We start from the raw sequence: 57,671 nt of genomic DNA, 5'->3' as shown, positions 1-57,671 counted from the left end.
GAAAAAGGCGCAGGCGGTCAGCCGCTTCCCTTTGCGCGGGCCACAGAGGCGGCCGGCTGGCTGTATGTTTCCGGTCAGGTGCCGATGGAGAAAGGCGAGATCGTCGGTGGTGGAATCATTGGCCAGACCCGTAAGGCGATTGAGAACCTCATTGCCATTCTCAAAGAGGCAGGATACGGCCTTGAAGATGTCGTGCGCGTTGGCGTCTGGCTCGACGATCCCCGCGATTTCTGGAGCTTCAACGGCGTGTATGCCGAGTATTTCGGCGAGAACCCACCGGCCCGCGCTTGCGTCCAGTCACGCATGATGGTCGACTGCAAAGTCGAAGTTGATTGTGTGGCATACCGCGCGGATCGCGCCTAATTTTGGAGAAGAGCATGGCTGAGGCTGGTGTCGACACGGTATCGCGGCGCACCCGAGGATTGGATCGCGCGTTCGAGATACTTGAATTCCTTCGGGTAAAGCGCCAGCCCATGCGACCGAACGAGATCGCTGCGGAAATCGGAGCGCCGCGATCTTCGGTGTACGAACTCGTCAACCTGCTTCTCAGCCACGGTATGCTCGATTACCAACAAGGCGATGGCCGGGTCTTCCTAGGCCGTCGCCTGTATTTCTTGGGAACCGCTTATGCCGAGCAGTTCGACTTGATGCGTGAATGTGAGCGCATGCTGGGCCACCTGGCCGAGGAAACCCGTGAAACGGCCCAGATGTGCCTTCTGGAAGGCAACAAATATACGGTCGCGATGATGCGCGAAGGCATTCGACCTTTTCGGATTTCTTCGAACGTCGGCGAGCTCGTTCCCATTCCATGGACTGCCTCGGGACGGCTCCTTGTCTCGCACCTTTCCGATCAGGAAATTCTTGAATTTATCCCGCCGGATGACTTTGTGCTCCCAGACGGCAGGCGTCTGGATCCGGCAGATTTCATCAATCAGGTCCGAGGTGCAGTACGTGACGGTTATTTCACGTTCAATAGTGAGGTGGAAAACTTTACACACTGCTTCGCCGTACCGATCCATCAGGCCGACGGCATCTGCATTGCGACCCTCTGCCTCGTCGCGCCGCGGGAGGACGGTCTTCGCAACCGCAGAGCATATCTGGATAGCCTGCTTTCCGCGGCGAACGAAATTTCCGAGAAGCTCGGATACCATCCCCTCGAGAGGGCCATCGCCTCACCGATTTAGTCTTCTCGGGATTTGGTCCTTTCTAAACTGTGCGGAATGCGTCTTGGCGGCACGAGGGGGCCGCTCAGACCATCGCGGTACGGCGCCGTCTGATCTGCAAGGCTCTTGTCGCACCAGAATTCATTAAAGCAACGGTTGAAACGAAGCAGGACTTGCTCCCCGCGGTCGGCTCGGCCAGGTGGACCAGTTGCCCGCGGCGGGCGCACGGGCGTGGATTGGTTTGCAAATTTGCGTTACTCTGAGCCTTCGGAAAAAGGCTGGGGGGCCCTATGTTGGATAGGAGTTTGCTTGAGGCTCGGCTGATCGAGAGTTTCGCGCCGCCGCCGCTGAGGCTCTTCGGCAAAGAGCCCTCCATTCCGTCGGATAGCCGCATGGCCCTGTTGTGGCTCGACGTCGTCGGCTTCACCCGGATTACAACGCATTTTCTTGCGCGCGGACCCGCCGGCATTGAAGATCTGGCAAACCTGCTGGAACTGCATTTCGCCGGGCTCATCGACAGGATCGTCGCCCATGGCGGCGAACCGTTGATGTTTGCCGGTGATGGCCTGCTTGCCGGCTGGCCGTGCGCTGGCTCGACCCCTTACGAGGCTCTTCTGCGCGCGGCGGCGTGCGCCCAACACATTCTTGCTTCGTCGCGCGGTACCCTGCCTTCAGGAGAGCCGATCGAACTCCATGCCGTGCTTGCCTTCGGGCAGTGCCATACCGCCGAGATCGGAACCGAGCGCCTTCGGCTCCACGTGACCGTCGGAGAAGGGCTCGCCGATTTGCAAGAGGCGAGCACCACGCGGGCCAAGGGACAGCTGCTGGTTTCCGTGGCCGCACGTTCGATCCTCGGCGATGCCGCAACCGTGCAATCGATTGGCCGCGACGCGACCGTCCTGACGTCGTTGCGTGGCGCACCCGACCCGACGCCATTGGCCATACCGCCGCTGACTTCGGAAGCGCGCGAACGACTGGCCAGTCTTGTACCGCTCCCTGTTGCGCTCCGCCTCGATGGAAGGCTTCTCGATTGGACGGCTGAACTCAGGCGCATATCTGTGGTGTTCGTTGCCCTTCCGCGGCTGGATCACGCTTCGCCCGACATTTTGTCCCGGCTCGAGTCGATCGTCGCCGCAATCGCGCCAAAGGTCCATGAGCGGGACGGGTTTATACAGCAGCTTCGGGTAGATGAGCGTGGCGCAAACCTGGTCATCGTTTTCGGGATCCCGCCTGTTGCGCATGCGGATGATCCCGTGCGGGCGGTCCGGTGTGCCGTCGACACGCGTGATGTGCTGCGCGGTATAGGCCAGCCCAGCAGTATCGGCGTCGCAACCGGGACGGCCTTCTGCGGATTGATCGGGAACGATGTCTTCCGCGCCTGGACCACTTACAGCGAAGCGGTCAATCTTGCCGCCCGGCTCCAGGGGGTGCAGCAAGGCACGATCCAGTGCGACGAAGCCACCGTCCGCGGGGCGCAGGATGCCATATCCTTCGTTCCGATCGGTCACAGCCAGGTGCGCGGATTGGATCTCAATGTCCCCGTCTGGACACCCAGGCGGCAGGATCGCTCCGAGCTCGACGAACTGATGCGCGGGCGCGAGCGCGAACTCACGCGCATTCTGAGCGCCCTCGACGATGCGGCCCAATCCGGCATTTCTCGATTTGTCATCGTCGAGGCGGAATCCGGGATGGGTAAATCACGCCTGCTGGCGGAGTTGCATCATCGTCTGTCGACCAGCCAATCCACCACCTTGAGCGGCATCGCGGATCGGATCGAGCATCGCGTTCCGTATCGAGGCTGGCGAGGCGTGCTTACCGAACTGCTCGGTCTCGATGCCAAACAGCCGGAAACACAGCGGCGCGCGGTTGCCTTGAGCGCGCTGGGCCCGGAGCTTGAGCCGCGCGCAGCACTCCTGAACCCGATCTTGCAACTCGATTTTCCCGAATCGGTCGAATTGGAAGCGATGAGCGCCCCCCAGCGCACGGAGGCCCGGCTCGATTTGCTGGTTTCGCTTCTCCAGCGCGCCGCCTCCGGCGGTTCGTTGCTTGTGACGATCGACGACGCCCAATGGCTGGACGACGAGAGTTGGAGGCTGGCGGCGAAGGCGGTTCGTGCGGTTCGCGGTCTATGTCTGGTAATGGCCATGCAGCCGATGGAGGAAGACGCACGGATAGAGGCGCTATCCGACGGCGGCGCGCTGCGATTGAAGCTGGAAGGCCTTTCGGACGAAGATCAGGACAGACTGGCGCTGACCCGACTCGGCGCCGAACGCATTGCGCCGGCTCTGGCGAACCTGCTGCGCGCTCGCGCCCGAGGGCATCCCTTTTTCTGTCTCGAACTGGCCCGCGCGCTCCATGACGAAGGTTTGATCGAAGTGGTGGACGGCACGTGTCGTATCGCGCAACATCTGGTGAACGATCGCTTGCCTCTGCCGGACTCGATTCACGCCGCGGTGGCGCGCCGTATCGACCGTCTCGATCTTGAAAGCCAGGTGACGCTCAAGGTCGCAAGCGCCGCGGGCCTGCGTTTCCCGACCGCCCTTGTGGCCGCTGTCCACCCCACCGCGAGCGCCGAACAGAACGTCGTCGGCCGCCATCTGGCGATGCACCACCGCGCGGGCATGCTGCAGCCAGAAAACATCGACGAATTGGACGGCTACAGCTTTTGCCATGGCATTATGCGCGATGTCGCCTATGAGCTGATGCTCTACGGGCAGCGCAAGCAATTGCACCGCGCAATCGCCGACTGGTACGAGCAAAATAGCGCCCTCGATATGTCGCGCTTTTACGCTTTGCTCGCGCATCACCTGGAGGCGGCAGGCGAGCCGGTACGGGCGGTTCACTATCTGAGGCTCGAAGCCGAGCGTGTTTTCGGTCTGGGATTCGTGCGGCAATCCCTTTCGATCGGTCTGCACGGTGCGGCGCTTCTCGGCTCCGAAGTGCCAGCCGACGGCGCGGGACTCCAAAAGGCGATCGGCCAGGAGATGGAGCAGATCGCTGCCTTGCTCGGCGACAGGCAGCCGGCGGATCTCGTCGACCTTCCGCAACTACAGGACGAACATGTCGCAAGCCTCGTGCCGCTGTTGCTGAGCATCGCACCCTACGCCTACCAAAGTCAGCAACCCGAATTGTTCGCGCTTCTCGGCGCGAGATGCCTGCGTCTGACGCTCGCTCACGGCCAGGCCGTTTTCACGCCGGATGTCTACGCGATGTATTCGGTTGTCCATGCGGCGATGACGGGCGACCGGCGGAGGGGTGCCGCATGGAGCGATCTGAGCCTACAACTGCAACCCCGCATCAAAGGCGCGAGCTTTGCACGCTGCGCCTTTATCAACGTGTGGTTCCACAATCATTGGGTCGGAAAACTGGAGGACGGAATTGCACGAGCAAAGGCGGGTGCCGAAGCCGGCCTTGCGAGCGGCGAAATTGTCTACGGCTGTTTCAATCTCACGACGGTTATCGTGCTGCTCGCGGCGGCCGGCCGGCCGATCGATGAGGTCATATCGACCGGCACCACCTATCTAGCGCAAAACGGCGGTCGGGTACGCAATTCCGCCTTCACACTCCTGCTGGAACTGCAATCGGCCCGTGCGCTTGCCGGCAAGACCCGCGCGTTCGACCAGCTCTCCGACGCGACCGTGGACGAGGAGACTGAGTTCGCAACCATGCTCCAATCGCGGTTCAGCAATCAGATTGCCGGCTATTACACGGCGAAACTGCGCTTGGCTGTGCTTGGCGGAGACTGGCGAGGTGCTCTCTCATGGGCAGAGCAGGCGCGTGTCCTGTTGCCGTTTTTCGCCGGGCAACCCTCCGAAGCCGTGCTGGTGCACTATCACGGTGCTGCGGCGCTGGCGCTTGCCGCCTTCGGCTCCCCGAAGGATGCTCAGGCCCTGCGCGCCGAGGGATGGGACTGCGCGGACCAGATGCGCAATTGGGAATCCTTGAATGAGGCCTGGCTCGGCCCCAAGGCGGATATTCTCGAGGGACTGCTCGAGGTGGGCTCCGGCCAAATCGCGGCGGCGCAAAGGCTGCTGCGCAGGGCGGCGGAGCGCGCAGCGGAAACGGGCCACTTGGAAGACCGCGCCTTCGCTCTGGAATGCCTGGCCAGGGCGCAACGAACGGCTGGCGAAATCCCCAGCGCGCTCAAAGAGGCGCTGGCGGCATATCGGGCATGGGGCGCCGAGGGCAAGCGCACACGCCTCGCCGACGAGTTCAGCGCAGCCTAGATAGCGACCCGCACCGACGTCGACCGGTTGCGCCGAAGTGATTTAAACCCGCATGTTGGCAAGATGAACTCGTATGTGGTTCACGCCACCCGCCGCAGCAATAAAGCGTGCGCATGCAAGTCGAGGCCGAGCGCCAGGAGCATGACATAGGGCGTGTCTATGTCCTCTTCGCGGGCAGCCAGCGTCACGGCAATGCTGGCAACGGTCATATTCCCGAAATCCCTGATGGTGCTGAGCGCCGGCTTGGTCTTTAGCTCGTCAGCCCAAGCGTCCAGTAGGAGTGTGGACGCCTGATGACCGATGAGGGTAATGTCGCTGCCGGAGAGCCCCTGGCGCTGCAACAGCTCCTGTGCCGAAATCGCAGCAATTCCACCGCCGAAAGATTTGAAGGCGTTGTAACCCTTCTCGGTCATGTGGAAATAGGGACCGCTATATTCCTGGTCCTCGGGCTGCCCTTGCGTCTTGATGGGATCACCGCTGACGAACATCGCACCATAAAGATCAGATCTGACAAGAGCCTGCTGATCCTGAACAATCCAGCGCACGCCAGCTGATGCACAGCCGAGCACTGCCGCGCCTGCGCCGTCTCCGGCGCTTACCGAGGCGCCCTGGTTATAGTCGACGGCGCGTGTCCAGTCGCCGCCTGCGACCACGAGAATCCGTCTGGCCCGCCCAGCCTTGAGCAGCGCATCGGCAATGACGAGCGCTTCCGTGAAGTTGGAAAAGTCATTTCCAAGCGGCAGCGGCATGGCTCGCTCCGGGAGACCGAGCCGCGCATGCAGCTCTCCGAGATCACTCGGTACGATGTAACGGCTGAGCGACGCGCAGCCCATCAACAGATCGATATCGGCAGCCGAAACGCCCGCATCGATCATCGCCTTCTCGGCCGCAGCCGCCATGATCGAGACCAGCGATTCGTCGGGTCCCAATACGTGCCGCCGCTCGAATCCTTGGAACAGCGCCAAAATCTCCTTTTGCGAGGCGTTCTTTTTCAGCGCATCGAAGATGGGATCGTCGTTGAGCCGGACCAGGACCGGTACCTGGTAGCCCAGACCGATGACGCCGATATTCTTCTCAACCATCCTGCCACTCGCCTTTCGCAACACCGAGCCGCTGCTGCAAGACGATCTCGGCCGTCTGCAGAGCTCCCTCTGCCCATGTTTGATTGGTCGAATACGCCTCCCCGCAAATATAGCAGGGGAAATTGTCGACCGGCTGAGTCATGCGCGTCAGCATGACATCCGAACGGACGTTGACGTTCCAGAGATGGACCCCACCGCCGAAGGGATCGCGCGACCAGTCCATATAGGCGGCATCGATGGGCTCTGGCGCGCTGTCCTTGCCGTGCATCTGCATGAGCTGGCGATGGAGCTCGTTCACCATCTGCCTGGTGGCCGGATGCTCGGTCCAATTCTCCGCAAGCCGCTTGCCGAAGGAATCGGCCGGCTCCGCCGTCATTTCAGCCGCCTTTCGTTCGAACATCGCCCAATGGTGGCCTGGGCTTCTCAAGCTGAGCGGCAGGCCGACCTTGTGGACTTCCGCCCGCTTGTCCAGCCCTTCCCAGAAACTAACGTTCAAGAGATCGTCGTACACCATGACAAGGCCTGGTCCGTCCCGCTTCGGAATGGTCGTCCCCTGCGGTCCGGAAGGCCAGTAGTAGCATTGCCGGATGGGCATGTCGGTGAGAGAGCGGCCGGAACTAACCCCTGAATCCTGCCACCAGCAGTTCGGATAGAGCAGGAAGCACTTGAACAACGGGATCGGAGCAACGGAGGCGAGGTCCTGCCGGAATTGCGTATTCGCCGGGCCCAGGACCTCGCCATACGGATCCAGAAGTTCGATAGAGCGGCGCGGCATAGCGAGCACGATGGCGCGCGCCGTCTTTGTCGTACCGTCCTGGAATCTAAGCGTGAGGCCGTTGGAGCCGTCGTCGAGCGTGGTGCCGGAAAAGCCGGCGAGCCACTGCTGAAATTGGATTTCGCCGCCGGCGGCCTGGAAGCGGCTCTGAAGCTCAAATGGCACCCTCTCGTAACCGGCGTCGACTATGCGGTAGCTGACATTCGGGGTGAAATCGAAATACTCGGCGGTGAGGTCGAGGGCGTTGGTGTTTCCGCCGAGGCAGTCGTAGCCGACAGTTGCCCGGGCGGCCGCATATCCGTCTGCACTCATGCCCTTGGCCAGCAGGTTCCACAAGCCGTGCTGCCACAACGGCAATCCATCGACCATAACGGTCTCAAGATATTGGCGCAGTGTACCGGCGTTAAGATGGGCCATAAGGTCAGGCATCAAGCGTGTTAGAACGCGTCCTATCAGTCCTGCGGGACTTCCCCCCTTTCCCGCGACCAACCATGCCGCTTCCGCCGGATCGAGCCAGTAGGGCAGGGCGGCCGCATTGCCGAGGTCGCTGGTGCGCAGCAGCTTCCCGCGCAGGAAAGCAATATTGCCGGGAAGATCGACGACCTGCTCATGCCATGGCAGTTTCAACACGCACTCGACGAGGCTGGTGACGAGCGTCTGCGCCGGGGCGACATAGCGCATGCCGCCGACCTCTGCGGTCGTCTCTGGCATATGCGGCGAACGAGCTGAAAGCAGCCGCCCGCCAATGCGTCCGCTTCCTTCGAAGAGAGCGACCTTGAGTTTTCCGCGAGCAGCTTCCCAGCCCGCAAGCTTTGAGCCGGTCAGCTTCGATGTCAGCAGCCGCCAGCCCGTGTAGATACCGCTCATTCCACCGCCAACGATGGCAACGTCGACGTCTGGCATTGTATCCATGAGTTCCCCCTCCTCAGTCGACCTTCTTTTGCCAATAAGGCGCATTCCAGTATGGAGGCGCGGCTTTCGGGTCGACATGCGCCACGATCACTTGCGGGCGTCCGCTTTGGGCGCCATCCATGATCTTCCCCCATGCATCCCGTAGGTCGGCGGGCTGACCGACATCGACAGCATCGGCGCCGAGCCCTTCGGCCACCTTTATGAGGTCGGTCGCTCCAAGGCTGTAGGCCTTGTCGAAGCTGCCGTCGCTCGGGAACAGCATTTCCATGCCCTGTGCCACCATTTTCAGATCGTCGTCCTTCAGAACGATCCAGATAGCGCCTACCTGGTGCGCGGCCGCCGTCGAGATCTCGCCGAGCTGCATCAGGAAAGCTCCGTCCCCGACCAGGGCAATGGCAAGGCGATCGGGCCGTCCCAGCCTTGCGCCGATCACACCACAGACGCCAAAGCCCATCGGGCCCATAGCCAGCGCGCTGTGGAACTCCTGCCTGCGGTCGACGATAAGCGAATGCAATCCCCAACCGACGCAATTGCCGCAATCGATGAAGATGAAGGCATCGTCCGGCAGCAATTCGTTGAGTGTCCGACAAAGGGCGGCTGGCTGCAGCGGCGCGTCCTCGGAGTTGTAGCTCTCAGGCGACGAAAATGGCGAATGGCCCTTCTTGATTTCGGCAATCTCGGTCGCTCGCGCCGCGACGACCGTCGGGTCGGCCGGCCAAGCCGGCGCCTGATCCCAGAGGGCTCGGATGAAGGCACCGGCTTCCGCGACGATCCCGTCGGTGACGGGGAAGCCGCGTCCGATCATCGACTGGTCGATATCGACCTGGATGAACGGACCGTTCGGCACCAGCATCGGGTTCCACCGATAGGTCGCAAGCTCGCCGAGCGACGAGCCCACGACGAGTAGCGCATCATGAGCGGCAGCAGTGCCCTGGCCGATCATCCAATACTGCGGCCATTGGCATCCGGCAAAGCCATAGGCGCGAAACGACAGGTCGTGCGTCTCGGGAAAGACGCCCTTTCCATCCGACGTCGTCATGACTGGAACCTGCCACCACTCCGCCAGACACCGAAGCGCATCGGCCGTACCGGAATCCCGCACCGCCTCGCGACAGCCGTTGCCGAGCAGGATCAGAGGCCGTTTTGAAGTCGACAGTACCTCTAGCACCCGTCGGACGTCGTCCGGCGACGCGCCGACCTTCGGCAGCGTGCGATAGTTGGAGGGGTGGGCAGGTGGTCGCGGCGCAACGATTTGATAGGGGTCCTCGTCATCGATTGGTGCCGATGCGACGCTATCGGAAATGCCGAGACGCACAGCGCGCCGTGGAATTGACAGCATGTCGCGCAGCGCCTGTTCGATAACGATCGGCGCGCCGGCCGCGGCTGCGACATCGGCACTGTAACGCGTTCCCGCGGCGTAGATATCACGAACATTGAGCCCGCAATCGGTGCCCTCCTGAAGGTAGCCGCGGCCAAGGAAATTTTGCGGCACCTCGCCGGTGAGTGTCATGACGGCGGAACCGCCGAAATACGCGTTCATCGTGCCGGTCAGCGCATTGGTGGCGCCGGGGCCGCTGGTGACGAGCACCACACCGGGCTTGCCGGTTGCGCGAAAATAACCATCAGCCATGTAGGCAGCAGCGGACTCCTGCCGGCAGACGACATAGGTGAATTCGGGGCGTTCCTTGACCCTTTCCAAGAGATGGGCGATGCCAGCGCCCGGAACGCCGAACATCAGCGTCGCACGTTCGAGAGCCAGATAGTCGAGAAGCTGGTCGGCAACAGTGCCGCCTTGCGAAGACGTAGATGCAGCCATCGTCATGAACTCCGCTTCATCGTGAGATAAGGGCAGAAGAGCTATGAATGCGATTTCAGGTGACTGTATTGCGAATAGATATGCGACCTGGAGGCAAGCATCTCATCGTGCCTGAGGTCCGCTTGCATGTCGAGTAGCTAAAATAAGTAGGGAATGTGGATACGTTGACTGAAATTATCCCCTCACGACCGCTCCTGATTTGCGCGGGGGAGGAAAGCATAGCGATCAACCACGCGGCAATTGCGGTCGGCGAGGGACGAGCCCGACGTATCAGGCCGCGCACGACGAAGACGCTGCGTCGGAGGCCATCCGGCCGAATATTTGATTGACGAAGACCTCGAGGACAGCAAGGGGTTGCCTCTTGCCCCAGTTTCCGTGTGCAATCTTGGTGCCGTCCTTTATGGTTACACAATCATGTCCGGTTGCTCCTTCTTCGGTTGGATCGTTGACGCTCCGAGGGTGGCGGCGCGAGTAACGTTCAGCGCTCGTCGGCCGATCTTTCCGGCTGGAGAACCGGCGACCCCATCGATCTGCCCGCCCAATGCCGTTCAAAGGAGACTACCAATTGAGCAACCATCTGTTTGACGCCATCCGTGAGAATGTGAAGCCGGGTGCGCCTTTCATCGAAACAGCGGATGGCGCGATTTGGCGCTACAGCGATATGATTGAACAGTCGGGGCGGTTGGCTGCCACTCTCGTTGCGATGGGCGTCAAGCCTGACGACCGCGTTGCAGCGCAAGTCGACAAGAGCCCGGAAGCCCTAATTCTCTATCTTGCTTGCATCAGGGCCGGGGCCGTTTATCTTCCCCTCAACACCGCCTACACGCTTGCCGAGCTCGACTATTTCATCGGTGATGCCGAACCCCGGCTGGTGGTCGTATCTCCAAGAACTCGCCAGGGGCTGGAGGCGGTCGCTGCGCGATATGGCGCCCGTCTCGAAACGCTTGACGAGGCGGGCGGCGGATCGTTGATGACGGGGTTGACGGAGATTCCGGCCGAATTCACCGACGTCGCACGCGGTCCGGACGATCTGGCCGCGATCCTCTACACATCGGGTACGACGGGGCGCTCGAAGGGCGCGATGTTGACGCATGACAATCTTCTGTCGAATGCGGTGGCGTTGCGCGGCCATTGGCGTTTCGAGAGCGGCGACAGGCTGATCCATGCGCTGCCGATCTTCCACACCCACGGCTTGTTCGTCGCGTCGAACGTCACCCTGCTTTCTGGTGCATCTATGTATCTGCTGCCCAAATTCGATGCGGACGAGGTGTTGCGGCTGATGCCCCGGGCGACGGTTCTAATGGGTGTACCGACCTTCTACGTCCGGCTGGTGCAGCATCCCGGCCTGAACGCCGATGTGACCTCAAGCATGCGGCTCTTCATCTCGGGCTCCGCGCCTCTGTTGGCGCAGACGCACAGGCAGTTTTGTGAAAGGACCGGCCATGCGATCCTCGAGCGCTACGGCATGACGGAGACCAACATGAACACTTCGAACCCTTATGACGGGGAGCGCGTGGCCGGTACCGTCGGCTTCCCTCTGCCCGGTGTTTCCCTGCGCATTACGCAACCGGAAACGGGAACTCCGCTTGCGGACGGCGAGACGGGCATGATCGAAGTGAAAGGGCCGAACGTCTTCAAGGGCTACTGGCGAATGCCGGAAAAAACCAAAGTCGAGTTTCGCGACGACGGTTTCTTCATCACGGGCGATCTCGGCAAGATCGACGAGCGTGGCTATGTGCACATCGTCGGCCGGAGCAAGGATGTCGTCATTTCCGGCGGATACAATATTTATCCGAAGGAGATTGAGAGCGAGATCGATCAGTTGCCTGGCATCGTGGAGAGCGCAGTCATCGGCGTGCCCCATCCGGATCTAGGAGAAGGCCTGGCCGCAGTCGTTGTGCGAGAGCCGGGGGCAGTGGTTGACGAGACGACGGTGCTGACAGGATTGCGGGATCGTCTTGCACGATATAAGCAGCCGAAACGCGTCATCATCGTCGACGAATTGCCGCGCAACACCATGGGCAAGGTGCAGAAGAACGTGCTGCGGGATGTCTTTTCGGTGCTTTTCCAGCCGTAAGGCAGCGCGATCCAGCCTTCTGCCTGCCGTCATTTCGCGCAAAGATCTCTCGCGCTTCGGCGCACACGAGATCCCGCCAACGGGCTGAGATAAGGATGATTTTTTGAGGATCTTCAGTTCGGTCGCATCCGAGGCGCTAAATCGCAGCGCTGATTTGCGGGTGCTGACCTTCGCGTGCTTCATGTCTTGCCGGAACGGGATCGCATTTCAGCAATGTGCTCGAAGCTTTTGCATGGGAACTTAGGGGTCCGTATCCGATCAAGAGCAACTAGTATTAAGACAGTTATCCTTTTGAGAGGATATGGCCGGCAAGCACGGAACTAAGCTTCATGTCAATTTGTTAAATTTATCCGACAAGAGCGCGAAAATGCCATCGCAATCTGCTCCGGTGATAATCCAGCAATTGGGCTCTGTACCAGCGAGATGCCGCTCGCCGACGCAAGCAACGGTTCGTCCTTGATTGATACCCGGAGAGCTGTCGATTTCGAGGAAGGCTTCAATGCCGGTGAAGAGCTCCGGCCTCAGCAGCCAAGCAATAACACATGGGTCATGCAGGCACGGATCGCCCTTTGCATAGGCTGAAATCATCGCAACGGCTTGTCGTCCCGCATCATTGTCGAGTTGCTGGAGAGTTTTCAGTCGCCCTGGCGTCGCAACCACAGTGTTCGTCACGTCGAGGCCGAACATGACGAGCGGTGCGCCTGCGGTTGCCACTATGTGAGCGGAGTGCGGATCGACATAGATGTTGAATTCCGCCGCCGGTGTCGTATTGCCAGGGCGAAACGCAGCACCTCCCATGAAGACGATCTGATCGATATTGGCGGCCAAGCGAGGTTCCTTGACAATCGCCATTGCCACATTGGTCAATGGACCAATGGGGCAAAGAGTGACTTGCCCCGGATTAGCCATTACGGTGTCGATGATGAAATCGATCGCGTGGGCATCACGCGGCGTGCCACTCGTGTCAAGGACTACACCGCCAAGTCCCTCGGCGCCATGCATGATGGAGCGATGGCCAGTTGTTCGCATGAGTGGCCGGCTGCAACCGGCATAGACGCCGACATCACTCCTTCCGAGTAGATTGCAAATACCCAAGGCATTGCGCGTCGTGTGATCGAGCGCGACGTTGCCGGCGACGGTGGTGATCCCAAGCAGCTCGAGTTCTTCAGACGCAGACAGCGCCAACATGATCGCGATGGCGTCATCCACGCCGGGGTCGCAGTCGATAATGATTTTTTTTGTCGCCATGATCCGTCACCTCCTGTACCGGGCAGCTTTCATGATGCTTTGACCGCCTTTCGGCAAATCGTTTTTTTTGCGCGCTTGTTTCGGTTTAGACGAAGCAAGGTGCCCGAACCAACGCTTTCATGTGCAAAGCGCGCCGGTTATGAAGTACATCCAGAGAAGTGGATATCGAGACGCCTTCTCCGGCTCTTTGTGATGTCACGATGCCCTCGTTGGTGAGCCGAGCGCATCGCTCGGGCATTCCCGGGGACAAATGGACCGATCGCTATAGATTGTGGTTTTTTGAGATAAAGTCGGGAAATGCGATACACCTTACGCCAAATCGAATACTTCATTGCCACCGCAGAGACCGGCAGCATTACCCTTGCCTCGGAGCGGCTGAACATTTCCCAGCCGTCTATCTCGACGGCGATCAGCCATCTTGAAATCGAGCTTGAGACGCAACTGTTCGTTCGTCACCATGCAAAGGGGCTGTCGTTGACGCCAGCGGGAAGGGCTCTCCTCGGGGAAGCCAAACGATTAATCGACCAGGCCGAGCAGATGTATGCCGTCGCCTCCGAGATCAACGAGAAGATCCGTGGCCAGTTATCGCTCGGTTGCCTTGTCACCTTCGCGTCCATGGTCATGCCTGAGCTCTCCCATTCCTTCACGTCGGCTTTTCCGGCAACCCGCATCGTGCAGACGGTCAGCGACCATGAGGATCTGCTCGAGAGATTGTCCCGTGCGGAAATTGATGTGGCCCTAAGCTACGATTTGCTCGTTCCCGACGGATATGATTTCGTGCCGCTCGCCAGCTTGCCGCCGTATGTTCTCGTTGGCGAAGCCCACCCGTTGGCGCGCCATTCCCCAATCAGTCTGACCGAGCTCGTCAAAGAGCCGCTTATACTGCTTGATCTGCCGATGAGCCGCGAATATTTCATGGGTATTTTTTCCAAGCAGGGGCTGGAGCCGAACATCGCGACGCGATCGAGCCATCAGGACGTCATTCGGACGATGGTCGCCAACGGCTATGGCTATACGCTTGCGAATGTCCGGCCTCGCGCCCAGGTCGCCATGGATGGGAGACCACTTGTCAGGGTGCCGCTTTCCGGCGATCACAAACCGATGGTCATCGGCGTATTGTCCTTCCGGCAGGGCCGGCGTTCGCGGCTGCTCGACGTATTCGAGCAGCACTGCAAGGCTTTTGTTTCCGATGCCTACATTCCCGGCATGATCGCGCCAGCCATGGACCGTCGCTGATAAACGGGCCGAAGCTTCCTCGGATTTTGCTAAGCGGCGGTTCGCAATTCTGTTCTTTGCCTTTGACGCCGCGTCGAACATCTATCCTTAGCCAGCGCCTTCGCAATATCCCGCATCGGTGCCTTTCGGACAGCGACAGACTTAGGAGACAAGAATGACGAATGAGAAACTGATGAAGGGCGAATTTTCCGCGCTGATTGCCGAGATGACGACCAATGAGAAGGTTGCTCTCCTCGGCGGGCACCACATGTGGAAGACGAAGGCGATCCCGCGTCTTGATATACCCAATATCGTCATGACCGACGGGACCTATGGTGTACGCTATTCGATTCCCCAGATCGATGAGGACGAAGCCGGCGGACAGGACTTTTCCGCCTTTCTGTCTATTGTCAATCAACGCGCAGACGACATTCAGATCACATGGGGCAAGATCAAGTTGGCGACCTGCTTTCCGAACGGTACCAGCATGGCATGCTCCTGGGACCTGGGTCTTGCCCGGGAGCTTGGCGAAGCGCTTGCAAGGGAATGCCAGGAGTTTGGCGTTCATCTCCTGCTCGGACCCGGCATTAACATTCGGCGGACGCCGCTCGGTGGTCGCAGTTACGAATATTATTCCGAGGATCCGCTCATCAGCGGCGATTTCGCAGCCGCCGTTATTTCCGGTTTACAGGACAATGGCGTCGGCGCGTCGCTCAAGCATTTCGCCTGCAACAATTCCGAGATGGAGCGAACCACCATGGATTCGGTGGTGGAAGAGCGTGCGCTCCGCGAAATCTATTTGAAGGGGTTCGAACGCGCCGTCAAGAAGGCCAATCCCTGGACGGTCATGAGCTCGTACAACCGGCTAAACGGAGTTCAGGCGGCCGAAAACAAGTGGCTTCTCAATGACGTGCTGCGCGACGAGTGGGGCTACGAGGGCATGGTTATATCCGACTGGCATGGCATCAAGGACCGGCCGGCCTCAGTCATTGCCGGCAACGATCTCGATATGCCGGAAAGCGAGACCCGCAAGGCTGAACTCCTTGAAGCGATCGAGACGGGGAGCGTCGATATCGGCCTTGTCGATCGCGCCTGCGCTCGCGTCCTGCAATTGATCCGGCTCAGCAAGCTCAATGAGCGTCGCGTCGCGGCCTTCGATCGTGACAGGCATCATGCATTGGCCCGGCGCATGGCCGGGGAGTCGATCGTTCTTATGAAAAATGAAGGATCTCTGCTCCCGATCGACCTGTCGAAGACGCGCCGGATCGCGGTCGTCGGCGAAGCGGCGGGTAAGCCGGTTATTCAAGGTTCTGGCTGCGCGACGACGCTGCCAACTTCGGTTGACAGTCCGATCGATGAAATCCGCAAGCTTGCGGGCGAGGGCGTACAGGTCGACTGGTACAACGGTATCAGTGAGGTCGATTCCGAAAGCCAGGCCCTTCAGGCCGAAGCGATTTTAGGTATAAAGGATGCCGATCTGGTTGTCGTCTTTGTCAGCACGGAAGTCGGTTATGATGGAGAGGGTTCCGACCGCCGGACGCTCGATATCGCTCCTGGCCAGGACGAGCTCATTCGGACGCTGTCTCGGACGAACCGAAACATCGCGGTGGTGGTTGCAAGCCCGGACGCAGTCGTCATGCCCTGGGTCAATCACGCCAAATCCGTGGTCGAGGTGTTCTTTTCGGGCCAGGCCATGGGTGGGGCGATCGCGGACGTGCTTTTCGGTAAGGTCAACCCCTCGGGCAAGATCACCACGACCTTCCCGAAACGTATCGAGGACATTCCGGCCTATCTCAGCTATCCGGGCGAAAATGGTCGTCACCTTTACAGCGAGGGCATCTTGGTGGGTTATCGCTGGTATGATACCGCCAACGTGGAGCCGCTTTTTCCTTTCGGCCACGGCCTGAGCTACACGAGTTTTGCCTATTCCGACATTCGCACGGACAGGGATACACTTGCCGACGGCGAGACGCTGACGGTCAGCTTCACGATTGAGAACACCGGCAAGCTTGCCGGCAAGGAAATCTGCCAAGTCTATACCGCTTACGGCACGCCCCGTCTCAAACGGCCCGTTCGTGAGCTCAGGGCGTTCACCAAGGTCTGGCTGGAGCCCGGCGAACGCAAGCTCGTCTCGCTGACAATTCCTGCAGACGATCTGAAGGTCTACGATACCGCGCGCAAGGCATTTGTCTTGGATGACGACGCAGTGGATGTGCAGGTCGGTGCTTCGTCGCGCGACATTCGGCTGTCGGCAGGGATCAGGACCGTCGCCCCACATACGCGCTATCGCAAGATCGACTGGGACACGCAGCCGATTTTCATTCTTTCTAATCCGATCGCCCGAGCGAAATTCAACGCCTTCTTGTGCAGACAACTCGCAATAGGCGAGGCCGAGGCCGATCGCATGCTCGACCATTGCGCCAACTCGTTCATCGGCGTTTTCACCACCTTTGACCGTCGCTTTCGCAAGGCCTTTCCCAAGGAAGATATCGCCGCGCTCCTCGTCGAAGTCAACGAAGCCATGGAACGGGCGGTCTGAGGCGCGCTATCGGCATTTCCTTGCGCGGCCTGCAATTGGCGCGACCGCTGCATTTCGGACCTTCAAAGCAAGCGATCATGATGGATACGATCGAACTCTTGGACCAGCTCGTCGCCTTTAAGACCGTCAGCAAGGACAGCAACCTGCCGCTTGTCGATTTTGCCGAAAGCTTTCTTCGTGAGCGTGGATTTATCTGCCGGCGGGTTTTAGACCCGACCGGCCTCAAGGCAAATCTCATTGCAAGCATCGGGCCGGGCGGAGCCGACGGCATTATCCTGTCCGCCCACACCGATGTCGTTCCAGTTGCCGGGCAGGCATGGAGCGGCAATCCCTTCCGACTGCGCCGCGACGGCGACCGGCTTTACGGTCGCGGTACGGCGGACATGAAAGGCTTCGTTGCGGCCGCGCTGCGCATTGCCGATCGCGCCAGCCGCCTGGCGCTCGGCCGCTCTCTTCATATCGCATTGTCGCATGACGAAGAGATCGGTTGCGTCGGGGTCCGCTCCTTGCTGAGTGATCTTAAGGACCGGCGTTTTTCCGCTGCACTCTGCATCGTCGGCGAGCCGACATCGATGCGGATCGGTATCGGTCACAAGGGTAAGCTTGCCGCGCGCGCCACTTGCTGGGGCCGGGGCGGGCACTCGTCCATCGCTCCGCTGTTGATGAACGCGATACATCTTGCGACGGACGTCACTTCGGTCATTCGACGTCAACAGTCGGATATTGGCAACAATGGCCTGCGCGACGAGGCCTACGATGTCCCATACACCACGATCCATGCGGGCAAGATTGTGGGCGGAACGGCGCTCAACGTCGTTCCCGATGTGGCGACCGTGGATTTCGAGATCCGCCATCTTGCAGAGGACGATCCGACAATATTGCTGGAGCGGCTGCAATCTCAAACAGAGGCATTGTTGGCACCGCATCGAATGCTGTTCCCAGAGGCGGCAATCGGGATAGAGGTGCTCAACGCCTATCCGGCGTTTGCTGTTTCGCCGACGGCCCGCGCCGTTACAACGATCAAGGCATGGCTGCCGGAGGCCGGAACCACGAAGGTTTCCTTCGGAACCGAGGCGGGCCTTTATGTGGCCACACTTGGCATACCGACCGTTGTCATCGGCCCCGGATCGATGGATCAGGGCCATACGCCCGATGAATTCGTCGATGTCGCGCAGTTGCACGCTTGCGACGCTTTTCTCGATCGCATGCTGGTATCTCTTGGACGACGATTGCGGCGCCCCGCTTAGTTCGCCCCTAACCAAAAGGCCTGAAATAAATAATTTACTTGGGTGGGTGTGGATGGCTTTCTCTTGTGGCCATACCCTCCGATACGGGAACAAAACGATGAATAACAAATTCACTCTTTCACGACGTAGCCTCCTGAAAACGGGCGCCGGCGCGGCCGCTATGCTCGCGACGCCAGCCCTCTTGACCAAAGGCTTTGCCGCCGACACGCTGACGGTCTCCGATTATGGCGGCGTGTTCGAGCAGGGCTTTCGTCTTGCCTTCTACGACCCGTTCGAAAAGGAGTTCGGCGTCAAGATCAACGTCGTCACGGTATCGCCGGACCCGGTTCCGCAATACAAGTTGAACGTCGACACGAAATCTTACCTTGCCGACATCGTGATGCTGACCCCGGAGCACGTCGACCGGCTCGGCAAGATGGGCAACTATCTGGAAGACTTAAACCTCAAGATCGATAACCCGGAAAACTATGTGAAGGGCTCGATCACCAACAAGTTCGGCGGCATCGAGGTCTATGCGCTCGCTCTCGGCTACCGCAAGGACGCCATGGGCGATAACGTGCCGAAGAACTGGGTCGATTTCTGGAATGTCGACAAGTTCAAGGGCCGCCGCGGCCTGTGGCATAGCCCGGTCCTGACATTGGAAACCGCACTGCTCGCCGATGGCGTTGCCCCTGACAAACTCTATCCGCTCGACGTCGATCGTGCCTTCAAGAGCCTCGACAAGATCCGGGACCACATCGATATCTGGTGGACGAGCGGTGCCCAGGCGACGCAGCTTGCCCAGAGCGGGGAACTGGACATGATGAGCATCTGGAGCACGCGCGCTCAGGCTGCCGTCGATGGCGGCGCCCCTGTTGGCATCGCCTGGGACCAGGGCTTCTACAACATCGACGGCTGGACGATTCCAGCCGGCTCTCCGAAGATCGAACTCAGCCGCAAGTTCATTCAATATTGCATGAATGCCGAGCGTCAGGCCAAGTTCACCGACGTCCTATCTGCCGGGCCGGTCAATACCAAGGCCTATGACTACATCAAGAAGGAGCGCGCCGAGCTCCTGCCGACCACCCCGGAGCATGTCAAGGGCATGCAACCTCTCAACGCTGCCTATTGGGGCGAACACCAGGATGCCCTGACCGAACGCTTCGAAAAGTGGCTGCTTGGCTGACGCCGAGGAGGCGGTTCTCGCTCCGACCAAGTCGGAGCGAGAACCATTCCGATTTGGAGTATCGCCATAAAGTCGGCCGTCCAATAGGATGGCCCGGCATTTCTATGAGCCGGAGGGACCGGTATTGACCGTTATGACTGAAGCCGCCGCTGCGCCGGCGACCGGAGCAAAAAAGGACCCAATCTGGCTTGCCGGTCCTGGCCTTCTCTATCTTTGCTGTTTTCTCGTCATTCCCGCCGGATCTTTGCTCTGGCTGAGTTTCAACGACAAGGCCGGTAATCTGACGCTTGACGGCTATCGGCAGATGTTGACGGCTGGCGTTTACGTCAAGGTGCTTCTCAACACATTTCGCATAGCGGCCGAAACCACGATCGCTTGCCTGACTTTCGGTTATCCCGTGGCCTACTGGCTGGCACATATGTCCGAACGCCGTCGCCGATGGGTGATTTTGCTGGTGCTTCTGCCCTTCTGGATGAGCGCTTTGCTGAAAAGCTTTGCTTGGATGGTGCTCCTCTCACGTCACGGCGTACTTGCCCAACTCGCCTCGCTGTTTGGCTACAAGGGCAGTATCGACCTTCTCTATGGTCATTGGGCTGTCGTCTTTGCCATGGCGCATACGATGTTGCCTCTTGCCATCATGACGATCCTCCCGACGCTTATGAATATTGACGCACGCCTGATGCGCGCCGCCAACACGCTCGGCGCGACGTCGGGGCACGCATTCTGGCGCATTTACTTCCCCCAATCCGCGCCCGGCATTGCTGCCGCCGGGCTGCTTATCTTCATCGCAAGCCTCGGCTTCTTCATAACGCCGGCTCTCCTTGGCAGCCCACGCGAAACCGTCATCGGTCAGCTCCTCATCACGCAAGTCCAGCAATTGTTGAACTGGCAGCTGGCCGGATGCCTTGCGATGCTACTCTTGGTTGTCACGCTCCTCGTCTGCGTTGTCTATGATCGCATCTTCGGGATTTCCGCGATCTCGGGCGCAGAAACGAGCCGCAGCCAGAAATCCCTTCTTCGCAGCTTCGGCCTTCGTCTGGTCGCGATATTAGCGGCGGTTACCGACCTCTTGGAGCGCGGCGTCACGTCATGCCTTGGGCGGCGCAATCTCGGTTGGCTGCTCGATGCTTTCGGCATCTTGGTTGTTGCCATACTGCTCCTGCCGGTCCTCTTCTTCCCGCCCATGGCTTTCAGCAGCGCGCGCTTCCTGCAGTTCCCGCCTCCCGGCTTTTCGCTGCAGTGGATGCAACAATATTTCAACTCCGACATCTGGACCGGGGCGACCATCCGGTCGTTCGGCATCGCGCTAATCACCGCAGCCTTCGCAACGACGCTCGCCGGCATCGCCGCTTTCGGCGTGGCCCGCACCAAGAGCAGACTGAGCAGCGCGGCCTTCCTGATCTTCCTGTTGCCGATGATCGTGCCCAATATCGTAACTGCCGTTGCCCTATTTTATGTCTTTGCCCATCTCGGCCTTATCGCTACGAATATAGGGATAGCACTCGGGCATACGGTAACGGCCATGCCGCTCGCCTTCATCATCATTCTCACCGCATTCAAAGACTACGATTGGCATCTTGACCAGGCAGCCGCCACGCTTGGCGCCAAACGTCCTGAGATCGTTCGTCTGATCACGATACCGACCGTTGCAGGCAGCATCATCGCTGCATTCCTGTTCGCCTTTCTGCATTCGTTCGAGGAACTGACCATCTCGCTGTTCATCGGCGGCGGTGTGAAGCAGACCTTACCGAAACAGATGTGGGACGATGTTCTCCTTCAAGTCACTCCGACGCTTGCTGCAGCTTCCGTGGTCGTCCTGGGCATTGTCGTCGTCGTCTTCCTCATTGCGGAACGAACGCGACGCACCGACTGACGATCGAAGCTCAAGAGCCATTCAAGGAAAGTGCTATGAATATGCAGTTCAAACAACCGCGCAGCGCAGCTGAGGCCGATCAATCGGCAAAGCTCTCCATCAGGGGCGTGACGAAGAGCTACGGCTCGATCGCTGTTTTGAAATCGCTCGATCTGGAGGTCCGTGACGGCGAATTGCTGACGTTGCTTGGTCCATCCGGCTCAGGCAAGACGACCCTGCTGCAGATCATTTGCGGTCTGGTGGAGCCAAGCTCCGGCAGCGTAGCCATCGATGGCCGAGACCAGACCAATCTGCCCGTCCATGAGCGCGACATCGGCGTCGTCTTCCAGCACTATGCTCTGTTTCCGCATTTGACCGTCGCCGAAAATGTCGCCTTCCCCCTGAGGATGCGTCGTCTAAAGCAGCGCGACATTCAGCGGCGTGTCGACGAGGCGCTGACGATGGTCAACCTGTCGCATGTCGGAGACCGGCTGCCCAAGGCGCTTTCGGGCGGCCAGCAGCAACGTGTCGCGCTTGCTCGTTGCCTCGTCTATCGACCTGGGGTGATCCTGATGGACGAGCCGCTCGGCGCGCTTGATCGGAAGCTACGCGAAACCATGCAGATGGAAATCAAGCGCATCCACCGGGAAACCGGAGCGACGATCGTCTTCGTCACGCATGATCAGGAGGAGGCGCTGGCGCTTTCCGATCGAATCTGCCTGATGAATGAGGGCAGCATCGCTCAGATCGATACGCCTCACGCGATCTACGATCGGCCAAATAGTCGATTCTGCGCCGAATTTATCGGCCTTTCGAATATATTCGAAGGTGCCCTAGTTGAAGGTGGTATGCGCACGGCGGATGGCCTGATCCCGCTCTACGGGTTAACGCAGGATTACACCTACCTCATGGTCCGGCCGGAGAACGTCGAGTTCATTCCGGCCGGGACGGGATATTTCGACGCAACCATTGTTGAAAGCGTCTATGCGGGTTCGAACACCCAGGTCGTTGCGCAATCCGCCGCCGGCACGACTATTTCGTGCAGGTGTCCGGCAGGCGTGTCGGCGCTCGCCGTCGGATCGAAGGTGGGGGTAACTTGGAGGGCGGATGCCGTTCGTTATATCAAATAGCGTCCCTGCGCCGGCAATGAGCTGACGGGTGCGCCCGCGCCCTCAATTCAAATAGAACTGTCAATCGCGATGCGAACTTCCAGCTTGCCTTGAAAGGCCGAGCTTGGAGGCTGTCGCTGTGCGGGCTCGAGAGCCGCATTCGTCTGCCGTGGTTTCATCCGACTTGTTTTGCGAGACACGTCGGCCGGCATTTAGGGGAAAGCTAAGTACTGCCAAAGGAAATCGTAATTTTGGCGGCCCGACAGTTCCAGTAAACCAACAATCAAATCTGCATTGCAACCGCACAAGCCCGAGTTGCCATAGAAGGACTTAGGAGATGACAATTGAAACAGTCGACACGCTTGTTGTTGGTGCCGGCCAGGCAGGAGTGGCCCTCAGCGAGCATTTGAGCAGTTGCGGCGTGCCTCATCTCATACTCGAACGCCACCGCATCGCCGAGCGCTGGCGTTCCGAAAGGTGGGATTCTCTGGTTGCCAACGGTCCGGCATGGCACGACCGCTTTCCTGGCATGGAGTTTCCTGACACCGATCCCGATGCCTTCGTATCCAAGGAGAAGGTGGCAGATTACTTCGTTGCCTACGCGGAAAAGATCGCAGCCCCGATCCGCTGTGGAGTGGATGTGAAAGAGGTTCAAAGGATCGAAGGCAGGCCTGGGTTTCGCGTCGAAACGTCCACCGGTATCATCGAAGCTGAGAGCGTGGTCGCCGCCACGGGACCCTTTCAGCGACCTGTCATTCCTCCCATCGTTTCTGGCGATGCTCCCGTCATGCAGATGCATTCCAACAGCTACCGCAATCCCGCGCACTTGCCGGAGGGCGCTGTGCTGGTCGTCGGAGCGGGGTCTTCTGGAGTGCAGATTGCCGATGAGCTTGCTCGTGCCGGACGACGCGTCTATCTCTCGGTCGGCCCGCACGATCGGCCGCCTAGGGCCTACAGGGGTCACGATTTCTGCTGGTGGCTCGGGGCTCTCGGCAAATGGGATATCGAGACGCCTGCAGCCGGAGCGGAACATGTAACGATCGCGGTAAGCGGCGCGCGCGGCGGCGAGACCATCGATTTCCGACGTCTTGCCGCGCGCGGGATCACGCTGTTGGGCATGGCGCGCGCCTACGAGAATGGCACGCTGACTTTCGCGCCGGATCTGGCGGACAATATTGCACGCGGTGATGCCAATTATCTGTCGCTCCTGGACGAAGCCGATGCCTATGCCGTTCGCAACGGTCTCGACCTGCCCGAGGAGCCATCGGCGCGCGCGATCGGGGCAGATCCATCATGCGTGACCGATCCGATTTTGCAACTAGATCTGGCAGATGCCGGAATTGGTTTGATCATCTGGGCAACTGGCTATGCCGTCGACTATAGCTGGTTGAAAGTCGACGCTTTCGACGAGCGTGGCCGGCCAAGGCACCAGCGCGGCGTGTCTGTCGAACCTGGCCTTTATTTTCTCGGCATGCCTTGGCAGTCCCGCAGAGGATCGAGCTTCATCTGGGGCGTCTGGCATGATGCCAAGCATCTTGCCGACCGAATTTCCACCCGACGAAAATATCTGGCGCATCACTACGCTTCCGCCAAGCGCGAGAGCGAAAATGCATAGCCCGCAATCACGGCAACACCGAATACCAACATTGGAGCAGACAATGGAACATTACCGGCACCGCACCTTCAATACAAAGGATACCTATCCTGAGCAGCGGCTCGACAACGATCTGTGCCAGGCGGTCGTTGCGCGTGGCAAGATGATATTCCTCAGAGGACAATGCCCCCAGGATCTGGATACCGCCACCAACATTGCCAGTCACGATCCGGTGGAGCAAACCCACAAGGTCATGCAGAACATACGTCAACTCATCGAGGAGTGCGGCGGCAAGATGGAGCATCTGGTCAAAGTGGTGGTTTACATCACCGACGTTCGTTACCGTGAAGCAGTTTATCGGACGATGGGAGAATATATCAAAGGCGTCCATCCGGTCTCCACCGGCCTCGTCGTCCAGGCGCTTGCTCGGCCGGAATGGCTGGTTGAGATCGACGGCACCGCTGTCATTCCGGATTGAGGTGCAATGATATGACCTTCTCGATCGTCGCTCGCTGCCCGCGTACCGGTATGTTCGGCGTCGCGGTGGCTTCGTCCTCGGCTGCCGTCGCCGCACGTTGTGCCTACGCCCAGGCGGGCGTCGGCGCCGTTGCAAGTCAGAATGTGACCGATCCGACACTCGGGCCGCGCACCCTCGAACTTATGGCGCGCGGCCTCTCGGCTACCGAAGCCGTCTCCGTTCTGAAGCGGACCTCCGCCTATCCGGAATATCGACAACTGCTCGCCGTCGATGCGGCCGGCGTGAGCGCAGTTCATTCAGGCAGGAAGGCGCTCGGCGTCTGGGCCGAAGCAAGCGGCAACGACGTCGCCTGCGGTGGCAATCTTCTTGCGAACGCTGACGTTCCCAAGCTGATGGTGGAGGCCTTCATCGCGTCTGACGGCCATCTCGGCGATCGCCTGATCGTGGTGATGCGAGCGGCACTGAGCGCTGGCGGCGAGGCCGGGCCCGTCCGCTCTGCCGGGATGAAACTGGTGGATACCGTGAGTTGGCCAGTTGCCGATCTGCGCTGCGATTGGACGGATGCTTGCCCCGTCGAAGAGCTTGCAGCCATCTGGCAAATCTACAAACCGCAACTCGACGCCTATGTTACACGTGCGATCAATCCCTCAGCCGCTCCGAGCTACGGGGTTCCCGGGGATGAGTGAATGATCGTCGACGGCAATAATCTGGCCACACTTATTTAGGGGGCTTACCCTAGCTTCGTCTTTATTTAAGTGAACCCCCGCTTGTTTAAATACCGGCTTTCGGTTGTCGTTATAATGTCCCGGCAGAAACGTTATAACTGACGATCCATTGATCAGGACAAGAGCCAAGTTACGACCGGTTGGACGAGGGGCTTTCGAGGACAGGCCGGCAAATAGAATATCCGGCGTCAGAACCTAGCAATACCGCATCATCTTACCCGGAAAGGTCAGGAGAGCCTGTCATGACCGTGATTATGTGTCTTGTCCCTGACCTAGTCCTCTCCCTCCAAGCGAGGAGGGGATGATTTCCCCTAGACGTCATGCAGCACATGCGCCGCCTTCACCGCGGCCGAAGCCCGGTTCTCCACCCCAAGCTTCACATAGATCTGTTCCAGATGTTTGTTCACCGTCCGCGCAGAGAGCCCCAGAATCTCGCCGATATCGCGGTTCGATTTCCCCTTGGCAATCCAGAGCAATACTTCGGATTCGCGCTGGGTAAGTGCAAAATGCTGGCGCAGCACGTCGTCGTTTGCACGCTGGTTGGTAGCGGTGAGGCGGAAAAGATATTCGTCCGGGCCGATCGCGCCAAGGAAAGCGAGCTGCAGGGCCGCTTGGCGGCCATTGCTGATGGAGAGCAGGTTATCTCGCGCCGGGCCTGGCCGTTCGCGCTCGCGCATGAAGGTGGCGATGTGTTTCGCCAAGAGATCGAGCCCATCGTCGCTGCCGGTCGCGGCGTTAACGAGGCGCGTCGCCTGCGGGGTCGACCATTGGATCGCGCCATCACCTTTGACCGCCAAGAGATGCCGGCCGGCGGCGTCGAGCGCAACGCGGGCGCTCTGAGCGGAGCGGGCATTGCGCAGGTGGACGCGGATGCGGGCGCGCAGTTCATCAACGTTGATCGGCTTGGTGAGGTAGTCGACACCGCCGGATTCCAGTGCATGCACTACGTGTTCGGTTTCGGTCAGGCCGGTCATGAACACCACGGGAATCTGGGCTATGCTGGCGTTCGCCTTCAGGCGGCGGCAGGTCTCGAAACCATCCATGGATGGCATCACTGCGTCGAGCAGGATCAGGTCTGGCGTGATGCGTTCGACAATGTTTAGCGCCGCCAACCCTGATGTGGCGATAAGCACGGAGAAGCCCGACTGCTCCAAGGCGTCGGTCAGGAAGCCGAGTGCCTCTGGCGAATCGTCCACAAGCAAGACTATATCGCGGGGAAGGGCGGGCTCAGCCAATCGGTTCTACCTTTTCATTGTCGAATCTGTGCAGGAAGTTCAGAAACCCGTCTATATCGAAGGCTTGAACATAGGTGCGCAAGGCATCCGTGAAGGGTTGGTTCTGGTCGAGCTTGGCAAGATCCTTGAGTTTCGCCTCGATGCCCCTGACATAGCCGATCTCGCCAAGCCGTATCAACTCGCGCACATGCTCTATCCCCGGGCTCTTCATAGGTGGCGCAAGTTTCGGCGAGGCCGGTGCGGAGCCGTCGGCATAGATCCACTTCAGGGCGAGATGCATTGCCAGCTTGTCGCGAAGCTGGCGGATATCGATGGGCTTGGCGATGGCGTCATTATGTCTGTCGTCGCTGTCCCTGGCGGCCGCGCCATCGCCGATATTGGCTGACAGCATCAGGATCGGCGCCATCTGGCCGCTCTCCCTGAGCCGCGAGACCAATTGCCAGCCGCTCATGCCAGGCATGGATATATCGACCAGGAAAAGATCCGGCTTGATGCCCTCGATCAGCGTCAAACAGTCCGGCCCGCCGGCCGCCGTCAGCACGATGAAATCGAGGGGCGACAGCACTTCGCGCATCAGCTCGCGGTGATCCTCATTGTCGTCGACGACGACGATGGTACGGCGCGGACCTTCATAGCTGACGATCCTCTGCTCCTGCGCCGGCGGCTTCATCGGCCGGATCACCGCCGACAGCATTAGGCGCACCTTGAAAGTCGAGCCCTTGTCCTTTTCGCTAGCGACGGAGATCTCGCCGCCAAGCGTATTGGTGAGCAGTCGGGTAATGGTCAGCCCAAGGCCGAGGCCGGGCATGGGGCGGATGCTGTCGGCCTCGCCACGTTGGAAGGGCTCGTAAATACGGGTCAGATCCTTCTCGGCGATGCCGCGGCCGGTATCGGCAATGGTGAAACTTGCGACCTGGCTGCGATAGCCGACCTCGAAACGCACACCGCCCGTATCGGTGAACTTGATCGCGTTGGAGAGCAGGTTGACGAGGATCTGCCGCAGTCGCTTTTCGTCGGTGCGGACATAATCGGGCAGGGCGGCCGATCGCTCGTGGATGAAAGTAAGACCCTTGGCCTGCGCCTGCGGGCCAAACATGTCGACGATCTGGTCGAGAAAATCCTGAATGTTGATCTCGTTGGAATAGACCTGCAGCCGGCCGGCCTCGATCTTCGAAATGTCGAGCAGCCCGTCGATCAGGCCGGAAAGATGTTCGGCACTGCGGCGGATGACCTTCAGCGAAGATTGCCGCGGCGCGGGAATGGTTTCGTCGCGCTCGAGAATCTGGGCATAGCCGAGCACTGCATTGAGCGGCGTGCGCAGTTCGTGGCTTAAGCCCACGACGTAGCGGCTCTTGGCGCGGTTTGCCGCCTCCGCCGCCTCCTTGGCGCTCTGCAAAGCCGCATCCGTCTTCTTGTGCGCGGCGATTTCCTTGAGCAGCAACGTATTCTGCCGGGAGGATTCCTCCTCGGCGACGACGCGGCTATCATGCGCGAGCACGTAGAACCAGCAGACGACACCGGCGATGACGGCGAAGACGAAGAACACGATCAGGATCGTGCGGTCGACCACTTGCGCCGTCTCGGGCGAGGCGGAGCCGACCTGATGCGCGATCATCGCCAGAATGGCGCCCACGGCCGTCAGCGCTACCGCGACAGCAATGCCGTAGCGTCCGAGACGGGTGGCGAGCTTGGCGACGACGGCCTCTGGCAGCAAAGTCTTGGCGACCGTGCCGACCTGCGTGTTCAGCCGCGCTTTTGGCTTGCACATATCATGGCAGCGGCTGTCCAGCGAGCAGCAAAGCGAGCAAATCGGCGCGGCATAGGCCGGGCACCAGGCCATGTCCTCCGGCTCGAAAGGATGTTCGCAGACCGAGCAGGTGATGGTGGTGAGGTTCTTCCAGCTTTGGCGCGGCTTGCGGGCGAGATAGAATTTCCCCTTGGTCGCCCAGGCGATCGCGGGCGAGGCAATGAGCGCAATCGCCAAGGTGATATAGGGCGCGAGTGAGGCGGCAACCGTGCCAAGGGCGCCAAAATGAGCGATGAGGGCAATCGTTGCAGAGAGCGCCATGGCCCCCAGGCCGACAGGATTGATGTCGTAGAGATGGGCGCGTTTGAACTCGATGCCGGGAGGGGCAAGGCCGAGCGGCTTGTTGATGAAGAGATCGGCAGAGATCGTGCAGAGCCAGGCCATGGCAATGATGGAGAAGATACCAAGCGTCTCTTCCAGCAGCCTGTAGATGCCGAGCTCCATCAGGAGCAGGGCGATGGCGACGTTAAAGACCAGCCAGATGACGCGGCCTGGATGGCTATGGGTCAGACGGGAGAAGAAATTCGACCAGGCGAGCGAGCCGGCATAGGCGTTCATGACATTGATCTTCAACTGGGAGACCATCACGAAGGCGGCCATCAACATTAGCGCGGCATTGTGCCAGGGGATCATATAGCCGAAGGCGGTGAGATACATCTGCGCCGGATCGGCGGCGCGGTCGGCCGGAACACCGGAACTCAGCGTCAGCACTACCAGGAAGGACCCGGCCAACAGCTTCGGCGCGCCGATGATCACCCAGCCGGGACCGGCGAGAAAGATCGCCAGGTGATGCCGCCACTTGCGACGGCCTTCCGGCGGCAGGAAGCGCAGGAAGTCGGCCTGTTCGCCGATCTGCGACATCAGCGCCAGGATAACGGCGGAAGCAGCGCCGAATTCCGCGACATCGAAAGGCGCTGCAGTTCCGGGCGCGCCGGTGGCGTGGTGAATACCGGCGAAAGCGCGCCATAGGTCGAATTTTCCCCAGTCGGATAAGGCGATAAAGACGAAGGGCAGGATATTGAGGACGATCCAGAACGGCTGCGTCACGAGCTGAAACCGGCTGATCAGACGGACACCGTGGGTCACCAGCGGGATGACCATGACGGCGCTGATGATATAGCCGATCCACAGGGGTATGCCGAGCGTCAGCTCCAGCGCCCCCGACATGATCGAGGCTTCGATAGCAAACAGCATGAAGGTGAAGCTGGCATAGATCAGCGAAGTGATGGTCGAGCCGATATAGCCGAAGCTGGCGCCTCGGGTCAGAAGGTCGATGTCGACTCCGTGTCGTATGGCGTAGCGGCTGATCGGCAGGCCGATCGCGAGCATTGCGAGGCTGGCGACAATGATGGCGTAGAAGGCATTGGTCGTGCCGTAGGAGAGCGTGATGGTGCCGCCGATCGCCTCCAACGCCAGGAAGGAGATGGCGCCGATAGCCGTCTGCGAGATACGCTGCGAGGAAAATTGCCGGGCACTTTTGGCGGTGAAGCGCAGGGCATAGTCTTCCAATGTCTGGTTTGCGACCCAGCGGTTATATTCGCGTCTCACCGGAATGATGCGTTGCCGCGCTGCCATGCCCACCCTTCAGCAGTCTTGCCCCCAAACAGTTTGGCAAGTGTAATTCATGACGTAACACGGATCGGCGCAGTCCTTAAGAGCGTGAACTCGCAATTTGCTGCACATTTCGCCCCGTTTCCTACGTCATATTACGTATGTGGAATCCCCTGCTGCTGCCGGATAGTCCCGGCAGGCAACGGTTAATCTTCGTTTATAAGCCGTTGCGGGCAGACAAAAAGAGGGGAACTACGCATGAAACTGAAGACTCTTGTCTCCGGCGCGCTTTTGGGCGCCATCATGTCGACAACCGCATTCCATGGAGCTTTTGCCGCAGACGACACCATCAAGGTCGGCGTTCTCCATTCGCTTTCCGGCACCATGGCGATTTCGGAAACGACGCTAAAAGATGCCATGCTGATGCTCATTGACGAGCAGAACAAGAAGGGCGGTGTTCTCGGCAAGAAGCTTGAGCCCGTCGTCGTCGACCCGGCATCCGATTGGCCGCTGTTTGCCGAAAAGGCCCGTGAGCTGATCCAGAAGGACAAGGTCTCGGCCGTGTTCGGCTGCTGGACCTCGGTGTCGCGCAAGTCGGTGCTGCCGGTGTTTAAGGAACTGGACTCGATCTTGTTCTACCCCGTGCAGTTCGAAGGTGAAGAATCCGAGCGCAACGTGTTCTATACGGGTGCGGCTCCGAACCAACAGGCGATCCCCGCCGTCGATTACCTGATGCAGAACGAGGGGGTTAAGCGCTGGGTTCTCGAAGGCACCGACTACGTCTATCCGCGCACGACCAACAAGATCCTTGAAGCTTATCTGAAGTCCAAGGGCGTCAAGGACGAAGACATCATCATCAACTATACGCCGTTCGGCTTCTCGGACTGGCAGACGGAAGTCTCCAAGATCAAGGCCTTCGGCGCGGCCGGCAAGAAGACCGCCGTCGTCTCGACCATCAATGGCGACGCCAACGTTCCATTCTACAAGGAACTCGGCAACCAGGGCGTCAAGGCGGAAGATATACCAGTCGTGGCGTTCTCAGTCGGCGAAGAGGAATTGGCCGGCGTCGACACCAAGCCACTGGTCGGCCATCTCGCCGCCTGGAACTATTTCCAGTCCGTCGACACGCCCGCCAATGCCGAATTCATCAAGGAATGGCACGCCTATACCAAGAACGATAAGCGGGTCACCAATGACCCAATGGAAGCCGCCTATATCGGTTTCAACATGTGGGTGAAAGCGGTCGAAAAGGCCGGCACCACCGATCCGGACAAGGTGATCGACGCGCTTGTCGGCGTTTCCGTTCCAAACCTTACCGGCGGCTACGCCACTATGATGCCGAACCACTACATCACCAAGCCCGTCTTGATCGGCGAAGTGCAGGAAAACGGCCAGTTCGATGTCGTTTCGCAGACCCCTGCAGTGGTCGGCAAGGAATGGTCGGACTACCTGCCCGACAGCAAGGACCTGATCTCGGATTGGCGCATGCCGATGAATTGCGGCAACTTCAACGTTACTACCGGCAAGTGCGGCGGCAAGGGTTCCTGAGTTCCGCTTTTGATGCGCAATCGTCGCGGGCAGGCTCCTCTGCCCGCGACTGCATGAGGGACGTGGGATGTTCGACAAATTCGTTTACCGCATGGCTCTGGCGCTTGCCGCCGGCTTCTGCCTGATACTGGTGCTGACGGCGACCGCGTTGCGTGCCCAGGAGGATGCGCATAGCCTCGTCAATGCGCTTGGTCCGGCAAACTTCCAGCAGGCCGACGAGATCGTCAAGAACCTGGCCAAGACCGGCGATCCCAAGGTGGTGCCAGTGCTGCAGGCCTTTTCGGACGGCGATCTCTATGTCCGCAAATCCGACAATCAGGTCTTCATCGCCAAATCTTCCGGCGACGGCATGTCCTTGATCGATCCGCTGACCGGACAGGCGGTCGGCCAGGAAGCCAAGGGCAATCTCAACAAAATCAAGATCAACAACAATCTGCGTCGCTCCGTCCGTGCCGCGCTCGGCGGCCTGACGCTGATGAGCCCGGATCGCGGCGTCAGACTGGAGGCGGCCCAATCCGTCCTGAAATCGCCTAGCGCGGATTCGCTGGACGCGCTCGAAGTTGCATTAAAGAGCGAAAAGGACGGCGAAATCCGCGGGGTGCTCGAGAGGGCGCGTGCGGTTGCCGTACTCAGCTCCGATCGTTCGCTGGAAGAGAAGAAGGCGGCGATCGAGACGATCAAGAACGAAGGCGGCCGCGATGCGATCGGGATCTTCTCCTCGGTTTCTGTCGACGACAGCCTGAAGCCCGATGTCGCGGCAGCGATTGCCGGCATCCAAAGCCAATTGGCGATCTGGGATGCGGTGCAGAATGTCTGGTACGGCCTGTCGCTCGGCTCGGTGCTGCTGCTTGCCGCGATCGGGCTTGCCATCACCTTTGGCGTCATGGGTATCATCAACATGGCGCATGGCGAGATGGTGATGCTTGGCGCCTATTCCACCTTCATGGTCCAGAGCGTCATCCGTAGCTCCCATCCGCAGCTTTTCGACTGGTCGTTGGCGATCGCCTTGCCGGTGGCGTTTCTGGTCACCGGCGCCGTCGGCCTCATCATCGAGCGCGGCGTCATCCGTTTCCTGTACGGCCGGCCGCTGGAAACGCTGCTTGCCACCTGGGGCATCTCGCTGATTCTACAGCAAGCCGTGCGCTCCATCTTCGGGCCGACCAATCAGGAAGTCGGCAATCCCTCCTGGATGTCCGGCTCCTTCGATCTTGGTTATCTCTCGATCACCTGGAACCGCCTCTGGATCATCGTTTTCGCGCTCGGCGTTTTCGTCGCCCTGCTGTTGCTTTTGAAGCGCTCGGCCTTTGGGCTGCAGATGCGGGCGGTGACGCAGAACCGGCGTATGGCGTCCTCCATGGGCATTCGCACGCCTTGGGTCGATGCATTTACCTTTGCCCTGGGGTCGGGCATCGCGGGGATGGCAGGCGTTGCACTCTCGCAGATCGACAACGTCTCGCCAAACCTCGGGCAAAGCTACATCATCGACAGTTTCATGGTGGTCGTCTTCGGCGGCGTCGGCAATCTTTGGGGAACGCTGGTCGGCGCCTTTTCGCTCGGCATCCTCAACAAGTTTCTCGAACCCTATGCGGGAGCGGTGCTCGGCAAGATCCTGGTTCTGGTCCTTATCATCCTCTTCATCCAGAAACGTCCGCGCGGGCTCTTCGCCCTCAAGGGAAGGGCGGTGGAAGCATGATCACGGCCTTTCTCCTCCGTTCGCTCGATCGCCGTGTCAGTATCGCCATCGCTATATTGATCGCCATCGCTCTCCTCGTACCACTGTCGAACCTGGCGCTGCCGGAAACCAGCCCTCTGCACGTGCCGACCTACCTGATGTCGCTGTTCGGTAAATATCTGACCTATGCGCTGCTCGCATTGGCGCTCGATCTCGTCTGGGGCTATTGCGGCATTCTCTCGCTCGGTCATGGCGCCTTTTTCGCGCTCGGCGGCTATGCGATGGGCATGTATCTGATGCGACAGATCGGATCGCGCGGCACCTATGGCAATCCCATCCTGCCGGACTTCATGGTGTTCCTGAACTGGAAGGAACTGCCCTGGTTCTGGTACGGCTTCGATCACTTCTGGTTCGCAATGCTTATGGTACTGGCGGCACCCGGACTGCTGGCGTTCGTCTTCGGTTGGTTTGCTTTCCGCTCTCGCGTCAACGGCGTCTATCTGTCGATCATCACGCAGGCGATGACCTACGCGATGCTGCTCGCCTTCTTCCGCAACGATATGGGCTTCGGCGGCAATAACGGCCTGACCGATTTCAAGGATATTCTCGGCTTCAACATTCAGGCCGACGGCACCCGCGCCGTGCTTTTTGCCGTCACCGCGCTGCTTCTGGCGCTGGCGCTGATCCTGTCCTCGGCCATCACGCGGTCGAAGTTCGGCAAGGTGCTGGTCGGCGTGCGCGATGCGGAAAGCCGGACACGCTTCCTGGGTTACCGCGTCGAGCACATGAAGCTCTTCGTCTTCGTGGTATCGGCAATGATGGCCGGTATTGCCGGTGCACTCTATGTGCCACAGATCGGCATCATCAATCCAGGCGAATTCGCTCCAGCCAATTCAATCGAAGTCGTCATCTGGACTGCTGTCGGCGGCCGGGCAACGCTGATCGGCCCGATTATCGGCGCCATCCTCGTCAATGGCGGCAAGACGATCTTCACCGCCCTGTTCCCCGATTTTTGGCTCTTTGCGCTCGGCGGCCTTTTCGTCGCGGTGACGCTGTTACTGCCCAAAGGCATCGTTGGCACGATAGCGCAATATGTCGGCAGTGGCCGCAAGCCGGCCAGCCCGAAACAAAAGGGTAAGGAAGACGAAGCCGGCCAGACGACGATCCAGGCGGCGGAGTGAGACCATGATACCCGACATCAAGCCTAGCAGCATGCTTTATCTCAACAACGTCTCCGTCTCCTTCGACGGCTTCAAGGCGCTGAATTCGCTCTCGATCGTCATCGAGCCTGGAGAGCTCCGGGCCATCATTGGCCCCAATGGCGCCGGCAAGACGACGATGATGGATATCATCACCGGCAAGACGCGGCCCGATGAGGGCGAAGTGTTCTTCGACGGCCAGATTGACCTTACCAAGAAGGACGAGGCCGATATTGCCCAGCTCGGTATCGGCCGCAAATTCCAGAAGCCGACGGTCTTCGAAAGTCATACGGTCTGGGACAATCTGGAACTCGCTCTCAACCGCAAGCGCGGCGTCTTCGCGACACTTTTCTACCGTCTGACGGCACAAGATCGCGACCGCATTCACGAGATCCTCGAGACGGTGCGCCTCTCACATCGGCGCGACGAGCTGGCGGCTAATCTTTCACATGGGCAGAAACAATGGCTGGAGATCGGCATGCTGCTCGCCCAGGAGCCGAAGCTGCTTTTGGTCGATGAGCCGGTGGCCGGCATGACCGACGCCGAGACGGCAGAGACAGCGGTGCTGCTGAAGGAGATCGCCAAGACGCGTTCCGTCGTGGTGGTTGAGCACGATATGGGCTTCATTCGGGACCTCGGCGTCAAGGTGACGTGCCTGGCGGAAGGTTCGGTGCTGGCCGAAGGTTCGATCGATTTCGTCAGCAACGATCCGAAGGTGATCGAGAACTATCTGGGGCGATGAGATGCTGACAGTCGAAAACGCAAATCTGCATTATGGCGCCGCCCAGGCGCTGCGCGGCATCTCGATCAAGGCGGAGATGGGTAAAATTACCTGTGTGCTCGGGCGCAACGGCGTCGGAAAGAGTTCGCTGCTGCGTGCCGTCACCGGGCAGCATGTGTTGTCTTCGGGTTTCGTCACCTTCAATGGGGTAAAGCTGAACGGCATGGCCCCCTTTGCCCGCGCCAAGCACGGCATCGGCTACGTCCCGCAGGGGCGCGAGATCTTTCCGCTGCTGACCGTCAAGGAGAACCTGGAGACCGGCTTCGCACCCGTGCCGCGACGAGACCGCAATATTCCCGAGGATATCTACAATCTGTTTCCGGTGCTGAAATCGATGCTGTCGCGCCGTGGCGGCGATCTTTCCGGGGGCCAGCAGCAGCAATTGGCGATCGGCCGTGCGATGGTGACGAGGCCAAAGATATTGGTGCTGGATGAGCCAACCGAAGGCATTCAACCATCGATCATCAAGGATATTGGCCGCGCGATCCGCTATCTGAGGGATTCCACCGGCATGGCAATCCTGCTGGTCGAGCAATATCTTGATTTTTGCCGCGAGCTTGCTGATTACGTCTATATCATGGACCGCGGCGAGATCGTCCATGAGGGGCAGGCCGAGACGCTGGACACGCCCGAGGCGCGGCGGCATCTGACGGTGTGAGGCCATTGCCGCTCTTATTATCGTCTGAGGGATGCTCGCCCCGGTGGTTCTGCGCTCTGCATGACGAAGGGCGCCCAGTAAGGTCCAAAGTCCTCGTCCGCATGCGCGGGTAAGCCTCTGACGTCCAAGTTACAGCAAAAATGGTTTCAAGCGAAGAGCCTCGCGCCTACCAGGCGGTCCGAGCGGTGCCGAGTGCATATGAAAGGCACGACGAAACGTGCGCGGCGAGGGGGTTGACGGTGATGACGCAATTTCCGGGATAGAATAGCTTATGAGCGTTAAGGTGCTTCAGCAGCTCATCGACCGTACGTTTGTCTGTAAGCGGAAATGAAATCGTCATTGCGTGTTCCTACAACGGACAGAATTGCGGGAGGGAGTTAGGAGTGATTTTCTTCGCGCTGCAACAAGAATTTTTTAATAAACAAATTAAAATCGATTAGGTTCACTTCTTGGTTTTTTAAAATCGATTTAAAAGTGCGCGATCGAATTTCGGGATTTGACGATGGCCGTTCTCGTCGAGAGCGGGTTCGGAACGGCCTGGCCGGTATCGCGCGCGAGACGACGCGACCAGTACAGATCGTGTTCTGGTGAACGACGGCGTTTGAATGTTCAAGGGCCAACAAGGCGACGGTTCGTTGCCGGAATGGCGATCCTTGGCGCCCCGCATCGTCAGCGGCGTCTCATTGCGAGATAAGGCCGCAAAGCTTCATGCGATGAGATCGACGGTTCGATGTCTTGCGGCAGAATACCAATCCATATCCGCGAGTGCGCTGAACCGCAGCCATCTCCATCCGCGTTAATCCTTCTGAACCGTAACTGAATAGCCTCTTCAGCATCCATTCGAACGGCACCGCTTACAAGGAAGGCGTTCAACCCGCGGTCCCGTCCGCCAATGGAGACGCTCTCATGATCCGCAATTCTCTCATCGCATCTGCACTTGCCGCCCTTGTCGGCCTTACCGCTGTTGCCCCTGCCATGGCCAATGATGTGAATATCGAGCAATATGGCTGGTCGAACTCGGCGGGTGGCGCCCAGAATGGCTTCACAAACCGTATTCGGGTCTATCAGGACGGAGGCTACAACAGAATGGTCGGCCAGCAATACGGCCACCACAATCTCTCTGCCATCGGCCAGCAAGGCGTCGGCAACTACGGCGCCACCTACCAGAACGGCAATCACAACGTGGCCGGCATCGGTCAGTTCGGCTCCAACCACACCACCATCCTGACCCAGGACGGCAACGGCAATATCGCCGCTGGCGTGCAGGTGGGCCACGGCTGCAACGCCAATGTCAGTCAGGGCGGAAGTGGCAACGTCGCCGCCTTCGTCCAGGCTTGCCCGTGATCGACAGCATCAGTCAGGTGGCCGCGCAAATGTGCCGCGGTTGCCGCTGACGAACCTTGAGGAGATGAACCATGCATGGCATCGTCAATCATCCCCGCCGCATCATGACGGCACTCGCCCTGGTCCTGGTTCCCGCCGCTGCGCTGGCGACCATGGCCGGTGCGGGTCAGCCCAGTGCGCCGCTGCGCTGCGAGATCCGTGCCGCGCCGGAGGGCGGCATGCTGGCGCTGGAGGCGGTCGCTCACGCTAATAAAGGCGTGAGCGGCACCTATTCCTTCCATGTCGAAAGCGCCGGTCGTAACGGCGGCACAAACATCGAACAGTCAGGTGATTTTCATGCGGCGTCCGGCCAATCCGCCACGCTAGGCACCGTGACGCTCGATGCGAAAGGTGGTGTCTACGACGCCGTACTCGACATGAACGTCGGTGGTCAGCGCATCGGCTGTACGCAACGGGTTGGCGGCGCGACCTGACCCGCGCCTCCTCGTTCTGAAAACGGTGCAATAAAAAAGGGGCGTCGATTTTCGGCGCCCTTTTTTATTGGTCCGGTGTTGACTGAACGACAGTTGAACGGCGAATTCCGGCGCCGTTCAGCCGCAATATGGGAAGTTTGTCCCCAGGCTGAAGGCGGCCGCAAAATGGAGACAATAATGACCCGCATGATGTTGAAGACGCTTACCATTGCTCTTCTTGCCGGCGGCATAGGTCAGACGGCGCTGACCCTGCCGGCAGAGGCCGGAGGTTGGATTTCCGCAACCTATGCACCGCCCGGTGCCGAAGACGCTGGCGCGCTGGCGACTGGGCTGCGTCTCTATTCGCTGTATCGTGGCTGGCACGACGCCAGCATCCGCCAATCGGGACACGGCAATGCCGCCGGCCTCGGCCAGAACGGTCGCGGTGATCTCGGCATCATCCAGCAGCGGGGCGACGGCCATTCCGCCACCTTGCAGCAGAATGGCAATGACAATGCCTACGGCATTTTCCAGTTCGGCAGGCGCACCGCTGCCAATGTCGAGCAGAATGGCGACGGAGGCAGCGGCGTCACCTTCAGCTATGGCTGGTAACGGCCGGCCACCGTGTCGCCATCTACCGGCAGCCAACGCTATCTTTACAGAATGCGCCGCAACCGGACCTGTTGCGTGGCTTTGATAAGATCTCTCGTGCAAGCCGTTTGATCGGCACGCGTACCGTACCGATCAAACTTGCGTCAATGTTTTGTTCCCGCATCGATAGAGATCAAATCCTCCACGACCGACCGGATTTGCGGCCACGGAAATTCTTCGCTCTCGTGAGAGGGTTGGCCTTTCGCCAGCATGGCATGCAGTTTCCCGATCACCCCTGCCAAGGTCAGCGCGCGCGTATCCCATAAGCGTTCGGCAATGTCGTCATCGAGCTCCATGGCCTTCCCTTCGGCGTCCTTTGCCGCGCTGAAGCCAAGTTTCTCGTCAGCCGCTTGCCATACAGCTCTCCGTGCGGAGAGCTCCGCTTTAGCATTCGCGCGAACGATTGCCAGATCCTCTCCAACGAGCAACCGTTCGATTTCTTCTTCGGTGCGAACCGTAACGGTCTGCTCTCGTCCACCGACACTCAACTCCAGACGGAGGCTCGGCACCTTCGAAAAAAGTTTTGTTTCTAGCCGCGCCTGAATGCGGCCGAGCCGCGTTGCATTCCCATGAGCCAAATACCATTCTGACCAAACTGAAAGCGCGGGATCCCCCCGTCGCGTTGGAATGGCCGCCGAAGGAGCAGAGAGGACCGCAGACGGTAAGTTGTTTTTTAGGAACTGCGCAACCTTCGAAAGCATGTTCCTGTTGCTAAATGCGGGCAAAACTCTGCTAATCTCAGAATCAGCCATGACTCGAGCTCCTGACAGCTTGATTGTGGTTAGGCTGCGCTTGGTGTTAGTAGCACCGAGTGCGGCCGTTTGCAGACTCAACCTACAGGGATACCTTTCAATGCGCAATAAAAAACAACACGGCGTTGCAATATGATTGGTATGCAGTGCAAGCTAGCTCGTGTTGCACTCGGCTGGGGTGTACGCGAATTGGCGGACGCGGCTCACGTTTCCACATTCACAGTTGTTCGGGTTGAAAAAGGGGAGCCGGTTCGATCTAATACATTGGAGCGGATTAGAGAAGTTCTGGAAAAAGCCGGCATCGATGACGAGGGCAGCGCATACTCTGTAGATGAATACTCTGCGTCCTCTACGAGCAAGGCCATGGATATTCGAGAAACCTTTGCAAAGAACCTCCGAGACCTGAGAACCGCTCGCGGTCTCTCTCAGGAGCAACTGGCCGCGCGTGCCGAGGTTCATCGCACCTATGTCAGCGCTCTAGAGCGTTGCGTCTACAGCCCGACCATCGACATCGTCGATAATCTTGCAAAGATCCTGGGCGTTAAGGCAGCCGATCTTCTGAAAGAAGTCAGTGGCAACTAGGTTGCTTCAGTGCTGGCACGGAGTTCAACTTATCAACGGTCGGATGTACTGTAGCGCCGCCATGAAGTTTTTGCCGTCACTGATCGACAAGCCAATTTCTCCGTCGATCCGGCGCTCGCAGCTTTCGTCGAGATGGACTTCTTTCCGGCAGATCGTGATCGTCCATTCCAACGCCATTACCGCCGCCTTGGGCAAAGCGCTGGTCGTGGACCGCTCGGCCTAACAACCGGTATGCGACCCCACGGAATTACCGGTCTCGATTGGAGGTTCGCACAAATTCTTGCGCTGAAGAGTGGTGGTCGCCGGTCTCGTGGCGAGCGAAAGGGAAGTGAGTGCCCACGAGCAGTAAGGAGCCTGCGACCAGCAAAGAGAACGCCTGGTTGCGAAAACCACGGCGGGTTTCGCCGTCGAGGGCTACGCCGCGCCGCCAGAGAAGTCCGAGCGCAGTCAAGGAACCAGAGACGAAGGTCGCGGACAGCACGGTCGCGATGACGTAGAGGTTGTGTGGTGTATCCATCTGATAAGTCGGGCACTAGCTAGCAAGGACCACCGCAGATGGTTTGCGTGGCAGGATCAAAAGAGAAATGTGGCCTTTGGTATCGAATGCCGGACAGAACTGCTCGCCTCGGTGACCAGAAAAAGAACCGCTGGGATACTTTCGCTGTCGGGCCGGGCCGCTTCGCACTCGCTGGTAGCCGGTCAGGGGATAGCTTTCTCAGATCCCCGAGTTTGTTCGTACTGCTTCAGCGAACGGATTTCCTCTGCAATCAATGCGCCGAGTGCTGCAAGTCCCTGCAACAGGTCGTCACGGCCATCGGCAACTTGATCTGCGATCCGTGCCGCTTCCTCGAGCGCTTGATCCCTGATCATCGCTAAGACGTCTTCGCTCACGGATCCTATCCTCCTGAAATGCGTTGACGGATCACCCGGCCTCCAGTCCGACCAGCCTTCAGTCGCCGAAGCAACCGAAGCACAATCGTTCGAGACACGGCAGCTGGATTTTGCCTGCTCCCAGGACGAGCGTCCGAAGGCGATAGTCGATCCTGATCCGCGCACAACAAACCTCACGTGTCTTGGGAGGGCACTTTTGCCTATGAAGATCTCATGGAAGGCAATTTAAGGTTTTTGGCTAAGCGGGGAAATTGTTCAATGGTCTCGAATAGTGACCCATAAGTTTCGCTTAGCTAAACCGAGTTTCTGCCAGAGCTGGTGCAGAGCATGAGCCGACTGTACCTGAGCCAGATCGAGCAACTGCATGAAGTAATTGAACAGATCGATTGTCGTGTCGCCGCAGAAGCAAGACAACGCGATGTAGTTCGGCTCCAGAGGGTGGCTGGTCGAGCCAATCTGCGCAACGGTGATTACGGCATTCGCGCCACCCGTGGAGGAATTCCGGAGTAGCCGCGACTTTGCCGCTTGACTCGGCCTTGTTTCGCGACCGCATTCGAGCGGAGGCAAGCAGAAGCTTGGCCGCACGTCGAAGATGGGCCAACGCAATATCCGACTGCTTTTAATCATCGGCGCGATGTCGGTCGTCCATCGGAAGAGCCGTAACGGTGGAAAGCCAGGATCACAGCTCTCGAACATGCTCAATTATGAGACCCGCGACGTCGCGTCCCCGGCCTTCGGAATCTTCTAGCGAGACATATTCAGCTTCCCATGGCGATTCGGGCTCCTATAACCAGAGTAGCTCCAACTCGTCGGGTCGCTGCACGAACGGCGGTTGAGCCAGGGCCGCGGTGGGAACGTCCGGCCTGTGAACCCGCTGATGATCGGCCTGTTCGAAAGCCCCCGCCGGATGGCACGAATTCCACCTTCGGATGTCAGCACTATGCCTAGATGTAATTGCGGCGCATCCGGTGATCCGGGAATGTGGTGGCGGACCTGACCGGCGCGACAGTCGAGATCAGGTCGAGCGAGCAGCCTGCTCGCCTCCCCGCCATTGCACACGAAGGAGCGCCTCGAATGTTAGGATTCAGCGCATTGGAACTTGCGCGATTTCAGTTCGCCTTCACCGTCTCGTTCCACATAATTTTTCCCGCGATCACCATCGGGCTTGCCAGCTATTTGGCAGTCCTGGAGGCGCTGTGGTTAATGCGCCGGAACACGGTCTACCTCGAACTTTATCATTTCTGGTCGAAGATTTTCGCCGTCAATTTCGGCATGGGCGTCGTTTCGGGTCTCGTAATGGCCTATGAGTTCGGCACGAACTGGAGCGGATTTTCGCAGTTCGCCGGTGGCGTCACCGGGCCACTCCTGACCTACGAGGTGTTGACCGCCTTCTTCCTGGAGGCCGGGTTTCTCGGGGTTATGCTGTTCGGCTGGAACAAGGTGGGGCCTGGCTTGCACATGTTCGCCACCACGATGGTGGCAATCGGAACTCTCGTCTCGACGACATGGATCCTGGCATCCAACAGTTGGATGCAAACCCCGCAGGGTTACGCTATCGCCGACGGCAAGGTGGTTCCTACCGATTGGCTCGCGATCATTTTCAATCCTTCATTCCCATTCCGCCTCGCTCATATGACGTTGGCCGCCTACCTTTCGACAGCGCTTTTCGTAGGAGCAGCAGCCGCATGGCACCTTCTGCGTGGCCGGTCAACTCCGTCGATCCGCAAGATGTTTTCGATGGCCCTATGGCTGCTACTGTTCGTCGCCCCTGTGCAAATGGTGGTGGGCGACGCCCACGGCTTGAACACGCTGGAACATCAGCCCGCGAAGATTGCTGCGATCGAAGGCCATTGGGAGAATGATGCCGCACAGACCAGTCTGCCGCTTATTGCCTTTGGTATTCCGGACATGTCGGCGGAGAAAACGAAATATGCAATCGAGATACCATATCTGGGCAGCTTAATCTTGACCCACTCACTCCACGGGAAGATTCCTGGCCTAAGGGACTTTGCCCCGCAAGATCGGCCGAACTCCACGATCATCTTCTTCACTTTCCGCATAATGGCGGGGCTTGGAGTCGCAATGTTTTTACTGGGCGCTTGGGGCATGTGGCAGAGGTGGCGGGGCAAGCTCTATGACACCAAACTGTTCTTGATCTTTGCACTTTGTATGGGCCCCGCCGGACTGCTGGCAATCCTCGCCGGCTGGCTTACAACGGAAATCGGGCGACAGCCCTGGGTGGTATACGGCGTTCTTCGGACTGAGGATGCGGTCTCCAACCACTCCGCAGTGACGCTCAGCGTGACGCTTATTATGTTTATCGTCATGTATTTCTTCGTATTCGGCACTGGCATCGGATTCATACTGAAAATGGTTGCCCATGGTCCGGACGAATATGGAATCGACAAATCACCGCAGCATCCGGGGCAGGTCTTTAGGCCCGCGCGCCCGCTTTCGGCTGTACCCAACAATATCGGCCCGGCATCCATGGGCGAAACAACGGAGGTTTGAGATGGGAATCGATCTTCCCCTTATTTGGGCAATCATTATCGCGTTCGGCGTTATGATGTATGTCGTCATGGATGGTTTCGATCTCGGGATCGGCATCCTGTTTCCGTTCGTCAGCGACAGGCGAGAGCGGGATGCCATGGTCAACACCGTCGCTCCCGTCTGGGACGGAAATGAAACCTGGCTTGTTCTTGGCGGGGCCGGGCTCTTCGCGGCGTTTCCACTGGCCTACGGCTTGATCCTGAGCGCTTTGTATCTGCCATTGATGTTCATGCTCGCCGGCCTCATTTGGCGCGGCGTGTCATTCGAATTCCGCTTCAAGGCGGACGAGCGTCGAAAGCCATTCTGGGACCGGGCTTTCGCGTGGGGTTCGTACATCGCCACATTCTCCCAGGGCGTCGCGCTCGGGGCTTTCATAAACGGCTTCAAACTTCACGGGACGACCTTCGCCGGTAGCGCCTTGGACTGCTTTACCCCGTTCAGCATCTTCACCGGTTTTGCGCTTTTGCTTGCATATGCGCTTCTCGGATCGACCTGGCTCATTATGAAGACCAGCGACGGACTTCAACGCAGAATGTGCCAACTGGCGCGACGGACGTCCATTGCCCTGCTCGCGATCATCGCTATCGTCAGCATTTGGACGCCCCTAACTCATGCGGAAGTTACGGCCCGCTGGTTCAGTTTGCCGAACATGGTTCTGTTCGCGCCTGTCCCGATACTGGTTCTTGCGGTCACCTGGCTTCAGTTGCGTGTACTTCAACAGCGGGAGCCCCGTGCGGCGCCCTTTATGTTGGCCCTGCTGTTAATCTTTCTTGGCTACACCGGCTTGGCAATCAGTATGTGGCCGAACGTCATCCCGCCATCGATCTCGATCTGGGAGGCAGCTTCGCCGCCGCAGAGCATGGGCTTCGCTCTTGCAGGGACGCTTTTCATCATCCCAATCATCCTCGTCTACACCTCATGGTCCTACTACGTATTTCGCGGCAGCCAGGCGATTGGGGAGGGCTATGATTGATGGCCTCCCGAACAAGACTCGCGGGCTACTTCAAGCGTCTCGGATGGATGGTAGCGATTTGGGTCCTATCCGTGGTCACCCTCGGCATATTCGCCAGCGTCTTTCGCATGTTCATGTCGCTGGCTGGACTGACTGCTTAGTCCACTTGCGTCAGGCATTCCCAGAGGCACGAAATCTCGACGGCGTGCGCGACGGTGAATGCAGGACGACCGAACCGGTCCGCTGCTATCGGCAAACCTTCAAATCCCACAGGAAAGCCGAGCGCCGCCAGCCACCGCCGCAACGACTCGTCGCGAAGCGGATTGGAGGCGGCGCCCGCCCGATGTCAGCCTTTCGGAAACACTCGTCGGAACCATTTTATCCCAAGTCCGACACTCTGCGTCCCGCGCGCAGAGAAGCTTGATCACTGCACTAAGCGGTGCATTTCGGGGAAAAATTGCAGGCAGATCGATCCGGTTCAGCGAGAATCGCTCTATCTCGACCGCTGACGCCGAGGCTTAGCAAGGCTCCGCCTCGCCATGAATTTGCTCAGTCGGGCCTGGCGCTACCGCCGTTCCGGCCTTCGGAAAGATGATCAGGCAGGCTGAGGCGATCGGCCATTCTGATCAGGTCGGCGACGGATCTTGCCTCCATCTTGCGCATGGCCTGGCCGCGGTGAACTTTCACCGTAACCTCGCTCAGTCCGAGGTCAAAGGCGATCTGCTTGTTGAGACGCCCTTGGGCGACGAGCGCCATGACCTCGCGCTCGCGCGCCGTCAGCGTCGCGAACCGCTCCTGAAGGCAGGCAGCTGCGTCATTCTGCTGGAGCCGGGCGCGGTCTTTCTCGAGTGCGTTGCGAACGGCATCGAGAATGTCCTGTTCGCGGAAAGGCTTGAGGAGGAACTCTACCGCACCAGCCTTCATCGCTCTGACGGACATCGGTACGTCGCCATGGCCTGTCAGGAACACAATCGGAAGCGCGGTGCCGGCCCTTGCCAGCTGGTCCTGGAAGTCCAGCCCGCTTGCATCCGGCATTCTAACGTCTAGGATAAGGCAAGCGGGCACGTCGGACGGTGGGGAAAACGCAAAGTCTCTTGGCGAGGCGAAACAGCGGGTGACGTAGCCGAGTGATCGCAAGAGACTGTCCAGCCCGTTCCTGATGGATGGACAGTCGTCGATGACGTAGACGATCGGTCGATCTTCCTGCATGTTCCTATCCTCTCGTTCTCAAGCACAATGGCAAGGTGAAGCCGAACAGCGTACCACGCGGGTGGTTAGGCGCCGCATACACTGCGCCGCCATGTGCCTCGATGATCGACCGGCTGATCGCCAGTCCCATTCCCATTCCTGCTGGCTTCGTTGTGTGGAAGGCTTCGAATATTCTGGCGAGAGACGCTGGCGGCAGGCCGACGCCTGAGTCGCGCACACTCACCGTTATCTCCGTTTCTGCGGCCACCGCGCTGACGACCAGTTCGCGCCGACCGCGGTCGGTAGCTGCCATCGCCTCGATGGCATTCACGACGAGGTTCAGGATCACCTGCTGAAGCTGCACCCTATCACCTGTCACCATCGGGAGGTTGCTCGCGAACTCGGTGCGCAGCTGAATTTCATTCCTGTGAATCTCGTCGCGAACAAACGCCAGCGCCTCGACGATGGTCTCTACCACGTCGATCTTGTCCTGGGCAGGAGCAGCGCGCGCTACGAGCCTCCGCACTCGCGCGATCACCTCACTCGCCAGGTCGGCGTCTCTAACGACTCTGTCTATGGCGCGTCTTGCCTCCTCCTGATTAGGAGGGGCCGCGGCAAGCCAGCGGAGCGCTGCATTGCCGTTCGCCACAATGGCGGTGATTGGCTGGCTGACTTCATGGGCAATCGATGAACCGAGCTCGCCCACGAGCATGATCCGCGCCATTCGCGCGAGGTCGCGTTGCGTTTGCCGCCCCGCTGCTTCGGTGATTTCGATCCGGATCGCCAGATAGGTCGTAGCGCCGATGGCAAGCAGGCTCAAAGCACAGTTGATGATGCCGGACTCTGTGTCGCCCTGTGGTGTCAAAACGTAACTCAATATCGTCAATACGACACAGCCGATTCCCACGACCATAACCGTCCGCGACCGGCCCGACCGCATGCAGAGCAGGATCAAGGTGACGTAGAGGACGGGAAACGCGATCTCGCGATCTGTCACCGTGTCGGCGAAAAAGATGCCCGCCGCAAGTGCGGCGATGGTCAGCCACAAAAGTGGCGCTTCAGCCAAATCTCGCGGGAAATTGCGCTTCAAGTTGCCTGGATCCTCTCGTAAGATCTGATCAGCGCTACGTTGCAAAGGATCGCCCTTTCACACGTATGAGGTCAATTCGGCGTTGGTGTTGCGCTGTTAAACATAGGTATGGGTCACCTAACCCCGACCTCCATGCGGCCGGATCAGCATGAGGTAAAGAGGTTCCACCACCATCACGCGAATACCGGTCATGAATTGTCTATAAAACAGATTGATTGTTTAGATAGCACCTGCGTCCCAGCGAGGCTGGTCGCCGATGATGGGCTTCTACTCGGGCACCGTCCTGGCGCGAGGTGGCGATCGCAAAAATGGGGTGTTAGAATCCGATGTTGGAACTATTCATCTGAATCCGAAATTCGTGTCATAAGCTGTTGTCGATCTTCTGACAGAAACGTTAGACGGCGGCGAGCATGTCGTCTGCGGATTTGGTCCACCAATACGGCTTGGGATTTTCGTTCTGGCGCTCGATGAAGCTTTTGGTGTCGGCTTCGAGTTGAGCTGTCGAAGAATGGATGCCACTTCGCAGTTGCTTGCGGGTCAATTGCGCAAACCAGCGTTCGACCCGGTTGATCCACGAGGCCGAGGTTGGCGTGAAGTGCACGTGGTAGCGTGGCCGCCGCATCAGCCAGTTCTTGATTGATGCAGTTTTGTGCGTTGCATAGTTGTCCATCACGATATGCACGCCCAAATCGGGCGGCGCATTCGCATCGATCTGCTTCAGGGGGAGTGTCTGGAACTCGGTGGCGTGATGCCGCTTGTAGCATTTGCGGAAACCGGAAGCGCCATCCAGAGCTGCAAACAACGTCGCCGTGCCGAACATAAGAACGGGTACGCCGTTCAGGCACGCCAGGCATCATCGGCAGCACTGGCTGCTCGCGCCCGCTCCGCCTCGCTCAAACCAACGGGCCGCCGGTCGGCCAGGCACATTTGCCATTGCTCAACCTCCCATAAAGAGGTCAACCGTACAATGTAATGAACTTCAGTTCCAGAAGACTAGCGCGAAGTCACGTTGAATCCACTGGTGCGTGACTACCAACCCGCCGATCAAGCCTCCAGGGTCCGATTGACTAATCGGGTATCCGAATTCGCGGTCTGACGCGGGAGTTGATCATGTCCGCAAGCCATATCAAGCCACCACGCCAGAAGCCATGCAGTTGGGATTGGTAGCTGCGATACAGCAAAATGTGGCCGAGCTGAGCCACGCGTCCGCGGAGAAAACCACCCGTGAACAGGCCGAATTGTCCGAGCGAGCCATAGGCTCCGTAGCCGCCGAGTGAGACGATGGAGCCGAAATCCCGGAAGGTGAAGGTTGGCAGCTCTTTTCCCCGGAGCCAACGAGGAAGATGACGGATCAGATGCGACGCTTGCTGATGTGCAACCTGTGCGGCAGGCGGCAAGGGTTTGCCAGCGTCTCCTACAGGAAGGCTCGAACAATCGCCAACCGCAAAAATTCTGGAATCGACCGTCGTCTGCAAAGTGGGTGTGACCACGATCTGATTGTTGCGCGTCAACTCGAGACCTTCGAATTTCGCGCAGGCGTCCGCACCCTTCACGCCCGCAGCCCACACTTTCAGCTCGGCGCTGACCTGCCTTCCATCAGCCAGTCGAAAACAATCGGCCTCCGCCGCGACAACCCGCGCGCCTGTGAGAACGGTGACGCCGAGCTCTTCCAAACGTCCGCGAGCAGCAATCGCAACACGATCGGGAAAGGCGCCTAGCAGATTAGGCCCGCTTTCAATCAGTGTAACGTTGATCTGGTCGCGCAGTCCGGCAGCGCCATAATAAGCCGAGACATCGGCGAGCTGAATGAGCTCCGCTGCGAGTTCAACTCCTGTTGCGCCGCCCCCGACGACCGCTATATTCAAGGTATTTCTTGCAGTAACCGTTTCGAGAATCCGAGCCATGACTTCGCGGTTGAAGTTCATGGCCTGGGAACGGCTGTCAATCATCAGGCAGTGTTCGCGCACTCCCGGTGTCCCAAAGTCGTTGGCCGCACTGCCGATCGCCAGGATCAGAGTGTCATAGTCGATAGCGCGCTCTGGCAAAACACGGCGACCCGCAATTTCCGTTGGACTGAGGTACACCTTGCGCCCCTGCCGGTCGATACCCTTCAGTTCTCCCGGCTCAAAAACGAAGCGCCGGTTGCGGGCCTGGGCTACGTAAGAGGTCTCTTGCTGCGAAACGTCGCTCGTTCCGGCAGCGATCGTGTGCAACATCGGTTTCCAGACATAGGCCGGCTCCCTGTCGATCAGCGTTACAGCAATGGAGGTTCTTCCTGTGCGTTTCGGCAAGTTGGAGGCAATTTCCAAACCAGCTATTCCGCCGCCTACGATCACGATCTGATGAGGCCTTTGCGCGCAGCTTTCTTCGCTTGTATTGCTTCTGTGTGGCTTTTCGGAAATTGAGGAAGGTTTAGGCATCAATATACTCCAAATGTCATCACCTACGAACCGCGGCCGTTTGCAAGGTCCCGGACGGGGCGTCTTGAGGGGTGTCATTAACATTCCGGGCGGGGGCGACAGTATTAGCTACGGCCCTGGATGGCTCGACAATTAGTCTCCCACTCCGGCGATAGGTGATCAGAAGGCGGACCCAGTTTGCCAGTATGGAAAACTTTGCATATCCGCCACCTGACAGTGTTCGAAGATGCAGCAGTCCCCACATCAACCAGGCGAGATAGCCGGTGATCGAATGTCCGCGAAATTCGGCGATTCCGACATGCCGGGAAACGGTTGCCAGTTTGCCAGGCGTGCACGCTTGATAAGGCTTGTGTGGAGCAGTACCCGAAAGCCGTGCGGCGATGAGCCTGCCGACATATCGACCTTGATGCTGCGCGAGCGACGCAAGGCCTGGCAAGGGTCGCCCGTCAGGTCCGATGACATAGGCCGCATCGCCTATGACAAAGCAGTCGGGATGATCCGGCAACGAGAAGTCGTTCAGAACGGCCACTCTTCCGTCCGGTTTGACATATTCGCCAAGTGTGCGTGCCACCGGCCCTCCCTGAACGCCGCTGCACCAAAGGACGGTCGCAGCCTTGATGCGCTCGTCGCCGGCGATAACACCTGTCGCATCCACATGGATAACAGGAGCGCCGAGCTTGACCTCAACTCCTTGGCGCTCTAGTGCGCGGGCTGCATAAGCCGAGTGTTTTTCGCTGAATTGAGGTAGAAGTCTTGGCCCCGACTGAACCAGCACGATGCGGGCGTCGCGAAGGTCGATATTTCGGAAGTCGGTTGCCAGTGTTCTTTGGGTAAACTCGCTGATCGTTCCTGCAATCGCGACGCCAGTCGGGCCGCCGCCGACGACGACCACAGTCATATCGCGTGCCCGCTTCTTCGGGTCTGGCTCGACTTCCGCGCGCTCGAAGGCCTTGAGAAGCCGATTGCGGGCGGTGATAGCGTCGCCGAGTGACTTTAATCCGAGCGCATGTTGGGACCAATCCACATCATGGCCAAAATAGCTGGTCTGTGCTCCCGTCGCGACGACAAGAATGTCGTAGCTCAGGTCGTCCCCCTCGTTCATGACAACGCGACGGAGGGACGGGTCGATGCGCGTGGCCTCGCGCATTTCCACCTGCACGTTCGGGAGCTCGTACAGCAGCGAACGGATCGGCGTGGCGATTTCCGCTGGCTCCAGAATCGATGTGGCGACCTGAAATAGGAATGGCTGGAAAAGGTGGTGATTGTTGCGATCGACGAGCGTGATGTCCGCATTGACGCTCCGCAACTCGCGAACGGCTGCCACCCCGGCGAAGCCGGCCCCGATGACAACGATCTTGCACCGCGACGTCCCGCAAGTGGGTGCGCGAGGCACGTCGGTAAACGAGTCGCTGGGGATCATTGAAGCACTCCAGCGAACAGCCCGACGCCGACCAGCGTGCAGACGATGCCACCTGTGCGCACCAGTCCTCTTAGCGGCGTTCGAGCCAGACCGAGTGCCAACCCAATACCGACGAGGTGCAACGTTGCGGTCGCCAGAGCAAAGCCGGCCATGTACGCAAAGCCGCCGAAAGTCTCCGCGACTTCGCTGCCATGTGCGTGGCCATGGAACAGCGCGAATAGGCCGACGACGCCGGCGCCTGCCAAAGCCGACAGATCGACCGCCAGCGCCACCAGAATACCAATCGCTATCACTGAAGCAAGGATTGCCGGCTCTACGAACGGCAGCGGTACATGTGCCATGCCGAGCGCGCCGCCGATCAACATCACGCCGACGAAGGCCGCCGGCCAGACCCACAGAGCGCGTCCACCTTTGAGCGCAGCCCACAGACCGACGGCGATCATCACGCTGACATGATCGAGCCCGGTGAGCGGATGCGCGACGCCGGCGGCAAAGGAGCCGGTCGAACCAATGCCGACATGAGCGAAGGCAGGCGTGGCAACGGCTATCAGCGGAGTGGCGAGCGAAAGAACTCTTTTCATAGTTGGAACCCTTCTATCGAACTGAATCGGACGCGGCGATGAGCTTTGGCTAACAGGCTGCGCGATCTGGGCGTGTCGCGGAGTTCGAAATTGGCCGTGGCCAGTTCGAGCGCACGCTTCGGCCGATTGCCGATCCCGACGAAGAAAGCCGCAGCGTGATCGGCATAAGCTTCCGGCCGCCGCGCTAGCAAAAGCTCATAGGCTTCTGTCGCAAGATCCGCTTGCGTTGCGGCATTGCCGTCGCCACGAGCGGCAAGGATCTCCGCATAGACGGCGCGATACTCTGGATCGTCGGAGGCTTCGAGCAGGGCAACAATAAGAGCTTCCGCAAACTCCAACTCTCCGCGCGCGAGCGCCACTTCGGCGCGGTGTCCTCGTCCCGGAACATGCGCGGGAAGGATCGCCTCTAGTTCCTTGAAAAGGGCCTCCGCGCGATCGAGGTCGCCGCGACGCATCGAACTCACTCCCCATTCGAAGATGAGTTGCGCGCATGGAAAAGGCGAAACGCCGTCGTCGGCATCGAGCGCGGCGGCATAGCAGCTTTCCGCCGCGCTCCACTGATCCATTTCCGCCAGAAGCGTCGCGAGCGCTCCAAGTGTATCAATCCCGGGATTTCGCTTCGCCTGGCTCTCCCGCAGGGTGAGGGCCTCGTCATATTGGCCGGTCGCCTGCAGCAGCGCTGATCGTTCCGCGTCGATCAGCCGTTCGGGATGTCCAGCCAAAAGCGCTTCGTCCAGAAGTGCTTTTGCCTGACCGAAGCGGTGGAAGCGGCCCGCGATCTGGGCTCGGGCATGGAGCGCTCCTGCGGAGTCCGGCGCAAGGTCAACGGCCTGAAAGGCGATCGTCTCGGCCCGGTCATGGTCCGCGATACGGCCCAACAGGTCACCGCGTAGAAACAGGAGCCTCGAGAGCGCCAGCAGGTTCTCCGCGTTTGCGCCTTCGCGCTCGCGGCTATCGATCGACGCCGACAGATTGATGATGGCGATACGCCCGCTGGTATAACGCCCGGGATCGATCAACATCAGGAGCGGGCGCCCTTGAGCCCAGTTAGGAGCGCCGGATAGCCGCGAGTCAATGAACCGCCGTCGATCGCCATCGTGTCGCCATTGATCGACCTCGCTTTGTCAGACGCGAGGAATACCGCGGCCGCTGCGATTTCTTCGGCCGCAACGGCGCGGTTCATCGGGATCACGCCCAGGAAGAGGTCGCGCATGGCAGGATTTTCCAGTTCTTTCTTGGTCAACGGCGTTTCGACCAGGCCCGGCGCAATGCCTACGACACGGATACCACGACTGCCCAGTTCCAACGCGCCGCAGCGGGTGATCATGTCAACCCCGGCCTTCGCAGCACAGTAAGCCACCTGACCCTCTCCGGCCTGGCGCGCGTTCACCGACGAGATATTGATAATGACACCAGGCCGTCCTTGCTCGATCATAATCCGGGCGCCGTGCTTGACCCCGAAGAAGACCCCGCCGAGCGTTACAGCCTGAACGGATCGCCATTTGTCGGCGGAGAGTTCGGTAAGAGGCGTAATCACACCAAAGCCGGCGCAATTGACCACGATATCCAACGATCCAAAGGTATCATGTGCGGCACGCAGCGCGTCCTCCACCTGCTCCTCGTCCGATACGTCGGTGACGCGGCCGATTGCGCGACCACCCAATTCGCGGCTGACTTCCTCAAGCGCCTTCGCGTTGAGATCGCAGAGCACCACGCTCGCGCCTGCTTCAATATATGCGGTTGCGATCGCCTTGCCGATGCCCGATGCAGCGCCGGTTACAACGGCGCCCTTGCCCTTCAATTCATTCATTGCTCAACTCTCCAATACTGGCGGGGGTGGTATTCCCCTCGCGAAATCTAAACTTGTTGATCTTTCCTAGCGGCGCTCGGCTTCCAAGTAGTCGTAGACGACTTCACCGTCGCTCAACGTCATATCCCAGAGGTGCTGGCGACCTTCGAGGACGCGCACGACCGGAAGCGCTGCAACCGGGCAACCGGCATGCGGAATCATGAATAGCTCTGCGGGGCCGGCCCATGCGCCCTTCAAATGGACATCGTAGAGATTGACCTTCACGAGCTGAGCGACCTTCGGCGTATGGTTGTCGACATCGGGAAGCAGCTTGAGCACCAGTTGGGTGGTCTGCAGCTCCTGCTCGATCTCGGTCAAGCGGTCAGACAGATCGACAGCGCGATAAGGCATCGTCGCAAGCGCAACCTGCGTTCCGCCATAGCAAAGGGTCCCGGTTAGAGTCTCCCGGATAGTCTTTAGCTCCGGCTCGCCGTGCCGTTTCGGGAAGCCGAGAATCTCCCGGCCGGCGAGCGTCGGCGACTCGCTGTTGAGGAATGCCTGGAAGACGTAAATGACCGGCTTGCCCTCGAAGGTGCAGGCCACCGAGTGACCGATCTCGACGTATGGCCCGAACCCGCTGACCTCCGTCATATTCCGCCATTCGATGGTGACGCGGTTACCTTCGGCGGGTTCGAGTGGCCTCGGCACAACCGCGCGCACTGCCTCGGCGGTGCTTTCATAGGTGACGATGAGCTGGTGCATGTCCTTGTAGTGCCATGGCCCCCGCGGATAGCTTGGCCGGAGCGTAGACATCACCGGATACTGCAGGAACCAGTCGGTCGTGCTGCTGTTGTTTTTCATGTTGTCCATGTTCATTTCTCCACAAATGCGGGTACGGGAAGATCCGTCCGCTGGTTGGCCCCACGCACGTAAGGAAAGATCCGAGCGGCCGGCTTCGTCGGGCCGTCGACGCCGTCCCCCAGCCGCTCGCCTCGCCCGCCGTTCACGTAGAACGTAAGCATGTCGTCAAGGATGTCGTCGTCGAGCCACCGGCCGCCGGCGCTCGCGTGCGGACGGTCACCGAGCAACGCTCGTTCGATCTCCAGGAAACTGCCCGGCGCGAAGATATGCGCGAGATCGAGAACCAGGTAGTCGCCGATGAGCAGATCGCGCAGCGGATGGCACCCGTCTGCTGCCGGCCAGGCAATCTCGCCGTCGAGGCCATCGAAGAATGCAAGCGTTGCATCGATGCGCAACTCGTAGAGCGGCCGATATTCCCTGGAGACGGAAAAGCCGTCCTCCTTGTTGTAAAGATCGCGAAGCTCGACACCCTTGGGATCGCGTGTCGCGTTCGACAGCAGGACATTCTTAATTTCCGGCCGGCCGACACGTTCGAGCCGGATCGGCTTTCCGCGACGCGCGACGAGGGTCTCCGCAATGGCGCCAATGAGCGTGTTGCCGTCGAAGCGCTGGACGATCGGGCCGCACGGCACCTCGATGACGATCGTCAACACGTCGCGAAACTGAACGGAGTTGGTGCCCGTCTTCTCAAAGCACAGTCGGTTCGAAAGGTCCGTGCGGATTGTAGCCTCGACGTCCATGAAGAACGGGTCGCTGACCAGTCCCGCGAACACGCGCATGCCATTCACTTCCACCGGTTCGCCAGTGACGAAGCACACCTTGCACCCGTCCGAGGTGACGACGGTTCCTTTCTGAAACGAGGCCCCGTCTGGGACGTCGCTGAAACCGACTTCGATCGTATGTTCCACCGGGCCGTGCACGAAGCTACAGGCCGATCGGGTTAACGGGCGCAGTCTGAAACGGTAGGTGACGACATCGCTGAAGAAGGACCGCGCCGTAGCCATCGGAAAGACGTTCATGATCAGGACGAGATTTCCTGGGCGTTCCGGGCTGGGAAAAGCGTAGAAATCCGTGATGTCCACCGCTGGATCGTCCATCACGGCGGGGCCGCTGAAATGGTCTGACATGGAGTTTGCCTCTGCTGGTTCAGAATTTTTGTTCGATGATGCCCCTGAGCGCGTTCAGCCCCGGCACAAACAGGTACTCGCCACCCTTCACCGTGACGAAGGTAGGCAGGTTGAACAGGAACGGTCGCTTGGCGCCGGGCACTGACATTTGCGACCCTTCGCCGCCGACGCCGTTGATCGGGTCTTGCTCGTTCGGATCGAGTCCCAGAAATTCGCCGCCCTTCATCCATTCTGCCTGGACGAATTCGAACTGTCGTTCGATGTCGGCCTGTATGAATAAGTTGATCAGGCCGCGATCGACGCCGTCGTCCTCGAGCACGCCATCCTGAAGATGTGGGCCATATTCGACGCCGCGCCGAATTAGCCGGTGCCGCCTCACCGCGGTCGCCCGCTTCAGGGGAGTGGCGCGGGGGTTGCTGCGGCGCAGGTGCGAGCCGAGCGGGCATCGCAGGCCTTGGTCGTCGCCTTCATAGGTGAAGTTGTTACGCCGGTCAGGGTCGGACGCGATCTCTGGGTCATCCTTCTCGGGTGACAGATCGAGCGGGCAGCCACTGGGCCAGCGACCCATGATCTTGGCTGCCACAAGGTCCCGATGATGTTGATCGTCGCTGCCATAGAGCGACCGCGCCGCCGTCGCCAGATATTGGCGAAATGCCGCCACGTCCTGGTAGAGCTTGCGGAACACCACGAATGTTCCGTTCACACGCAGTTCGAACGGTTCGGGCATCTGCGCGCCACCGGGCCCGACTTCATCTTCATAGCCGAGCAGAAATTCACCCGGCTTCAGCGGGCGCCATGTGCCGTCGCTCTCCAGTACGCCATCGCCAGGATAGGAGGGCGTATCGGCGCCCTCGATCGGCGGCTGCGAGATCGGATCGGCAAAACCGAAATGCTCGCCCTCTGACCCAATTCCGCTTTCATGCGACGCCATGGTGTCTTGGACGAACCGGACTTCAACCCCGCCGGTCGCCTCGATCTCCTCGCGGAGGATCCGGGTTGCCACTTCGCGGCCTTCGCTGGAATCGGTTCGCAGCAGTGCCATCGCATGGATGTCGGGGCTACCCAGGCCGCCCTCCCAATGTTCCGGCGCATGCGGTCCGACATCGCCCACCGCGCTAGAACGGCCTCTCGCGCCGACACGGAACGCCTCTGGGAAACTGTCCAAGACTCGCTGAGAAACTCCGAGCGCCTTCAGCCCTTGGTGAGTGAACCCGATATTGATCGTGAACCGCGTACCGTGCTCTGTCTGGCGCGCATTGACGCGCTGGAATACGTTGCGCAACCATGCGCGTGATTTTGTCCCGTCACTGAAATTCAGGAAGATGTGGCGCCCGTACCTCATGAGAATGGGCGTGACGACGTTGTCCTGGATGTCGTGCAGGTTGGTCTTAAGGTCAGCAGAGACTAATCCAGGTTGAGCACCTAGAGCCGGCATTGTCGTAATCCTTGTTGCAAAAAAAACGCCGCAATCAGATCGGGAGATGGGACCGACCTTAAGTCGAAGAAGACGACCGATCCCATCTGCGGAAGGTCAGGCGGCACTTTCCGTTTTTGCCAGCATCATTTCCCGGTGCGTTCGGCAAGATCCTCGTATTGCCAGTGTCGACCGACATCCGTGTCGATCATTGCGGCACTCAGCACGGGCTTGTAGGGCTGCGCCAGTTCGTCAAAGAAGGCGTCTACCTGCTCATCGAGGTTGCCGCCATTGGCGACTGCACGCTGGAACTTCAACGTCTTTTCGTACCAGTCGGCTGCCTTGTAGATCTGACCGATGCTAAGGCTCGGGGCGACGTCGTAGCAGGCCAGCGTCTTGATCTGGCCACGTGCGATGTATTCCACGACATCGCGCGCCGTCACATCCGGACCGGTCGGGCAGCCGACACAGTGGCCCCAGATCTTCAGCAGGTTCTCCTTCCCATTCAGAACGAAGTCGTCGAAATACTTGTCCAAAGATCCATCGAATTGCGAAATGAAGAAGAGCGCGTAGCCATCGAAGTCCTGAACGCGCGCGACGAACCAGCGAGCCGTCCGGATCAGGCCAAGCATCGTCGTCGCCTCCGAGAAGGTCTTTCCAGGCCCGCCCCAGACAGGGACCTCGCGGCTCAGCGTCTCCGTGAACGCCACGAGATCGGCATCGGGTTTCAGCCCCCACATGCCAGTGAACTCCTTGACCTCATTCTTGCCGCCTGTGCCCATGACGAGGCCTGGATAACGTAGGCCCCACGCACTGGCACTCGTGCCGAATTCGGGCTGTTTTGCGAGGCTGTCTTCACGGTTCATCTTTATTCTCCAATCTGATGTGTGTACCACGGGCATTGCCCGTTTTGGGCGATGGGCTCACAAACCCTACCTACAGACAACCTCTCGAGGAATTGTCCGAAGGTGTCATGACCTTAGACCTGCGTAGAATTTCTTGTTGCGCGACAGGGCACTACCGACACTTTGTGAAAGCGTTTTCTTACATGTTGAGCGTCGGAATCCGGTTCATTCGCAAATCCCCAAATCTGAGGCATGTCATATGCTACCTTCTATGTTGACGCCGTCCACTTAGGTCTGCGAGTGGACAATGTCAACATCCTCGGTGCATAAAATCTCGATACAGGCAAATTCGAAACCCAGGCATCCCGGCCAGCAGGCACCGCGACCATTCCCAGCGGGAACAGTACACGGAGCGCCTAAATGCCCGATGCCGCGCGGGCTCATGCCCCGCCCATGCGCATTGGGGAGGGGGTTGGCTTCAAGGTCGAACATTATCGTGAGATCGTTGAAACAATACCCAAGACCGACTTCTCGACGCGCATGGAAAATTACATGGGGCCGGGCCCGAGTGGCACAAGCCGGGTTCTCCGGGCATCCGGCCTGGGCGTCGGCCCCGCGTGTGTGAAGAATGCTCAACCCGCAATGCGTGAAGCAACTGCTCGAGCCGTCCTGCACGGCCGTAGCGCAGGACCTCAGAATGACCTTTGCAATTTCCCGTCGATCACCGAAGCGCATGGCGGCGACTGCGCAAAAGTGCGAATGAGCCTCGCGGCGCTATATTTCAGTTGACATTGCTTTAGATACGCCACGACAACAGCGATTAAAATTAGAATATCGGCAGGCGCTCATTCGTGGGAACATGCGGCCCCTGTCATGAACCAGCTGAGCGGCTAGGCGGAAGCGCTGAACGTATGCAATCAAGCAGGTCCTGCTCGCCAAATGGCTTCAAAAGGTAGCCGATGATCCCCGGGCCGGATTGCCCCGCCCGGGTGCTTTCGTTCGGATGGGCGGTGATCAGAACGGTCGGAATGCGTTCGCCAGACGCAATGAGGTGGCGATGTAAATCAAGCCCGGTCATGCCAGGCATA

General features: G+C 59.4%; 49 protein-coding genes and 2 pseudogenes (1 of these 51 running past the window's edge). 29 read left to right on the top strand and 22 right to left on the bottom strand.

Annotation, left to right across the window (positions count from 1 at the left end; translation table 11 throughout):
- The 3 genes from PY650_RS29005 to PY650_RS28995 all read left to right on the top strand — a co-directional run.
- A protein-coding gene (locus tag PY650_RS29005; protein WP_285883193.1) for a RidA family protein crosses the window boundary here: on the top strand, window positions 1–363 show its 3' portion. The gene continues 27 nt to the left of window position 1, outside the view; 363 of the gene's 390 nt are visible here — the last part of the coding sequence; its start codon lies beyond the left edge, outside the window; its stop codon occupies window positions 361–363.
- Window positions 364–377: 14 nt separating this feature from the next.
- On the top strand, window positions 378–1,184 hold the full coding sequence (locus tag PY650_RS29000) for an IclR family transcriptional regulator (RefSeq protein ID WP_285883192.1): 807 nt from the start codon (window positions 378–380) through the stop codon (window positions 1,182–1,184).
- Window positions 1,185–1,453: 269 nt separating this feature from the next.
- A complete protein-coding gene (locus tag PY650_RS28995) occupies window positions 1,454–5,389 on the top strand; it encodes an AAA and adenylate/guanylate cyclase domain-containing protein (RefSeq protein ID WP_285883191.1) in 3,936 nt (1,311 codons plus the stop codon).
- A gap of 80 nt (window positions 5,390–5,469) precedes the next feature.
- Here the strand turns inward: PY650_RS28995 and PY650_RS28990 are convergent, their stop codons facing one another.
- From PY650_RS28990 to PY650_RS28980, 3 genes are read right to left on the bottom strand one after another with little or no spacing between them, the layout of a single operon-like run.
- Complete coding sequence (locus tag PY650_RS28990; RefSeq protein WP_285883190.1) at window positions 5,470–6,471, bottom strand: 3-oxoacyl-ACP synthase III family protein; 1,002 nt, start codon at window positions 6,469–6,471, stop codon at window positions 5,470–5,472.
- Window positions 6,464–8,158, bottom strand: a complete 1,695-nt coding sequence (locus tag PY650_RS28985; protein ID WP_285883189.1) for a flavin monoamine oxidase family protein — start codon at window positions 8,156–8,158, stop codon at window positions 6,464–6,466. The genes PY650_RS28990 and PY650_RS28985 overlap by 8 nt, the downstream gene beginning before the upstream one ends.
- Window positions 8,159–8,171: 13 nt before the next feature.
- Window positions 8,172–9,974: a thiamine pyrophosphate-binding protein gene (locus PY650_RS28980; RefSeq protein ID WP_285883187.1), complete on the bottom strand. Its 1,803-nt coding sequence runs from the start codon at window positions 9,972–9,974 to the stop codon at window positions 8,172–8,174.
- A gap of 565 nt (window positions 9,975–10,539) precedes the next feature.
- Between PY650_RS28980 and PY650_RS28975 the strand changes: the two genes are divergently transcribed.
- Complete coding sequence (locus tag PY650_RS28975; protein ID WP_285883186.1) at window positions 10,540–12,051, top strand: malonate--CoA ligase; 1,512 nt, start codon at window positions 10,540–10,542, stop codon at window positions 12,049–12,051.
- A gap of 327 nt (window positions 12,052–12,378) precedes the next feature.
- Here the strand turns inward: PY650_RS28975 and PY650_RS28970 are convergent, their stop codons facing one another.
- Window positions 12,379–13,299, bottom strand: coding sequence for a nucleoside hydrolase (locus PY650_RS28970; protein WP_285883185.1), 921 nt, complete (start codon window positions 13,297–13,299; stop codon window positions 12,379–12,381).
- Between the two features lie 297 nt (window positions 13,300–13,596).
- Between PY650_RS28970 and PY650_RS28965 the strand changes: the two genes are divergently transcribed.
- From PY650_RS28965 to PY650_RS28925, 9 genes are all read left to right on the top strand, one after another.
- The gene (locus PY650_RS28965) at window positions 13,597–14,535 is read left to right on the top strand and encodes a LysR family transcriptional regulator (RefSeq protein WP_285883184.1); all 939 of its coding nucleotides are present in this window, start codon (window positions 13,597–13,599) and stop codon (window positions 14,533–14,535) included.
- Between the two features lie 154 nt (window positions 14,536–14,689).
- Window positions 14,690–17,053, top strand: a complete 2,364-nt coding sequence (locus tag PY650_RS28960) for a beta-glucosidase family protein (RefSeq protein ID WP_285883183.1) — start codon at window positions 14,690–14,692, stop codon at window positions 17,051–17,053.
- A 77-nt stretch (window positions 17,054–17,130) separates the two neighbouring features.
- The gene (gene argE / locus PY650_RS28955; RefSeq protein ID WP_349644522.1) at window positions 17,131–18,300 is read left to right on the top strand and encodes an acetylornithine deacetylase; all 1,170 of its coding nucleotides are present in this window, start codon (window positions 17,131–17,133) and stop codon (window positions 18,298–18,300) included.
- Window positions 18,301–18,397: 97 nt separating this feature from the next.
- Window positions 18,398–19,465 (top strand): extracellular solute-binding protein, encoded by a 1,068-nt coding sequence (locus PY650_RS28950; RefSeq protein ID WP_285883182.1) that lies wholly within the window; start codon window positions 18,398–18,400, stop codon window positions 19,463–19,465.
- 133 nt (window positions 19,466–19,598) lie between these two features.
- Window positions 19,599–21,338 carry an ABC transporter permease subunit gene (locus PY650_RS28945; protein ID WP_285883202.1) on the top strand — a complete coding sequence of 580 codons (1,740 nt, stop codon included), beginning with the start codon at window positions 19,599–19,601 and terminating at the stop codon, window positions 21,336–21,338.
- 35 nt (window positions 21,339–21,373) lie between these two features.
- The gene (locus PY650_RS28940; RefSeq protein ID WP_285883181.1) at window positions 21,374–22,447 is read left to right on the top strand and encodes an ABC transporter ATP-binding protein; all 1,074 of its coding nucleotides are present in this window, start codon (window positions 21,374–21,376) and stop codon (window positions 22,445–22,447) included.
- A gap of 316 nt (window positions 22,448–22,763) precedes the next feature.
- The gene (locus PY650_RS28935) at window positions 22,764–24,041 is read left to right on the top strand and encodes a flavin-containing monooxygenase (RefSeq protein WP_285883180.1); all 1,278 of its coding nucleotides are present in this window, start codon (window positions 22,764–22,766) and stop codon (window positions 24,039–24,041) included.
- A gap of 43 nt (window positions 24,042–24,084) precedes the next feature.
- Window positions 24,085–24,498, top strand: a complete 414-nt coding sequence (locus PY650_RS28930) for a RidA family protein (RefSeq protein WP_285883179.1) — start codon at window positions 24,085–24,087, stop codon at window positions 24,496–24,498.
- An 11-nt stretch (window positions 24,499–24,509) separates the two neighbouring features.
- The gene (locus PY650_RS28925) at window positions 24,510–25,184 is read left to right on the top strand and encodes a DUF1028 domain-containing protein (protein ID WP_285883178.1); all 675 of its coding nucleotides are present in this window, start codon (window positions 24,510–24,512) and stop codon (window positions 25,182–25,184) included.
- Window positions 25,185–25,534: 350 nt separating this feature from the next.
- Here PY650_RS28925 and PY650_RS28920 read toward each other — a convergent pair whose 3' ends face one another.
- Entirely contained in the window at window positions 25,535–26,458 is a 924-nt protein-coding gene (locus PY650_RS28920; protein ID WP_285883177.1) for a response regulator transcription factor, read from the bottom strand.
- Window positions 26,451–29,840: a hybrid sensor histidine kinase/response regulator gene (locus PY650_RS28915; protein WP_285883176.1), complete on the bottom strand. Its 3,390-nt coding sequence runs from the start codon at window positions 29,838–29,840 to the stop codon at window positions 26,451–26,453. Before PY650_RS28915 ends, PY650_RS28920 begins: the two co-directional genes overlap by 8 nt.
- Window positions 29,841–30,074: 234 nt before the next feature.
- Here PY650_RS28915 and urtA point away from each other — a divergent pair, with 234 nt between their 5' ends.
- From urtA to PY650_RS28875, 8 genes are all read left to right on the top strand, one after another.
- Entirely contained in the window at window positions 30,075–31,364 is a 1,290-nt protein-coding gene (gene urtA / locus PY650_RS28910; RefSeq protein WP_285883175.1) for an urea ABC transporter substrate-binding protein, read from the top strand.
- Between the two features lie 67 nt (window positions 31,365–31,431).
- The gene (gene urtB / locus PY650_RS28905) at window positions 31,432–33,057 is read left to right on the top strand and encodes an urea ABC transporter permease subunit UrtB (protein ID WP_285883174.1); all 1,626 of its coding nucleotides are present in this window, start codon (window positions 31,432–31,434) and stop codon (window positions 33,055–33,057) included.
- Window positions 33,054–34,217, top strand: coding sequence for an urea ABC transporter permease subunit UrtC (urtC, locus tag PY650_RS28900; RefSeq protein ID WP_285883173.1), 1,164 nt, complete (start codon window positions 33,054–33,056; stop codon window positions 34,215–34,217). Before urtB ends, urtC begins: the two co-directional genes overlap by 4 nt.
- Before the next feature lie 4 nt (window positions 34,218–34,221).
- On the top strand, window positions 34,222–34,977 hold the full coding sequence (gene urtD / locus PY650_RS28895) for an urea ABC transporter ATP-binding protein UrtD (RefSeq protein WP_285883172.1): 756 nt from the start codon (window positions 34,222–34,224) through the stop codon (window positions 34,975–34,977).
- 1 nt (window position 34,978) lies between these two features.
- On the top strand, window positions 34,979–35,674 hold the full coding sequence (urtE, locus tag PY650_RS28890; RefSeq protein WP_285883171.1) for an urea ABC transporter ATP-binding subunit UrtE: 696 nt from the start codon (window positions 34,979–34,981) through the stop codon (window positions 35,672–35,674).
- A gap of 906 nt (window positions 35,675–36,580) precedes the next feature.
- Entirely contained in the window at window positions 36,581–37,018 is a 438-nt protein-coding gene (locus tag PY650_RS28885) for a curlin (RefSeq protein WP_285883170.1), read from the top strand.
- A 71-nt stretch (window positions 37,019–37,089) separates the two neighbouring features.
- Window positions 37,090–37,491 carry a curli-like amyloid fiber formation chaperone CsgH gene (gene csgH / locus PY650_RS28880; protein WP_285883169.1) on the top strand — a complete coding sequence of 134 codons (402 nt, stop codon included), beginning with the start codon at window positions 37,090–37,092 and terminating at the stop codon, window positions 37,489–37,491.
- 177 nt (window positions 37,492–37,668) lie between these two features.
- Window positions 37,669–38,082 carry a curlin gene (locus tag PY650_RS28875; protein WP_285883168.1) on the top strand — a complete coding sequence of 138 codons (414 nt, stop codon included), beginning with the start codon at window positions 37,669–37,671 and terminating at the stop codon, window positions 38,080–38,082.
- 143 nt (window positions 38,083–38,225) lie between these two features.
- Here the strand turns inward: PY650_RS28875 and PY650_RS28870 are convergent, their stop codons facing one another.
- Window positions 38,226–38,873, bottom strand: a complete 648-nt coding sequence (locus PY650_RS28870; protein WP_285883167.1) for a hypothetical protein — start codon at window positions 38,871–38,873, stop codon at window positions 38,226–38,228.
- 363 nt (window positions 38,874–39,236) lie between these two features.
- Here PY650_RS28870 and PY650_RS28865 point away from each other — a divergent pair, with 363 nt between their 5' ends.
- Complete coding sequence (locus PY650_RS28865; RefSeq protein ID WP_285883201.1) at window positions 39,237–39,455, top strand: helix-turn-helix domain-containing protein; 219 nt, start codon at window positions 39,237–39,239, stop codon at window positions 39,453–39,455.
- Between the two features lie 61 nt (window positions 39,456–39,516).
- A complete protein-coding gene (locus PY650_RS28860; protein ID WP_285883166.1) occupies window positions 39,517–39,678 on the top strand; it encodes a hypothetical protein in 162 nt (53 codons plus the stop codon).
- A 24-nt stretch (window positions 39,679–39,702) separates the two neighbouring features.
- On the opposite strand, the gene PY650_RS28855 is transcribed toward PY650_RS28860, so the two are convergent.
- Both PY650_RS28855 and PY650_RS28850 read right to left on the bottom strand, forming a co-directional pair.
- Window positions 39,703–39,972, bottom strand: coding sequence for a hypothetical protein (locus PY650_RS28855; protein ID WP_285883165.1), 270 nt, complete (start codon window positions 39,970–39,972; stop codon window positions 39,703–39,705).
- A gap of 182 nt (window positions 39,973–40,154) precedes the next feature.
- Complete coding sequence (locus PY650_RS28850) at window positions 40,155–40,346, bottom strand: hypothetical protein (RefSeq protein ID WP_285883163.1); 192 nt, start codon at window positions 40,344–40,346, stop codon at window positions 40,155–40,157.
- Window positions 40,347–40,673: 327 nt separating this feature from the next.
- Here PY650_RS28850 and PY650_RS28845 point away from each other — a divergent pair, with 327 nt between their 5' ends.
- The 5 genes and pseudogenes from PY650_RS28845 (at window position 40,674) to PY650_RS28825 (ending at window position 44,009) form a co-directional block, all read left to right on the top strand.
- A complete protein-coding gene (locus PY650_RS28845; RefSeq protein WP_285883161.1) occupies window positions 40,674–40,856 on the top strand; it encodes a hypothetical protein in 183 nt (60 codons plus the stop codon).
- Window positions 40,846–40,987 (top strand): annotated as a pseudogene (locus PY650_RS37490) (transposase); the annotation flags it as partial. The gene PY650_RS28845 and the pseudogene PY650_RS37490, both read left to right, overlap by 11 nt.
- A gap of 433 nt (window positions 40,988–41,420) precedes the next feature.
- The gene (locus PY650_RS28835) at window positions 41,421–42,857 is read left to right on the top strand and encodes a cytochrome ubiquinol oxidase subunit I (protein ID WP_285883159.1); all 1,437 of its coding nucleotides are present in this window, start codon (window positions 41,421–41,423) and stop codon (window positions 42,855–42,857) included.
- A 1-nt stretch (window position 42,858) separates the two neighbouring features.
- Window positions 42,859–43,869, top strand: coding sequence for a cytochrome d ubiquinol oxidase subunit II (cydB, locus tag PY650_RS28830; protein ID WP_285883157.1), 1,011 nt, complete (start codon window positions 42,859–42,861; stop codon window positions 43,867–43,869).
- The gene (locus PY650_RS28825; RefSeq protein ID WP_285883155.1) at window positions 43,869–44,009 is read left to right on the top strand and encodes a DUF2474 domain-containing protein; all 141 of its coding nucleotides are present in this window, start codon (window positions 43,869–43,871) and stop codon (window positions 44,007–44,009) included. The genes cydB and PY650_RS28825 overlap by 1 nt, the downstream gene beginning before the upstream one ends.
- A 388-nt stretch (window positions 44,010–44,397) precedes the next feature.
- Here PY650_RS28825 and PY650_RS28820 read toward each other — a convergent pair whose 3' ends face one another.
- From PY650_RS28820 to PY650_RS28765, 12 genes and pseudogenes are all read right to left on the bottom strand, one after another.
- On the bottom strand, window positions 44,398–45,057 hold the full coding sequence (locus tag PY650_RS28820; protein ID WP_285883153.1) for a response regulator transcription factor: 660 nt from the start codon (window positions 45,055–45,057) through the stop codon (window positions 44,398–44,400).
- 4 nt (window positions 45,058–45,061) lie between these two features.
- Window positions 45,062–46,126 (bottom strand): sensor histidine kinase, encoded by a 1,065-nt coding sequence (locus PY650_RS28815; protein WP_285883151.1) that lies wholly within the window; start codon window positions 46,124–46,126, stop codon window positions 45,062–45,064.
- Window positions 46,127–46,520: 394 nt separating this feature from the next.
- Window positions 46,521–47,004, bottom strand: a pseudogene (locus tag PY650_RS28810) (transposase); the annotation flags it as partial.
- Between the two features lie 189 nt (window positions 47,005–47,193).
- Window positions 47,194–48,546, bottom strand: a complete 1,353-nt coding sequence (locus PY650_RS28805) for an NAD(P)/FAD-dependent oxidoreductase (RefSeq protein WP_285883149.1) — start codon at window positions 48,544–48,546, stop codon at window positions 47,194–47,196.
- A gap of 19 nt (window positions 48,547–48,565) precedes the next feature.
- The gene (locus PY650_RS28800; RefSeq protein WP_285883148.1) at window positions 48,566–49,966 is read right to left on the bottom strand and encodes an NAD(P)/FAD-dependent oxidoreductase; all 1,401 of its coding nucleotides are present in this window, start codon (window positions 49,964–49,966) and stop codon (window positions 48,566–48,568) included.
- Entirely contained in the window at window positions 49,963–50,547 is a 585-nt protein-coding gene (locus PY650_RS28795) for a HupE/UreJ family protein (RefSeq protein ID WP_285883146.1), read from the bottom strand. The genes PY650_RS28800 and PY650_RS28795 overlap by 4 nt, the downstream gene beginning before the upstream one ends.
- Window positions 50,544–51,569, bottom strand: a complete 1,026-nt coding sequence (locus PY650_RS28790; RefSeq protein WP_285883144.1) for a tetratricopeptide repeat protein — start codon at window positions 51,567–51,569, stop codon at window positions 50,544–50,546. The genes PY650_RS28795 and PY650_RS28790 overlap by 4 nt, the downstream gene beginning before the upstream one ends.
- Window positions 51,569–52,357 carry an SDR family NAD(P)-dependent oxidoreductase gene (locus PY650_RS28785; RefSeq protein WP_285883142.1) on the bottom strand — a complete coding sequence of 263 codons (789 nt, stop codon included), beginning with the start codon at window positions 52,355–52,357 and terminating at the stop codon, window positions 51,569–51,571. Before PY650_RS28785 ends, PY650_RS28790 begins: the two co-directional genes overlap by 1 nt.
- A gap of 66 nt (window positions 52,358–52,423) precedes the next feature.
- Window positions 52,424–53,206 (bottom strand): acetoacetate decarboxylase, encoded by a 783-nt coding sequence (locus PY650_RS28780; protein ID WP_285883140.1) that lies wholly within the window; start codon window positions 53,204–53,206, stop codon window positions 52,424–52,426.
- A 2-nt stretch (window positions 53,207–53,208) separates the two neighbouring features.
- A complete protein-coding gene (locus PY650_RS28775; protein ID WP_285883139.1) occupies window positions 53,209–54,324 on the bottom strand; it encodes a DUF4331 family protein in 1,116 nt (371 codons plus the stop codon).
- Between the two features lie 19 nt (window positions 54,325–54,343).
- Window positions 54,344–55,759: a Dyp-type peroxidase gene (locus PY650_RS28770; RefSeq protein ID WP_285883137.1), complete on the bottom strand. Its 1,416-nt coding sequence runs from the start codon at window positions 55,757–55,759 to the stop codon at window positions 54,344–54,346.
- Between the two features lie 125 nt (window positions 55,760–55,884).
- Window positions 55,885–56,604: a hypothetical protein gene (locus tag PY650_RS28765; protein WP_285883135.1), complete on the bottom strand. Its 720-nt coding sequence runs from the start codon at window positions 56,602–56,604 to the stop codon at window positions 55,885–55,887.
- Between the two features lie 399 nt (window positions 56,605–57,003).
- Here PY650_RS28765 and PY650_RS28760 point away from each other — a divergent pair, with 399 nt between their 5' ends.
- Entirely contained in the window at window positions 57,004–57,372 is a 369-nt protein-coding gene (locus PY650_RS28760) for a hypothetical protein (protein ID WP_285883133.1), read from the top strand.
- A gap of 82 nt (window positions 57,373–57,454) precedes the next feature.
- Here PY650_RS28760 and PY650_RS28755 read toward each other — a convergent pair.
- On the bottom strand, window positions 57,455–57,671 hold a 217-nt coding region (locus tag PY650_RS28755), incomplete at its 5' end, for a response regulator (RefSeq protein WP_285883131.1).

The organism is Martinezella calliandrae (genome assembly GCF_030272695.1).
Classification (GTDB): Bacteria; Pseudomonadota; Alphaproteobacteria; order Rhizobiales; family Rhizobiaceae; genus Rhizobium; species Rhizobium calliandrae.
The sequence above is the reverse complement of the archived record's forward strand: the minus strand, read 5'-3'. Positions and strand labels throughout refer to the sequence as shown.

What these genes read in the sequence shown, in the direction of transcription:
- PY650_RS29000 (WP_285883192.1), top strand. Translation starts at nt 378, where the DNA reads ATGGCTGAGGCTGGTGTCGACACGGTATCGCGGCGCACCCGAGGATTG.
- PY650_RS28995 (WP_285883191.1), top strand. Translation starts at nt 1,454, where the DNA reads ATGTTGGATAGGAGTTTGCTTGAGGCTCGGCTGATCGAGAGTTTCGCG.
- PY650_RS28990 (WP_285883190.1), bottom strand. Translation starts at nt 6,471, where the DNA reads ATGGTTGAGAAGAATATCGGCGTCATCGGTCTGGGCTACCAGGTACCG.
- PY650_RS28985 (WP_285883189.1), bottom strand. Translation starts at nt 8,158, where the DNA reads ATGGATACAATGCCAGACGTCGACGTTGCCATCGTTGGCGGTGGAATG.
- PY650_RS28980 (WP_285883187.1), bottom strand. Translation starts at nt 9,974, where the DNA reads ATGGCTGCATCTACGTCTTCGCAAGGCGGCACTGTTGCCGACCAGCTT.
- PY650_RS28970 (WP_285883185.1), bottom strand. Translation starts at nt 13,299, where the DNA reads ATGGCGACAAAAAAAATCATTATCGACTGCGACCCCGGCGTGGATGAC.
- PY650_RS28965 (WP_285883184.1), top strand. Translation starts at nt 13,597, where the DNA reads ATGCGATACACCTTACGCCAAATCGAATACTTCATTGCCACCGCAGAG.
- PY650_RS28960 (WP_285883183.1), top strand. Translation starts at nt 14,690, where the DNA reads ATGACGAATGAGAAACTGATGAAGGGCGAATTTTCCGCGCTGATTGCC.
- argE (WP_349644522.1), top strand. Translation starts at nt 17,131, where the DNA reads ATGATGGATACGATCGAACTCTTGGACCAGCTCGTCGCCTTTAAGACC.
- PY650_RS28950 (WP_285883182.1), top strand. Translation starts at nt 18,398, where the DNA reads ATGAATAACAAATTCACTCTTTCACGACGTAGCCTCCTGAAAACGGGC.
- PY650_RS28945 (WP_285883202.1), top strand. Translation starts at nt 19,599, where the DNA reads ATGACTGAAGCCGCCGCTGCGCCGGCGACCGGAGCAAAAAAGGACCCA.
- PY650_RS28940 (WP_285883181.1), top strand. Translation starts at nt 21,374, where the DNA reads ATGAATATGCAGTTCAAACAACCGCGCAGCGCAGCTGAGGCCGATCAA.
- PY650_RS28935 (WP_285883180.1), top strand. Translation starts at nt 22,764, where the DNA reads ATGACAATTGAAACAGTCGACACGCTTGTTGTTGGTGCCGGCCAGGCA.
- PY650_RS28930 (WP_285883179.1), top strand. Translation starts at nt 24,085, where the DNA reads ATGGAACATTACCGGCACCGCACCTTCAATACAAAGGATACCTATCCT.
- PY650_RS28925 (WP_285883178.1), top strand. Translation starts at nt 24,510, where the DNA reads ATGACCTTCTCGATCGTCGCTCGCTGCCCGCGTACCGGTATGTTCGGC.
- PY650_RS28915 (WP_285883176.1), bottom strand. Translation starts at nt 29,840, where the DNA reads ATGGCAGCGCGGCAACGCATCATTCCGGTGAGACGCGAATATAACCGC.
- urtA (WP_285883175.1), top strand. Translation starts at nt 30,075, where the DNA reads ATGAAACTGAAGACTCTTGTCTCCGGCGCGCTTTTGGGCGCCATCATG.
- urtB (WP_285883174.1), top strand. Translation starts at nt 31,432, where the DNA reads ATGTTCGACAAATTCGTTTACCGCATGGCTCTGGCGCTTGCCGCCGGC.
- urtC (WP_285883173.1), top strand. Translation starts at nt 33,054, where the DNA reads ATGATCACGGCCTTTCTCCTCCGTTCGCTCGATCGCCGTGTCAGTATC.
- urtD (WP_285883172.1), top strand. Translation starts at nt 34,222, where the DNA reads ATGATACCCGACATCAAGCCTAGCAGCATGCTTTATCTCAACAACGTC.
- urtE (WP_285883171.1), top strand. Translation starts at nt 34,979, where the DNA reads ATGCTGACAGTCGAAAACGCAAATCTGCATTATGGCGCCGCCCAGGCG.
- PY650_RS28885 (WP_285883170.1), top strand. Translation starts at nt 36,581, where the DNA reads ATGATCCGCAATTCTCTCATCGCATCTGCACTTGCCGCCCTTGTCGGC.
- csgH (WP_285883169.1), top strand. Translation starts at nt 37,090, where the DNA reads ATGCATGGCATCGTCAATCATCCCCGCCGCATCATGACGGCACTCGCC.
- PY650_RS28875 (WP_285883168.1), top strand. Translation starts at nt 37,669, where the DNA reads ATGACCCGCATGATGTTGAAGACGCTTACCATTGCTCTTCTTGCCGGC.
- PY650_RS28870 (WP_285883167.1), bottom strand. Translation starts at nt 38,873, where the DNA reads ATGGCTGATTCTGAGATTAGCAGAGTTTTGCCCGCATTTAGCAACAGG.
- PY650_RS28865 (WP_285883201.1), top strand. Translation starts at nt 39,237, where the DNA reads ATGGATATTCGAGAAACCTTTGCAAAGAACCTCCGAGACCTGAGAACC.
- PY650_RS28860 (WP_285883166.1), top strand. Translation starts at nt 39,517, where the DNA reads ATGAAGTTTTTGCCGTCACTGATCGACAAGCCAATTTCTCCGTCGATC.
- PY650_RS28855 (WP_285883165.1), bottom strand. Translation starts at nt 39,972, where the DNA reads ATGGATACACCACACAACCTCTACGTCATCGCGACCGTGCTGTCCGCG.
- PY650_RS28845 (WP_285883161.1), top strand. Translation starts at nt 40,674, where the DNA reads ATGAGCCGACTGTACCTGAGCCAGATCGAGCAACTGCATGAAGTAATT.
- PY650_RS28835 (WP_285883159.1), top strand. Translation starts at nt 41,421, where the DNA reads ATGTTAGGATTCAGCGCATTGGAACTTGCGCGATTTCAGTTCGCCTTC.
- cydB (WP_285883157.1), top strand. Translation starts at nt 42,859, where the DNA reads ATGGGAATCGATCTTCCCCTTATTTGGGCAATCATTATCGCGTTCGGC.
- PY650_RS28825 (WP_285883155.1), top strand. Translation starts at nt 43,869, where the DNA reads ATGGCCTCCCGAACAAGACTCGCGGGCTACTTCAAGCGTCTCGGATGG.
- PY650_RS28820 (WP_285883153.1), bottom strand. Translation starts at nt 45,057, where the DNA reads ATGCAGGAAGATCGACCGATCGTCTACGTCATCGACGACTGTCCATCC.
- PY650_RS28805 (WP_285883149.1), bottom strand. Translation starts at nt 48,546, where the DNA reads ATGCCTAAACCTTCCTCAATTTCCGAAAAGCCACACAGAAGCAATACA.
- PY650_RS28800 (WP_285883148.1), bottom strand. Translation starts at nt 49,966, where the DNA reads ATGATCCCCAGCGACTCGTTTACCGACGTGCCTCGCGCACCCACTTGC.
- PY650_RS28795 (WP_285883146.1), bottom strand. Translation starts at nt 50,547, where the DNA reads ATGAAAAGAGTTCTTTCGCTCGCCACTCCGCTGATAGCCGTTGCCACG.
- PY650_RS28790 (WP_285883144.1), bottom strand. Translation starts at nt 51,569, where the DNA reads ATGTTGATCGATCCCGGGCGTTATACCAGCGGGCGTATCGCCATCATC.
- PY650_RS28785 (WP_285883142.1), bottom strand. Translation starts at nt 52,357, where the DNA reads ATGAATGAATTGAAGGGCAAGGGCGCCGTTGTAACCGGCGCTGCATCG.
- PY650_RS28780 (WP_285883140.1), bottom strand. Translation starts at nt 53,206, where the DNA reads ATGGACAACATGAAAAACAACAGCAGCACGACCGACTGGTTCCTGCAG.
- PY650_RS28775 (WP_285883139.1), bottom strand. Translation starts at nt 54,324, where the DNA reads ATGTCAGACCATTTCAGCGGCCCCGCCGTGATGGACGATCCAGCGGTG.
- PY650_RS28770 (WP_285883137.1), bottom strand. Translation starts at nt 55,759, where the DNA reads ATGCCGGCTCTAGGTGCTCAACCTGGATTAGTCTCTGCTGACCTTAAG.
- PY650_RS28765 (WP_285883135.1), bottom strand. Translation starts at nt 56,604, where the DNA reads ATGAACCGTGAAGACAGCCTCGCAAAACAGCCCGAATTCGGCACGAGT.
- PY650_RS28760 (WP_285883133.1), top strand. Translation starts at nt 57,004, where the DNA reads ATGCCCGATGCCGCGCGGGCTCATGCCCCGCCCATGCGCATTGGGGAG.